The sequence below is a fragment of the Streptomyces sp. Y7 genome, assembly GCF_043195415.1.
Lineage (GTDB): Bacteria > Actinomycetota > Actinomycetes > Streptomycetales > Streptomycetaceae > Streptomyces.
In genome coordinates this window covers 55779-113154 of sequence record NZ_JBIDDQ010000013.1, presented here as the reverse complement: position 1 = coordinate 113154, position 57376 = coordinate 55779, and the positions used below count along the sequence as shown (strand labels likewise).

At 70.8% G+C, this 57376-nt stretch carries 51 protein-coding genes and 1 pseudogene (2 of these 52 only partly in view); 12 read left to right on the top strand and 40 right to left on the bottom strand.

Annotated features, from left to right (window positions below):
• The 5 genes in view from ACGFW6_RS28130 to ACGFW6_RS28110 are tightly spaced (at most 46 nt apart) and all read right to left on the bottom strand, a layout consistent with a single transcriptional unit that may run on beyond the window.
• Positions 1-265, bottom strand: the beginning of a protein-coding gene (locus ACGFW6_RS28130) for an HAD-IA family hydrolase (protein WP_393515552.1). It extends 1199 nt beyond the left edge of the window; the window shows 265 of its 1464 coding nt (coding positions 1-265); its start codon is at positions 263-265; its stop codon lies beyond the left edge, outside the window.
• Positions 266-311: 46 nt separating this feature from the next.
• A complete protein-coding gene (locus tag ACGFW6_RS28125; RefSeq protein ID WP_393515549.1) occupies positions 312-1391 on the bottom strand; it encodes an ABC transporter ATP-binding protein in 1080 nt (359 codons plus the stop codon).
• A 2-nt stretch (positions 1392-1393) separates the two neighbouring features.
• Positions 1394-2206, bottom strand: a complete 813-nt coding sequence (locus ACGFW6_RS28120; protein WP_393515546.1) for an ABC transporter permease — start codon at positions 2204-2206, stop codon at positions 1394-1396.
• Positions 2194-3093, bottom strand: a complete 900-nt coding sequence (locus ACGFW6_RS28115; RefSeq protein ID WP_393515543.1) for an ABC transporter permease — start codon at positions 3091-3093, stop codon at positions 2194-2196. The genes ACGFW6_RS28120 and ACGFW6_RS28115 overlap by 13 nt, the downstream gene beginning before the upstream one ends.
• Complete coding sequence (locus tag ACGFW6_RS28110; protein WP_393515540.1) at positions 3090-4235, bottom strand: ABC transporter substrate-binding protein; 1146 nt, start codon at positions 4233-4235, stop codon at positions 3090-3092. The genes ACGFW6_RS28115 and ACGFW6_RS28110 overlap by 4 nt, the downstream gene beginning before the upstream one ends.
• Before the next feature lie 266 nt (positions 4236-4501).
• Here ACGFW6_RS28110 and ACGFW6_RS28105 point away from each other — a divergent pair, with 266 nt between their 5' ends.
• Both ACGFW6_RS28105 and ACGFW6_RS28100 read left to right on the top strand, forming a co-directional pair.
• The gene (locus tag ACGFW6_RS28105) at positions 4502-5242 is read left to right on the top strand and encodes a GntR family transcriptional regulator (protein ID WP_393515537.1); all 741 of its coding nucleotides are present in this window, start codon (positions 4502-4504) and stop codon (positions 5240-5242) included.
• 77 nt (positions 5243-5319) lie between these two features.
• Positions 5320-5682 carry a hypothetical protein gene (locus ACGFW6_RS28100; protein ID WP_393515535.1) on the top strand — a complete coding sequence of 121 codons (363 nt, stop codon included), beginning with the start codon at positions 5320-5322 and terminating at the stop codon, positions 5680-5682.
• 66 nt (positions 5683-5748) lie between these two features.
• Here ACGFW6_RS28100 and ACGFW6_RS28095 read toward each other — a convergent pair whose 3' ends face one another.
• The 6 genes from ACGFW6_RS28095 to rpe form a co-directional block, all read right to left on the bottom strand.
• The gene (locus ACGFW6_RS28095) at positions 5749-6201 is read right to left on the bottom strand and encodes an Lrp/AsnC family transcriptional regulator (RefSeq protein WP_062713983.1); all 453 of its coding nucleotides are present in this window, start codon (positions 6199-6201) and stop codon (positions 5749-5751) included.
• Between the two features lie 10 nt (positions 6202-6211).
• Positions 6212-7702, bottom strand: a complete 1491-nt coding sequence (locus ACGFW6_RS28090) for an amino acid permease (RefSeq protein WP_393515532.1) — start codon at positions 7700-7702, stop codon at positions 6212-6214.
• Positions 7703-8068: 366 nt separating this feature from the next.
• Positions 8069-9511, bottom strand: coding sequence for a GuaB1 family IMP dehydrogenase-related protein (locus ACGFW6_RS28085; RefSeq protein WP_393515529.1), 1443 nt, complete (start codon positions 9509-9511; stop codon positions 8069-8071).
• Positions 9512-9642: 131 nt separating this feature from the next.
• Positions 9643-9957, bottom strand: coding sequence for a barstar family protein (locus tag ACGFW6_RS28080; protein ID WP_393515526.1), 315 nt, complete (start codon positions 9955-9957; stop codon positions 9643-9645).
• 74 nt (positions 9958-10031) lie between these two features.
• Positions 10032-11075 (bottom strand): sugar-binding transcriptional regulator, encoded by a 1044-nt coding sequence (locus ACGFW6_RS28075; protein WP_393515523.1) that lies wholly within the window; start codon positions 11073-11075, stop codon positions 10032-10034.
• A 78-nt stretch (positions 11076-11153) separates the two neighbouring features.
• Positions 11154-11840, bottom strand: coding sequence for a ribulose-phosphate 3-epimerase (gene rpe, locus ACGFW6_RS28070; RefSeq protein WP_393515520.1), 687 nt, complete (start codon positions 11838-11840; stop codon positions 11154-11156).
• Positions 11841-11974: 134 nt separating this feature from the next.
• Here rpe and ACGFW6_RS28065 point away from each other — a divergent pair, with 134 nt between their 5' ends.
• From ACGFW6_RS28065 to ACGFW6_RS28050, 4 genes are all read left to right on the top strand, one after another.
• Positions 11975-14155 carry an MMPL family transporter gene (locus ACGFW6_RS28065; RefSeq protein WP_393515517.1) on the top strand — a complete coding sequence of 727 codons (2181 nt, stop codon included), beginning with the start codon at positions 11975-11977 and terminating at the stop codon, positions 14153-14155.
• 216 nt (positions 14156-14371) lie between these two features.
• Complete coding sequence (locus tag ACGFW6_RS28060) at positions 14372-16213, top strand: hypothetical protein (protein ID WP_393515514.1); 1842 nt, start codon at positions 14372-14374, stop codon at positions 16211-16213.
• A gap of 111 nt (positions 16214-16324) precedes the next feature.
• A complete protein-coding gene (locus ACGFW6_RS28055) occupies positions 16325-16708 on the top strand; it encodes a hypothetical protein (protein WP_393515511.1) in 384 nt (127 codons plus the stop codon).
• 267 nt (positions 16709-16975) lie between these two features.
• Positions 16976-17614 (top strand): hypothetical protein, encoded by a 639-nt coding sequence (locus tag ACGFW6_RS28050; RefSeq protein ID WP_393515508.1) that lies wholly within the window; start codon positions 16976-16978, stop codon positions 17612-17614.
• Between the two features lie 47 nt (positions 17615-17661).
• On the opposite strand, the gene ACGFW6_RS28045 is transcribed toward ACGFW6_RS28050, so the two are convergent.
• Both ACGFW6_RS28045 and fmt read right to left on the bottom strand, forming a co-directional pair.
• Positions 17662-19080, bottom strand: coding sequence for an RsmB/NOP family class I SAM-dependent RNA methyltransferase (locus tag ACGFW6_RS28045; RefSeq protein WP_393515505.1), 1419 nt, complete (start codon positions 19078-19080; stop codon positions 17662-17664).
• 74 nt (positions 19081-19154) lie between these two features.
• On the bottom strand, positions 19155-20087 hold the full coding sequence (fmt, locus tag ACGFW6_RS28040) for a methionyl-tRNA formyltransferase (protein WP_393515502.1): 933 nt from the start codon (positions 20085-20087) through the stop codon (positions 19155-19157).
• 340 nt (positions 20088-20427) lie between these two features.
• Here fmt and ACGFW6_RS28035 point away from each other — a divergent pair, with 340 nt between their 5' ends.
• Positions 20428-20970, top strand: a complete 543-nt coding sequence (locus ACGFW6_RS28035; RefSeq protein WP_393515499.1) for a hypothetical protein — start codon at positions 20428-20430, stop codon at positions 20968-20970.
• Between the two features lie 359 nt (positions 20971-21329).
• On the opposite strand, the gene ACGFW6_RS28030 is transcribed toward ACGFW6_RS28035, so the two are convergent.
• Positions 21330-23483 (bottom strand): primosomal protein N', encoded by a 2154-nt coding sequence (locus ACGFW6_RS28030; protein ID WP_393515496.1) that lies wholly within the window; start codon positions 23481-23483, stop codon positions 21330-21332.
• A 509-nt stretch (positions 23484-23992) separates the two neighbouring features.
• On the opposite strand from ACGFW6_RS28030, the gene ACGFW6_RS28025 reads away from it, so the two are divergent.
• Genes ACGFW6_RS28025 through ACGFW6_RS28010 form a run of 4 tightly spaced genes read left to right on the top strand, consistent with a single transcriptional unit; the run spans position 23993 to position 29074 of the window.
• Entirely contained in the window at positions 23993-25333 is a 1341-nt protein-coding gene (locus ACGFW6_RS28025; RefSeq protein WP_393515493.1) for a helix-turn-helix domain-containing protein, read from the top strand.
• A 53-nt stretch (positions 25334-25386) separates the two neighbouring features.
• Positions 25387-26085 (top strand): toll/interleukin-1 receptor domain-containing protein, encoded by a 699-nt coding sequence (locus ACGFW6_RS28020; RefSeq protein WP_393515490.1) that lies wholly within the window; start codon positions 25387-25389, stop codon positions 26083-26085.
• Positions 26082-27998, top strand: a complete 1917-nt coding sequence (locus ACGFW6_RS28015) for an ATP-binding protein (protein ID WP_393515487.1) — start codon at positions 26082-26084, stop codon at positions 27996-27998. The genes ACGFW6_RS28020 and ACGFW6_RS28015 overlap by 4 nt, the downstream gene beginning before the upstream one ends.
• Entirely contained in the window at positions 27995-29074 is a 1080-nt protein-coding gene (locus tag ACGFW6_RS28010) for a hypothetical protein (RefSeq protein WP_393515484.1), read from the top strand. Before ACGFW6_RS28015 ends, ACGFW6_RS28010 begins: the two co-directional genes overlap by 4 nt.
• Before the next feature lie 69 nt (positions 29075-29143).
• On the opposite strand, the gene metK is transcribed toward ACGFW6_RS28010, so the two are convergent.
• The 13 genes from metK to pyrR all read right to left on the bottom strand — a co-directional run bounded on the left by metK (position 29144) and on the right by pyrR (position 43540).
• Positions 29144-30352: a methionine adenosyltransferase gene (gene metK / locus ACGFW6_RS28005; protein WP_393515481.1), complete on the bottom strand. Its 1209-nt coding sequence runs from the start codon at positions 30350-30352 to the stop codon at positions 29144-29146.
• Between the two features lie 238 nt (positions 30353-30590).
• Entirely contained in the window at positions 30591-31793 is a 1203-nt protein-coding gene (gene coaBC / locus ACGFW6_RS28000; RefSeq protein WP_393515478.1) for a bifunctional phosphopantothenoylcysteine decarboxylase/phosphopantothenate--cysteine ligase CoaBC, read from the bottom strand.
• A gap of 103 nt (positions 31794-31896) precedes the next feature.
• Entirely contained in the window at positions 31897-32169 is a 273-nt protein-coding gene (gene rpoZ, locus ACGFW6_RS27995; protein WP_003988945.1) for a DNA-directed RNA polymerase subunit omega, read from the bottom strand.
• 94 nt (positions 32170-32263) lie between these two features.
• Positions 32264-32821, bottom strand: a complete 558-nt coding sequence (gene gmk / locus ACGFW6_RS27990; RefSeq protein WP_030947365.1) for a guanylate kinase — start codon at positions 32819-32821, stop codon at positions 32264-32266.
• Between the two features lie 59 nt (positions 32822-32880).
• Positions 32881-33204 carry an integration host factor gene (locus ACGFW6_RS27985; protein WP_003977346.1) on the bottom strand — a complete coding sequence of 108 codons (324 nt, stop codon included), beginning with the start codon at positions 33202-33204 and terminating at the stop codon, positions 32881-32883.
• 320 nt (positions 33205-33524) lie between these two features.
• On the bottom strand, positions 33525-34370 hold the full coding sequence (pyrF, locus tag ACGFW6_RS27980) for an orotidine-5'-phosphate decarboxylase (protein ID WP_393515474.1): 846 nt from the start codon (positions 34368-34370) through the stop codon (positions 33525-33527).
• Complete coding sequence (locus ACGFW6_RS27975; RefSeq protein ID WP_393515471.1) at positions 34367-35473, bottom strand: quinone-dependent dihydroorotate dehydrogenase; 1107 nt, start codon at positions 35471-35473, stop codon at positions 34367-34369. Before ACGFW6_RS27975 ends, pyrF begins: the two co-directional genes overlap by 4 nt.
• A gap of 110 nt (positions 35474-35583) precedes the next feature.
• A complete protein-coding gene (gene carB / locus ACGFW6_RS27970) occupies positions 35584-38892 on the bottom strand; it encodes a carbamoyl-phosphate synthase large subunit (protein WP_393515468.1) in 3309 nt (1102 codons plus the stop codon).
• Positions 38885-40027 carry a glutamine-hydrolyzing carbamoyl-phosphate synthase small subunit gene (carA, locus tag ACGFW6_RS27965; RefSeq protein ID WP_393515465.1) on the bottom strand — a complete coding sequence of 381 codons (1143 nt, stop codon included), beginning with the start codon at positions 40025-40027 and terminating at the stop codon, positions 38885-38887. Before carA ends, carB begins: the two co-directional genes overlap by 8 nt.
• Positions 40024-40605, bottom strand: coding sequence for a hypothetical protein (locus tag ACGFW6_RS27960; RefSeq protein ID WP_393515462.1), 582 nt, complete (start codon positions 40603-40605; stop codon positions 40024-40026). Before ACGFW6_RS27960 ends, carA begins: the two co-directional genes overlap by 4 nt.
• Entirely contained in the window at positions 40602-41888 is a 1287-nt protein-coding gene (locus tag ACGFW6_RS27955; RefSeq protein WP_393515459.1) for a dihydroorotase, read from the bottom strand. Before ACGFW6_RS27955 ends, ACGFW6_RS27960 begins: the two co-directional genes overlap by 4 nt.
• Positions 41889-41892: 4 nt before the next feature.
• Positions 41893-42870, bottom strand: coding sequence for an aspartate carbamoyltransferase catalytic subunit (locus ACGFW6_RS27950; RefSeq protein WP_393515457.1), 978 nt, complete (start codon positions 42868-42870; stop codon positions 41893-41895).
• Positions 42871-42967: 97 nt separating this feature from the next.
• Entirely contained in the window at positions 42968-43540 is a 573-nt protein-coding gene (gene pyrR / locus ACGFW6_RS27945; RefSeq protein WP_125527466.1) for a bifunctional pyr operon transcriptional regulator/uracil phosphoribosyltransferase PyrR, read from the bottom strand.
• Positions 43541-43795: 255 nt separating this feature from the next.
• Here pyrR and bldD point away from each other — a divergent pair, with 255 nt between their 5' ends.
• Entirely contained in the window at positions 43796-44299 is a 504-nt protein-coding gene (gene bldD / locus ACGFW6_RS27940) for a transcriptional regulator BldD (RefSeq protein ID WP_007491469.1), read from the top strand.
• Positions 44300-44413: 114 nt separating this feature from the next.
• Here the strand turns inward: bldD and nusB are convergent.
• The 13 genes and pseudogenes from nusB to ACGFW6_RS27875 form a co-directional block, all read right to left on the bottom strand.
• Positions 44414-44827 (bottom strand): annotated as a pseudogene (nusB, locus tag ACGFW6_RS27935) (transcription antitermination factor NusB); the annotation flags it as partial.
• A gap of 1 nt (position 44828) precedes the next feature.
• Complete coding sequence (gene efp, locus ACGFW6_RS27930) at positions 44829-45395, bottom strand: elongation factor P (protein WP_030947394.1); 567 nt, start codon at positions 45393-45395, stop codon at positions 44829-44831.
• Between the two features lie 59 nt (positions 45396-45454).
• A complete protein-coding gene (locus ACGFW6_RS27925; protein ID WP_393515452.1) occupies positions 45455-46561 on the bottom strand; it encodes an aminopeptidase P family protein in 1107 nt (368 codons plus the stop codon).
• Positions 46562-46737: 176 nt separating this feature from the next.
• Positions 46738-47709: an AAA family ATPase gene (locus ACGFW6_RS27920; protein ID WP_393515449.1), complete on the bottom strand. Its 972-nt coding sequence runs from the start codon at positions 47707-47709 to the stop codon at positions 46738-46740.
• 168 nt (positions 47710-47877) lie between these two features.
• Positions 47878-48969 (bottom strand): 3-dehydroquinate synthase, encoded by a 1092-nt coding sequence (gene aroB, locus ACGFW6_RS27915; RefSeq protein ID WP_393515446.1) that lies wholly within the window; start codon positions 48967-48969, stop codon positions 47878-47880.
• Positions 48966-49484 (bottom strand): shikimate kinase, encoded by a 519-nt coding sequence (locus tag ACGFW6_RS27910; RefSeq protein WP_393515443.1) that lies wholly within the window; start codon positions 49482-49484, stop codon positions 48966-48968. The genes aroB and ACGFW6_RS27910 overlap by 4 nt, the downstream gene beginning before the upstream one ends.
• Positions 49481-50665 carry a chorismate synthase gene (aroC, locus tag ACGFW6_RS27905; protein WP_393515440.1) on the bottom strand — a complete coding sequence of 395 codons (1185 nt, stop codon included), beginning with the start codon at positions 50663-50665 and terminating at the stop codon, positions 49481-49483. Before aroC ends, ACGFW6_RS27910 begins: the two co-directional genes overlap by 4 nt.
• Positions 50666-50849: 184 nt before the next feature.
• On the bottom strand, positions 50850-51266 hold the full coding sequence (locus ACGFW6_RS27900) for a hypothetical protein (protein ID WP_393515437.1): 417 nt from the start codon (positions 51264-51266) through the stop codon (positions 50850-50852).
• A 52-nt stretch (positions 51267-51318) separates the two neighbouring features.
• The gene (locus tag ACGFW6_RS27895) at positions 51319-52158 is read right to left on the bottom strand and encodes a shikimate dehydrogenase (RefSeq protein ID WP_393515434.1); all 840 of its coding nucleotides are present in this window, start codon (positions 52156-52158) and stop codon (positions 51319-51321) included.
• Positions 52139-53800: an endolytic transglycosylase MltG gene (gene mltG / locus ACGFW6_RS27890; protein WP_393515431.1), complete on the bottom strand. Its 1662-nt coding sequence runs from the start codon at positions 53798-53800 to the stop codon at positions 52139-52141. Before mltG ends, ACGFW6_RS27895 begins: the two co-directional genes overlap by 20 nt.
• A gap of 124 nt (positions 53801-53924) precedes the next feature.
• Positions 53925-54389 carry a Holliday junction resolvase RuvX gene (gene ruvX, locus ACGFW6_RS27885; RefSeq protein ID WP_393515770.1) on the bottom strand — a complete coding sequence of 155 codons (465 nt, stop codon included), beginning with the start codon at positions 54387-54389 and terminating at the stop codon, positions 53925-53927.
• 35 nt (positions 54390-54424) lie between these two features.
• Positions 54425-57097 (bottom strand): alanine--tRNA ligase, encoded by a 2673-nt coding sequence (alaS, locus tag ACGFW6_RS27880; RefSeq protein WP_393515428.1) that lies wholly within the window; start codon positions 57095-57097, stop codon positions 54425-54427.
• Positions 57097-57376 carry the 3' portion of a hypothetical protein gene (locus tag ACGFW6_RS27875; protein WP_393515425.1) on the bottom strand. The gene runs 68 nt beyond the window's last position, so only the last 280 of its 348 coding nucleotides appear in the window; its start codon lies beyond the right edge, outside the window; the stop codon is at positions 57097-57099. The genes alaS and ACGFW6_RS27875 overlap by 1 nt, the downstream gene beginning before the upstream one ends.

Genomic DNA, 57376 nt, shown 5'->3' with positions numbered 1-57376 from the left:
CGCCGGGGCGCGGGACGATGCCGGCGCGGACCCGGTCGGCGAACTCGCGGTGGAGCGCGTCGGCGAGATCGGCGGCCGGCGCTCCGGTGGCCGCGGCCAGCCAGTCGGCGGTGTGCTCGACGGGCCGGCCGAGCACCTCCGCCTCGTCCGCCTCCGTCAGGGCCCGGCCCGCGATCTGCTCCACCGCCTCCCACCACAGTCGCTCGGTGTCGACGAGCGTGCCGTCCATGTCGAACAGGACGGCCTGGAGCGGGAGTCGAGTCACGGTTGTCTCTTTCTTGCGTGGGGGGATCAGGTGGGTGGTACGAGGGTCAGCGGCTGCGTTCGGCCACCAGCACGGGCCGCTCCGGCAGCGACACGCTCACCGCGGCGCCCGCGCCCAGCGCGGCCGACTCGTGGGCGGGCAGGTCCGCCTTCACCTCGGTGCCGTCGGCGAGCCGTACCGTCAGCCGGGTGGTGGCACCGAGGAACGCGGTGGCGACCACTCGCGCGTCGGAGGCGTCGTCGGCGCGCACGGCCACGGCTTCCGGCCGTACCAGCACGTCGACCTCGGACACCGAGGGTGCGTCGCCGTCGACGGGCAGCCGCCGGCCGAGGACCTCGACCCCGCCGTCGACGAGCGTGCCCGGGATCCGGCTCATGGTGCCGACGAACTCGGCGACGAAGGCGGTGGCGGGCCGGCCGTACAACTCGGCGGGTTCGGCGCACTGTTCGAGCCGTCCGGAGCGCATGACCGCGACCCGGTCGGCCATGGACAGGGCCTCCTCCTGGTCGTGGGTGACGAACAGGGTGGTGATGCCGAGCTCCCGCTGGAGCCGCCGGATCTCCTCGCGCAGCGTCAGGCGCACCTTGGCGTCCAGCGCGGAGAGCGGCTCGTCGAGGAGCAGGACGCGCGGGCGCAGGGCGAGCGCCCGGGCCAGGGCGATGCGCTGCTGCTGACCGCCGGAGAGCTCGTGCGGATAGCGCTCGCCCTTGTCGGCGAGTCCGACCAGCTCCAGCAACTCGGCGGCGCGGGCGCGCCGTTCGGCGGTGCGCACCTTGCGCATGCGCAGTCCGAAGGCCACGTTGTCGAGGGCGCTCAGATGCGGAAAGAGGCTGTACGACTGGAAGACCATCCCGGCGTCGCGGCGGTGCGCGGGGATGGCGGTGACGTCCTCGCCGTCCACCAGCACCTGACCGGAGTCGGGGTGTTCGAACCCGGCGAGCATGCGCAGGGCGGTGGTCTTGCCGCAGCCGGACGGGCCGAGCAGGGCGAGGAGTTCACCGGGTGCGACGGTCAGGTCGAGTCCGTCGAGGGCCACGGTGGACCCGAACTCCCGGCGCAGGCCGCGGAATTCGACGGTGGCGGCCTGCACGGCCGTCGCTTCGGCTGTCTTTTCGAGCACGGTCATGATCATCCCCGGGAGTCGGTACGGGTACGGCCGCCGAAACCGGCCATCACGAGAAGGAGCACCCAGGTCACGAGCAGGCTCAGCACGGACACGGCGACCGAGAGCTGGGCCTGCGAGCCGCTGACGTTCACGATCCACACGGCGAAGGGCGTAAAGCCCAGCAGCTGCGCGACCGTGAACTCGCCGAGCACCAGGGCGAGGGTGAGGAAGGAGGCGTTGAGCAGCGCGCCGCGCAGGTTGGGCAGCACGGCCCGCATCAGCGCCTGCGGCCAGCCGGCGCCGCAGCTGCGGGCGGCCTCCACGAGGGTGCGGACGTCGATGGCCCGCAGCCCGGCGTCCAGGGCCCGGTACACGAAGGGCAGCGCCATCACGACGTACGCCAGGACCAGCACGAACGGGAAGTCCGGGTTCTGGATCGCGACGAACGTCTGGAACAGCGGTGTACGGGACAGATGCTCCGGCCCCCACTTCAGGACCGTCCCGATCCCGGCGACGAACGCGATCGGCGGCACCACCAACGGCAGCGAGCACACGATCTCGACGACCGGCCGCAGCCGGGGCGCGCCGAGCCGCAGCGCCACCATGGCGGGCACCATCAGCAGCAGGACGACGACGATGGTGGCGACGGCCAGCTCCAGCGAGAGCAGCAGGCTGGAGACGAAGCCCTCGGTGGAGAAGATGCGCGTGTAGGCGTCGAAGGTGAGGCCCTGTCCCGGCACGTCGACCGTGAAGACGACCGACGCGGCCAGCGGTACCAGGAAGTACAGGCCGGCGAGGCCGAGCACGCCCCACCGCCACAGGTTCAGGCGAGCCATCGCGCGCTCCGTCGTTGCAGGGGCAGGTACACGGCCATCACCAGGCCGGCGACCAGGACCATGTCGAGGCTGAGGGCGAGCGCCACGTTCTCCTGCCCGACCAGGACGTTGCCGGAGAGCGCGTCGGCGATCTGGAGGGTGACCAGCGGGATCGAGCTGCCCACCATGGCGGCGGCGGTGGCGTACGCGGCGAAGGCGCTGCCGAAGAGCAGGACGAACCCGCCGAGGAGCGTGGGCAGCAGGACGGGCAGGGCCACGTGCCGCCAGTACTGCGCGGTCGTCGCGCCGTTGTTCTGCGCCGCCTCGCGCCACTGGGAGCGCAGGCCCTCCAGGGCGGGGGTGATGGTGAGGACCATCAGCGGGATCAGGAAGTACAGGTAGACCAGGACCAGGCCCCAGAAGCTGTACAGGTCCCAGCCCTTGTCGCTCAGGCCCAGATGCCGGGTCAGCACACCGGCGTTGCCGAGCGTGGCGACGAAGGCGAAGGCCAGCGGGACGCCACCGAAGTTGGCGAGCACCCCGGACGCGGTGAGCACGGCCTCGCGCAGCGCGCGGAAGCGGGAGGTCACCACGGCCTGGGCGAGCGGCAACCCGCACAGGGCGCCGAGCGCGGCGGAGACCGCGGACAGCTTGACGCTGCCGAGCAGGGCCGTGAGGTAGGCGCCCTGCAGCGAGTTCGTCAGGTTGTCGGTGGTGTACGAGGTCGCGCCGGTGGCCGGGTCCTTGACGGTGAAGGCGCCGTTCAGCATGGCCAGGGCGGGGAGCCCGAAGGCCAGCGCGGTGAAGACGAGGAGCGGGAGGACGGCGAGCCGGCCGCCGACGGCACGGCGCCGCCGCTTCAGCGGAGCGGCGGTCGCCGTGTCGACCCGGGTGAGGGTGGTCGTCATCCGGAGACGGCCTTCGCCCAGCCCTGGCCGAGAACCGTCTTGGCCTTGTTCTGCTGCTCCTCGGTCGGGAAGGAGGGCGTCCCGGAGACCTTGGGCAGCTTGGCCGCGGCCGTCTTGTCGAGGGTGCCGGCCTTGTCCATGGCGGTCATCAGCGCCGGACGGGCGAAGCCCTTGAGCCACAGGTTCTGGCCCTCGGTGCTGTAGAGGTACTCCTGCCACAGACGGGCGGCCGCGGGATGCGGGGCGTCCTTGTTGATGGCCTGGGAGTAGTACTGGGAGAACTGGCCGTCGCTCGGGACCGAGACCTGCCAGTCGACGCCCTTGGACTTGAACTCCTCGGCGTAGCCGGCGTTGAGGTAGTCCCAGTCGATGCTGATGGGCGTCTCGCCCTTCTCGACGGTGGCCGGCGTCGACTCGACGGGCGTGTAGTTGCCGTTCTTCTTCAGCTTGGCGAAGAAGTCGAGGCCGGGCTGGATGTCGTCGAAGGAGCCGCCGTTCGCGAGCGCCGCCGCGTACACGCCGCCGAAGGCCGAGCCGGACTTGGTGGGGTTGCCGTTGAGGGCGACCTGGCCCTTGTACTGCGGCTTCAGCAGGTCGGCGAAGGTCTTCGGGCACTCCTTGACGCGCTTCGCGTCGCAGCCGATGGAGATGTAGCCGCCGTAGTCGTTGAACCAGCGGGCCTGCGCGTCCTTCTGGCCCTCGGGGATGTCGGCGAACGCCTCGACCTTGTACGGGGCGAGGAGCCCCTGCTGGGCGGCGCTGATCGCGAAGGAGCTGCCGAGGTCCAGCACGTCGGGGGCGCGGTCCTGCCCCTTGCGCGAGGTCACGGCGTTGATCTCGTCCTGGCTGGAGCCGTCGGGGTTCTCGACCTCGATCTTGATGCCGTACTTCTTCTGGAAGCCGTCGATGAGGGCGCCGTAGTTGGCCCAGTCGCGGGGCAGCGCGATGGCGTGCAGCGTGCCCTCCTTCTTGGCCGCCTCGACCAGCTTGTCCATGCCGCCGAGGTCGGCGGCGGACGTGGCGGTGGCGGCGCTCTTGCCGTCGGCGGCGGTGGACGCGTTGTCGGGGGCGGCGCCGCAGGCGCTCAGGGCGAGCGCGGCGACGACGGCGAGGGCACCGCCGAGGGCGGCGTTTCTCGGCATGGCGGTACTCGACGAGGACGTGGACACGGTTTCTCCAGGGGACGCGCGAGGGTGCAGGAGACCTACGGAAGCAGCTGCGGGAGCCGCTTTGCGAGCAACTTGTCTGAACAAGTTGGCCTCAGTACGCCCGCCCCTCATGTCTCGACGGTGAACGGAGGCGAAACCCTGACCGCTGAATTCGTGCACACTCCTGACGGACACGGATCACCACCGGATCTCGTTTACGCTGGTCACGCTGTGCACAGCAACCGACTCAGAGGGGAAGCATGACGGCGCGACACGAGGAGATCGCCGACGAGCTGCGCCGGGCGATCGACCGCGAGGAGTACACGGTCGGCTCTCTGCTGCCCGCCGAGACGGAACTCGCGGCCCACTACGGCGTCTCCCGCGGCACGGTCCGGCAGGCCGTCGCCGCACTGACCGCCGAGGGCCTCATCGGCTCGCGCCAGGGCGCCCGCCGCGTGGTGCTGGCCAGCCGCCGCAGCCAGAGCTTCGCCGAGCTGCGCAGCTTCGCCCAGTGGGCGAAGGCGATGGGCCGGGAGGCGACCGGCCACGTGGTCACCCAGGAGTACCGCCCGGCGACGAAGGAGGACGCCGTGCGCCTTCAACTGACCGCCGGAACACAGGTGTTGCACGTCCTGCGGGTGCGCGGCCTGGACGGCGAACCGGTGCTCCTGGAGCGCACGGTCTACGCGGACTGGATCGCGCCGGCCGTCGAGTCCATAGAGCCCGACTGCGCGTCCGTCACCCAACGCCTGTACGAGGACACGGGGTTGGTCTTCGCCTACGGCGAGCACGTCATCGACGCGGTGTCAGCCGGCGCCCAGGACGCCGAGTTGCTCGGCATCCGCCGCACGAGCCCGCTGCTGCGGGTGCGACGCGTGACGACGACCCGCGAGGGCCGCCCGGTGGAGTGGTCGGACGACCGCTATCGCTCGGACGCGGTGAGCTTCAGCGTGCACAACTCGATCGACAACAACGCCCTGGCCCGCAAGACGGCGGACTGACGCCCTCCCCCGAACGGCCACCCGCCTCCGCCTGCCGGAGGAGGACCGGACACGGGCGGCCGGGCGAGACTTCCCTCATGGACGCCACCGACATCCCCGCCCTGCCGTTCGTCGACGAACACACGACGACCGTCGAGGCGACAACCGACGCCGTCTGGCACCAATTGGGCGCCATGATGAACGGCTCCCGAGGCTTCCGCGTGGCGGTGTCGATCCCGGGCGAGGAGCTGGCCTACGTGGGCCACCACCCGTTCTCGACGTACGCCCTGCTCTTCCACCTGAACGAGACGGACCGGGGCCATACGCGCCTGCGGGCCGAGACGAGGGCGAGATTCCCGGGACGCGCGGGTGCCGTCTACCGGCGCCTCGTCATCGGCACGGGCGCCCACGCACTGATCGTCCGGCGCATGCTGAGAAAGGTCCGTGCCAACGCCCTCTGAGGGGCGCGGGGAACCGCGCGACAAGCCCCCACCGGCCCGCGGATGAAACCCGGCCTCCGCGGAGCGCTACGTCGGCGACCCGGACGAAAACCGCCGCAACAAGGGCGACAGCACCAGCACCGACTTGGTCCGCTCCACGAACGGCTCCCCCGCGATCCGCTCGAGAACCCGCTCGAAATGCCGCATGTCGGATGCGAAGACCTGCACCACCGCGTCGGCGTCCCCGGTCACGGTCGACGCGGCCACGACCTCCTGATACCGCTCAAGACCCCGCCGGATGGTCTCCGGCGAGGTGTTGTGCCGGCAGTAGATCTCGACGAACCCCTCGGTCTCCCAACCGAGGGCGGAGGGGTCCACCCGTACGGTGAACCCGGTGATGGCTCCGGTCGCACGCAGCCGGTCCACGCGCCGTTTCACGGCGGGCGCGGAGAGGCCGACGAGTTGCCCGATGTCCGCGTAGGAGCGGCGGGCGTCCTCGGCGAGGGCGTGCACGATGCGTTCGTCGAGATCGTTCAGCACTGCGGGTGGTTCACTTCACTTCTGGCGTTGCGAGAGCTGCGTCCGTCGCGAGACGGGAACGGCGATAGCCGTACAGGAAGTAGAACACGAGACCGGCCGCCATCCAGCACCCGAAGACCACCCAGGTGACGGTGTCGAGGCTGAACATGTTGTACGCGCAGAACAGGAAGCCCAGCACCGGCAGCACCGGCCCGAACGGCACCCTGAACGTGCGCTCGAGCTCCGGCCGCTTCACACGCAGCACGATCACCGCGATGTTGACCAGCGCGAAGGCGAACAGCGTGCCGATGCTGGTGGCGTCGACGAGCTTGCCGAGCGGGATGAGGGCCGCGAGGGCGCCGCAGAACACGGACACGATGACCGTGTTCAGGCGCGGCGCGCCGGTCTTGGCGTGGACCTTGCCGAGCGCCTTGGGCACCAGGCCGTCACGGGACATCGCGAACAGGATGCGGGTCTGGCCGTAGAGGACGGTCAGGACCACGCTCGCGATGGAGATGACCGCGCCGAGGGCGAGCAGCGTGCCCCAGTAGGACTGGCCGCTGACGTCGTTCATGATCGCGGCGAGGGAGGCCTCGGAACCTTCGAACTTGGTCCAGTTCCAGGCGCCGACCGCGACACCCGCGACGAGGACGTACAGCACGGTCACGATGATCAGCGACAGCATGATCGCGCGCGGCAGGTCCTTCTTGGGGTCCTTGGCCTCCTCACCGGCGGTGGAGGCGGCGTCGAAGCCGATGTAGGAGAAGAAGAGCGTGGCACCCGCGGCGCTCACGCCGGCCATGCCGAGCGGCATGAAGTCCTCGTAGTTGCCGGACTTGAAGCCCATGAAGCCGACCGCGCAGAACAGCACCAGCGCGACGATCTTGACCGCGACCATGATCGTGTTGGCGCGCGCGGACTCACGGACGCCGCCGAGCAGGAACACCATCGCCAGCATGACGACGATCAGCGCCGGCAGGTTGATGATCCCGCCCTCGCCGGGCGCGGAGGACAGCACGGACGGGATGGTGACGCCTATCGTCCCGTCGAGCAGCTCGTTGAGGTACTCGCCCCAGCCGACGGCGACGGCGGCCACCGAGACGCCGTACTCCAGCACCAGACACCAGCCGCAGACCCAGGCGACCAGCTCACCCATCGTTGCGTACGCATACGAGTAGGAGGAGCCCGCGACCGGGATGCTGCCCGCCAGCTCGGCGTAGGACAGGGCCGAGAAGAGCGCCGTGAGGCCGGCGATCACGAAGGCCAGGGTGACCGCGGGACCGGCCTCCGGGACGGCGTCGCCGAGGACGACGAAGATGCCGGTGCCGAGCGTGGCACCGATGCTGATCATGGTGAGCTGCCACAGGCCGAGGGAGCGCCGCAGGGACCCTCCCTCGCCCTGGCCACCCTCTGCGACCAGGTGTTCCACGGGCTTGCGGCGCATCAGACGCGCACCGACGCCGAGGGGCGCGGGGGCGGCTGTCTGGCCTGGGGATTGCGGGGGTGCGCCTTGGTCGAGCACGCGCTGGCTCCTTGTCGCTGCCGGTCAGGGCGGCAGGGACCGGCGGCACCCCTTGCAGCAGGGACCCACCGAGCGGGGTCCCTGCCACGCTACTTACGAGGCGACAGCCTACGAGGAGTGACGTTGCTGGTGAAATGCAGCAACCTTGCGTGTGCCCGCATGATCATTGCGTGTCTGGCGACTGGGTGGGCTTTCGTTGCAGGGGGGCTTTCGACCGTTGCAAGGTGCGGGCGCCAGGGGGCCGATCGCGCAGTTCCCCGCGCCCCTGAAGGGGCGCGGGGAACTGCGCGACAAGCCACCGACTATCCGCGGTCGCCCGCTCACGGCTGAGCCCGAGTCATCGGGCGATAGGGAGTTGACCGAGCGTCAGCTCCAGCTGGCGTGCAGCGGCTTGCCCTCGGCATAGCCGGCGGCGCTCTGGATGCCGACGACGGCCTTCTCGGCGAACTCCTCCAGGGAGCCGGCGCCGGCGTAGGTGCAGGACGACCGCACACCCGCGATGATCGAGTCGATCAGGTCCTCCACGCCGGGGCGGGCCGGGTCGAGGAACATGCGGGAGGTGGAGATGCCCTCCTCGAACAGCGCCTTGCGGGCGCGGTCGTAGGACGACTCCTCGGAGGTGCGGTTGCGCACGGCGCGCGCGGAGGCCATGCCGAAGGACTCCTTGTAGAGCCGCCCGCTGGCGTCCTGCTGCAGGTCGCCCGGGGACTCGTAGGTGCCCGCGAACCAGGACCCGATCATCACGTTGGACGCGCCGGCGGCGAGCGCCATGGCGACGTCACGCGGGTGGCGGACACCGCCGTCGGCCCACACGTGCTTGCCGTACTTCTTCGCCTCGGCCGCGCATTCCAGCACCGCCGAGAACTGCGGCCGGCCGACGCCGGTCATCATGCGCGTGGTGCACATCGCGCCCGGGCCGACACCCACCTTGATGATGTCGGCACCGGCCTCGATCAGATCCCGGACGCCCTCGGCGGCGACGATGTTGCCCGCGACGATCGGCACCTGCGGGTCGAGCGCCCGCACGGTCCGGACCGCGGCGATCATCGACTCCTGGTGACCGTGCGCCGTGTCGATGACGAGCGTGTCGACGCCCGCGTCGAGCAGTTGCTTGGCCTTGCCCGCCACGTCGCCGTTGATGCCCACGGCGGCCGCGATGCGCAGCTTCCCGTCGGCGTCGACGGCCGGCGTGTACAGCGTGGCGCGCAGGGCGCCCCTGCGGGTCAGGATGCCCGCGAGACGGCCCTCGGAGTCCACGGCGGGCGCGTAGCGCCGGTTGTGGCCGTCGAGCTTGTTGAAGGCCTCGCGCGGGTCGATGTCGGCGTCGAGGAGCAGCAGGTCACGGGACATGACCACTTCGAGCTGCGTGAAGCGGTCGACGCCGGAGAGGTCCTCGTCGGTGACCACGCCGATCGGCCGCTGGTTCTCGTCGACGACCACACCGGCGTTGTGCGCCCGCTTGGGCAGCAGGGCCAGCGCGTCGGCGACGGTCTGGTGCGGGGCCAGCACGATCGGGGTGTCGAGGACGTGGTGGCGGCTCTTCACCCAGGAGACGACCTCGGTGACGACCTCGATCGGGATGTCCTGCGGGATGACGACCAGGCCGCCGCGCCGGGCCATCGTCTCGGCCATACGGCGGCCGGCGATGGCGGTCATGTTGGCGACGACCAGCGGGATCGTGGTGCCCGTGCCGTCCGGGGAGCTGAGGTCCACACCCTGCCGCGAACCGACCGCGCTGCGGCTCGGGACCATGAAGACGTCGTCGTACGTCAGGTCGTACGGGGGCTGGATGTCATTGAGGAAACGCACGTGCTGCACATCCCAGTCGATCAGAGGTGGCCCCCGGACAGGTCAGCCAGGGGGAAGAGCACGTACTTCATTGTCCCATGCTGACCGGAATGCGATGCACGGTTGCTTCATACGAGCAGGTCAGAGGCCCCCTAGGAGGATCCTCCAAGAGCGAGCAGCACGGACAGCGCCGACGTGCGGTCCACCGCCTCGGCGAACACCTCCTGGGCGGTCTCCCACTCGTCGGGCCGCGCCTTCGCGTACGGCCGCCAGTTCCGTACGACGACCCGCATCCCCCGCTCGACGGCGGCTTCCGGCCACACCGTGCGGTCGGAGAGGGAGTCGGCCAGCGCGTCCCAGTTGCGCCCGAACCAGTCGGGCAGCCGCAGATCGCGGGCGCAGCGGTCCATCAGGGCCGCCTTGTCCGTGACCCCGTCGAGGTCGAGCGTGACCACGAGCTCCGTCATCCGAGTAACCACCCCGTCGTAGTGATCGTGAACGAGGAAGGGGGCGGCCGCGGCCACCCCCTTCTGAACTTCCGTCAGTTCCCGTCCGGATCAGCCCTGTTGAGCGCCGGCTTCGGCGTCGGACCCGCCGCCAGCAGCACGTCCGCGGCCGAGGTGTCCGTCACCAGGCTGGTGACGAGCCCGGACCGCAGCACCGCGTCGATCGCCGCCGCCTTGCGCGCCCCGCCCGCGATCGCGACGACCTCCGGGATACGGCGGAGCTGGTCGGCCTTGACCGTGATGCACCGCTCCCCCAGGTCACGTCCGACACGGCGGCCGTCGGCGTCGAAGAGGTGCGCGGACATCTCGGCGGCGACGCCGAGCGAGGCGTAGTGCGCGCGCTCCTCGTCGCTGAGCATGTCGTGCACGGTCGAGATGCCCGGCTCCCAGGAACCGATGGAGACACAGGCGACGGTGACCTTGTCGAAGTACTCGAAGGCGCGCGCGATGCCGGTCTGGTGACGCAGCGCCGTAGCGGTGGCCGCGTCCGGCAGCAGCATCGGCGCGTAGATGGGGTGAGCGTCGCCGCCCGAGACCTGGGCCGCCCGGCGGACCGCCTCGACCGAACCGCGCTCGGCGGTCCCGGCGTCGTAGACACCCGTCAGCTGCACGACCGTGCACGGCGGCAGCCGGTCCAGCGCCGCGGCCATGTGGATGGTGGACCGGCCCCAGGCCAGACCCAGCACGTCACCCTCGTTCACCAGCTCACCGAGCAGGTCGGCGGCCACCTCTCCCAGGTTCTCCGGGTCGGGCGTCTCCTCGGCGTCGGCCGGGGACTCGACCACGACGGCGTGCCGCAGGCCGTAGCGGGCGCGCAGCGCGTCGGAGCGCTCCGCGTCCAGCTCGGCCGGCACACGGATCTCGATGCGCACCAGATCCCGTTCGAGAGCGGTCTCCAGGACCCGGGCCACCTTGAAGCGGCTGACGCCGAACTCCTCGGCGATCTGGATCTTGGATTTGCCCTCGAGGTAGAAGCGGCGGGCCATGGCCGCCGCCTGCACCAGCTCAGCGGGTCCCATCCGCATGGCTGACCGGCCCGCCGACATACCCGACACGGCGATCTCCTCACTGCTGTTCACACTCTGGATTCGCCGTTCATCCTTGCAGATCCGGCGCTCTTGATCCGCCCTGATGGGCGCCGTTCACGTTCCCTTGGCTCAGTGGTCGCATGCCCAGGCGGCGGACTTGGTGACGCCCTCCGCCTGAGCGCGCAACGCGCGGACCGCCGCGGCGGGGTCGTCCGCCCCGTACACCGCCGAACCGGCGACGAAGACGTCCGCGCCCGCCTCCGCACAGCGTTCGATGGTGGTGGCCGAGACACCGCCGTCGACCTGGAGCCACAGGTCGAGGCCGTGCTTGCTGATCAACTCGCGGGTGCGGCGAATCTTCGGAAGCATGATGTCGAGAAACGCCTGACCACCGAAGCCCGGCTCGACCGTCATGATCAGCAGCATGTCGAGTTCGGGCAGCAGATCCTCGTAGGGCTCGATGGGTGTCGCGGGCTTCAGCGCCATGGAGGCGCGGGCACCCTTGGCCCTGATCTCCCGGGCCAGTCGCACGGGGGCCGCGGCGGCCTCGACATGGAAGGTGACGGAGGAGGCCCCCGCTTCCACGTACTGGGGCGCCCACCGATCGGGGGCCTCGATCATCAGATGGCAGTCCAGCGGAGTGTCCGTCGCACGGGCCAGGGACTCTACGACCGGCACGCCGAGCGTGAGGTTCGGGACGAAATGGTTGTCCATGACGTCGACGTGGAGGAAGTCTGCTCCCTCGACCGCCCTGGCCTCGTCCGCGAGGCGGGCGAAGTCGGCGGACAGGATGCTCGGGTTGATCTGCGCGGCCATGACCCAAGCCTGCCATGTCCGGGCACGAATGTTCGCGCCGGTCCAGACCTAAGACGTTCATCGGATGTTGTGTCCGGTCCGTGCGTGCCATGCTGGGCGGCCGGCCGGATCGGCGTGCGGCTGCGGGGGGGACCATGACGGAGACCCAGGAGAAGGACCGGAGCGCAGGTCCGGGACAGCGGGGCATCGCCCATCTGGTCTGCGGGCGACGCGCCAAGTGGGTGGTGCTGGTCCTGTGGCTGGTGGCGCTGTTCGTGACGGCGCCGCTCGCGCAGAAGCTGAGCGACGCCCAGGACAACGACGCGGCGTCCTGGCTGCCCGGGTCCGCGGAATCGACCCAAGTCCTGCAGATCTCCGAGAACTTCCGGCCGGAGCAGATCCCCGCGGTCGTCATCTACGCCCGCGACAGCGGACTCACGGCACAGGACCGGGCCGCGATCACCGAGGACGTGGCCCGGCTCAAGCAGCTGACCGACCACGGCATCCGCGGCGCCGAGACCCGAGGGCCCGTCTTCGACCGGGAGATCGACCCGCGCGCGGCGCAGGTCCAGGTCCCGATCACGATGGACGAGCAGGGCTGGGACCGGATCGCGCCCGCCGTCGACTCCATCAAGGACATCGTCGGGACGAGCACGGGCGGCCTCGCCGTGTACGTCACCGGTCCGGGTGGCACGTCGGCGGACTTCGCCGAGGCGTTCGAGGGCATCGACTCCACGCTCCTGCTCGCGGCGATGGCGGTCGTCATCGTGATGCTGCTGATCACCTACCGCAGCCCCACCCTGCTCCTGGTCCCCCTGGTCTCCGTGATCGTCGCCCTGTTCACCGCGCAGGCCCTCATCTATCTCCTGGCGGAGCACGGGGGCCTGACCGTCAACGGCCAGAGCGCGGGCATCCTGACGGTCCTGGTGTTCGGCGCGGGCACCGACTACGCGCTGCTCCTCGTCGCCCGCTACCGGGAAGAACTGCGCCACCACGAGGACCGTCACGAGGCGATGGCCCTGGCCCTGCACCGTGCGGGCCCGGCGGTGCTGGCCTCCGGCGCGACCGTCGTGCTGAGCATGCTGGTGCTGCTGGCGGCGGAGATGAACTCCACCAGCGGCCTCGGCCCGGTCGCCGCGATCGGCGTGGCGGTGGGTCTGCTGGCGATGATGACCCTCTTCCCCGCGCTCCTCGTCATCTTCGGCCGCTGGATCTTCTGGCCGGTGATCCCGCACGTCGGCGCGGAGAACCCGCACGAGCGCGGCGCCTGGGCGCGCATGGGCCGCAACATCGCCCGGCGCCCGCGCATGACCTGGATCATCACGGCAGGGGTCCTCGCGGTCTGCTCCCTGGGCATGATCCAGCTGCGCGCCGAGGGCCTGAGCAACGCCGACGCCTTCACCGACAAACCGGAGTCGATCACCGGCCAGGAGATCTCCGAGGAGTACTTCCCGGCCGGCAGCGGCGACCCGCTGGTGATCGTCAGCAACCAGGCCCAGGCCCGGGAGGTGGGCCGCGTCGTCGCCGACACCCGGGGCGTCGTCCCCGAGTCACTCGGCCTGCCACCGGGCACGAAGCCGTTCTACGAGGGCAAGGTGCTCTTCGAGGCGACGATGACCGCCCCGTCCGACAGCGAGGCCGCGAAACAGACGGTCGAACGGGTGCGGGACGCCGTCCACGCGGTGCCGGACGCCGACGCCCAGGTGGGCGGGGGCACGGCGGCGCTCCTCGACGCGGACGAGGCGACGACCCACGACAACATCCTGATCATCCCGCTCGTCCTGGTCGTGGTGATGCTGATCCTCGGCGTCCTGCTGCGCGCGCTGATCGCCCCGCTGCTGCTGATCGGGACGGTGATCCTGTCGTTCACGGCGGCCCTGGGCATCAGCGCGCTGGCCTTCCGCCACCTCTTCGACTACGCGGGCGAGGCGACCGACTTCCCGCTGTTCGTGTTCGTCTTCCTGGTGGCGCTGGGCATCGACTACAACATCTTCCTGACCACCCGCATCCGCGAGGAGGCCGCCCACCAGGGCACGCGCAAGGGCGTCATCACCGGCCTCGCCGCCACCGGCGCCGTCATCACCTCCGCCGGCCTGGTCCTCGCCGGGACCTTCGCGGCCCTGGGCACCCTCCCCATGGTCGCCTTCGCCGAGATCGGCTTCGCCGTGGCGCTCGGCGTGCTCCTGGACACCTTCATCGTGCGCTCGGTGCTGGTGACGTCCCTGTTCCTGGACGTGGGGAAGAAGGTGTGGTGGCCGCACAGACTGTCCCGGGACGACGGGGATCCGGCGGCGGTCGCGGAGACGGAGGCGGGAGTCGGTCAGCGGGGTGACTGAGGGGGCGGACCGGTTCCGGGGGGACATGGCTGGTGCAGGCGCCGCGCAGGAAACGTGAGCGGTAGGGGTGAGAGCCCGACTTCGGGTGACTGGCGTCACACGCGTGTCCTATGCTGGTCGATCCTGATGCGGCCAACTCCCGTGCGCGATGGGGCAGTTGATCGCACCATGACAGGGCAACCTGCCATGACTGGTTCCTGAATCGGGGGACGATCCATGACCCAGCCGCAGCTCCCGCCCCAGCGGGGGTGGACGCCGAGCTCCGGTCCGCGCCGTCCGGTCGATCCGGCACGGAGTGAGGCGTGCCGGCTGCTCTGCGCGGGGACGTATCTGCACGTCGGTTACCGGGACGCGGTGATCGACGAACTGTATGTGCACCGCGAGCGGTTCGCCGCGCCCTCCTACGGCTACGACGCGGCCCGCATCCTCGCCCACGCCCTGCGTTCCCGCCGCCAGGAAGTGGCGTGGTCGGCGGGGATGATCGCCCTGTGGGTGGTCGTGGCGGCGCTCACCAAGTTCCACATCACCGTGGTGATCTGGCCGATCCTCCTGATCGCGCTGGGCCGCCGACTGGGCGGCAGCCGCGACATCGACGGCAAGTTCCCGCAGTTCGCCATGTTCCGGCGGCTGCTCGCCTTCGTACTGCGCTGGTACGGGCGCCTCACCCTGCTCTTCGTGTACGTCACGCTGATCCGGCTGCTCATCGCCGGGCCGGAGGAGTACGCGTCCGACTACTCCTACGGCACCTCCGGTGACAGCTTCCTCGACGCGTCGGACGGCGCCGGTCTCGGCACCCCCTTCGACCTGCTGGACGCGGCCCTCGCGGAACCCACCCGCTTCACCGCCGCGTGCCTGCTCGCGCTGCCGTTGCTGCTGGCCCTGCTCAGCGTGGGACAGCGGGGCCAGTTCGCCCGCACGATCGCGGGCGAACTGTCCAAGCAGCGTTTCGCGAACGTCGCCGACGACCCGGCCGAGGCGGCGACCGCGCAGCGGTTCGGCGAACTGAGCCGGCGTATCCGCCAGGAGCAGCACGCGCCGCTGATCCTCTACGCGAAGGCCGACCCGTTCCGCGGCGCGGGACTGCCCTTCGAGCCCTGGTCCCTCTCGATCGAACTGCGCCCGCGCGCGAACGGCGATTCCGACTCCCCCCTCGACGCTCTCCGCAAGACCGACGCGACGGACGCGGAGCCGCTCGACAACGCCACCGTCCTGGAGAAGATCAAGCCGCTGGTGGAGCAGTTGCGGGAGCCGTCGGCGCGTACCTCCCCGCAGGCCACCGACGCCGTGCTCGACCGGCTGCGCGAACTCGTCGTGGACGAGTGCGTGTTCCTGCCCGCGGAAGGGCTGCCGGGCCGGATGGCCTTCCCGTACACCGAGGACACGTATCTGATGCACCGCTCCGACGCGGTGGAGGAGGGCGGCGAGCAGCGCCGGCACTTCCTGCGGGTGCGCGTCGGCGGGTGGGACGAGGAGATCGTCGTCACCGTCTTCGTGCGGGTCCACACCCAGGGCGGCATGCTGATGCTCGAGGTCGCCCCGCACGTACTGCCGCCGGTCAACGCGCTGTTCGCGACCGCCGACAGGAAGGCGCACGAGCATCTGCACCGCGGCGGCCCCGGCCGCTACCTCTTCGCGTTGCTGCGCATCCCGGCCGCGACCGGCGACGCCCTGCGGGTCCTCGCCCGCGCCGTCGCCCAGGCGTGGCGGCAGCTCACCGACGTTCACGCCGACACGCTGCCCGACGGGCCCGGCGCCTCGGTGCGGGAGCTGGGCGCGGACGACCGGGCGACCCTGTTCCAGGAGATGGACATCGCCCGCTACCTCAAGTCCATCCAGGACCGGATCGCGAGCGGGGTGCGCGAGGCGCTGTGGAACGCCGGGTACGAGGTCGCCGAGTTCGAGCAGAAGGTCACCAACGTGTTCAACAACAGCGGGACCTTCGTCGGAGGCAACGTCCAGGGCAACGGGATCGCAATCGGCAAGGGCAGCAAGGCCGACGTGTCGGCCGGCAAGCCGCCCCCGGCCTCCTCGGCGGGTGCCGGTGGCGCGTCGAAGTAGCGGCTCGCAACGGCACCTTGAAACAGCACCTCGACATCACGCGTCACATCGGAGCGTCGCATCGGCGCGTCACACCGCGCGTCGAACAGCAGCAGACAACGGAGGGACCACATGAACCAGACGCCAGCGGCCGACGGACCCGGCTCCGGTACGTACGTCGGGGGATCCGTCACCGGCAACGGCATCGCGGTCGGTGCCGGTGCCAGTGCCTCGTACACCTCGGTGTCGGCCCCGGCCGACGAGTCGTACCAGGCCCTGCTGAAGGCCGTCCGCGACCTGAGTGAGGACCTGAAGAGGTACCCCACCACCTCCGAGACGGAGGAGCTCTCCGCCAGCCTGGAGGAGACCGAGCGACAGGTGACCACCACCGGCCGGGCCCAGCCCGGCGTCCTGGACCGGCTCCGCACCGCCCTGGAGGCGGCCGGCGGCGTCCTCGGCGCGATCACCTCCGCCACCGCCCTCGGCACGGCCGTGGCCGGCCTCATCGGGGGCTGAGCGATGCGCGGCGGGGGCGCCGGCGAGGTCCGGTGGAACAAGGACACCCAGTCGTGGGAACCGGTCGGCGCGGGCGCTCACCCGGTTCCGCCTCCGCCGCCCGGCAGGCCGCCGACGGCCGGGGCACCGGGAGAGTGGCCCGCCGGGGAGCCGGTGGGCGGGCCGTTACCGCCCGCCCCGGGTCCCGACTGGGCATCGCCGCCCGCCGTGCCGCCCGGGGCCCCGCGGGCCCCGCGTGGCCGCCGGACCAGGACGATCGCCGCGGCGGTGGGCGCGGCGGTCGCCGTCGCCGCACTCGCGACCTGGCTGGTCGTCGACCCGACGGGCGACGACGACAAGGCGGGCGGCGCGTCGAACTCGGCCACGACGTCCCCGGACGGACAGGCCGAACCGCCCACGACTCTCTCGTCCGACCCGGCTCCCACCTCCGAGGACCCGTTCACCGCAGCTTCCGAGTCGCCCGAGACACCCGACGGGTTCCGGGCGGTCGACGACCCCTCCGGCTTCTCCACCGTCGTCCCCGAGGACTGGACCCGCAGCGAGCAGAAGGGCGGAGCCGTCGTCTTCTACACCTCACCCGACGAGCTGAGCCTGCTGCAGATCTTCGAGGTGGTCGAGCCGGGCTACACGCCCGACGACGCCCTCGACGTCGCCGCCGACAGCCTCTCCGGGCAGCCCGGCTTCACCCAGATCAGCCGGGGAGCCGTCCCGGACGAGACGTATGCGAGCGAGCTCGTCTACGAGTACGACAGCAAGGACCTCGGAGAGCGGGTCAGGGCCGTCGACCGCGTCTTCCAGACGGACGACGGACGCCTGTTCGCGATGATCGTGCGAGGCACGACGCAGGACTGGCCCGGGACGCAGGAGACGCTGGAGCAGGTCAGAGCGGCGTTCACACCGAGTTGAAACGCGGGGGGGCACTCGTACGGGAACCCGCGACAACCGCCCCGGCCTCAGCCGACCTTCCGCATCAACGCCAGGTACATCGCGTCCGTGCCGTGCACGTGGGGCCACAACTGCACATCGGGCCCCTCCCCCAACTCCGGCACCCCCGGCAGCGACGCCCGCGCGTCGATCAGCTCGACGCCGGTCCGCTGCTTCAGGACGTCGTCGACCACCGCCCGGGTCTCGGCGAGGTGCGGCGAGCAGGTCGCGTACCCGACGACGCCCCCCACCCGCACGGCGTCGATCGCGCCGAGCAGCAGCTCGCGCTGGAGCGGGGCGAACCCGTCCAGGTCCTCCGGGCGCCGCCGCCAGCGGGCCTCCGGCCGACGGCGCAGCGCGCCGAGCCCGGTGCACGGCACGTCCACCAGCACCCGGTCGAAACTCCCGGCCCGCCACGGCGGGCGCGTCCCGTCGGCGGCGATGACCTGGTACGGCCCCGGATTGCCGTGCAGGGCCTTCGCCACCAGCCCGGCCCGGTGCGGCTGCTTCTCCGACGCCAGCAGCATGGCGCCGCGCTCGGCGGCGAGCGCCGCGAGCAACGCGGCCTTGCCGCCGGGGCCGGCACACCCGTCGAGCCACTTCTCGTCGGGACCGTCGAGCGGTGCATGGGCGAGAGCGAGGGCGACCAGCTGACTGCCCTCGTCCTGCACCCCGGCGCGTCCCTCGCGGACGGCCTCGATGGCCCCCGGCTCCCCGCCCTCGGCGAGCCGCACGGCGTACGGCGACCAGCGCCCCGCCACCGCGGCCTCCTCGCCGAGCAGTTCCTCGGTCGTGGCCCGCCCCGGCCGCGCGACCAGCGTCACCTCGGGCCGCTCGTTGTCGGCCTCCAGCAGCCGCTCGATCCCGGCGCGCCCGCCGCCCAGCGAGTCCCACAGCGCGGAGACGACCCACCGCGGGTGCGAGTGCACGACGGCGAGATGCTCCTCGGGGTCGTCGTCGTACGGCGGCGCGACCCGCTGGATCCACCCGTCGAGATCGTCCTGCGCGATCTTCCGCAGCACGGCGTTGACGAACTTCGCGCGCCCGTCGCCGAGCACGACCCGGGCGAGTTCGACGGACGCCGACACCGCGGCATGCGTGGGAATCCGCGTCCCCAGCAGTTGATGCGCACCCAGGCTGAGCACGTCCAGCACCGGCGGGTCGACCTCGCGCAACGGCCGGTCCACGCACTGGGCGATGATCGCGTCGTACGTCCCCTGCCGACGCAGCGTCCCGTACACCAGCTCGGTGGCGAGCGCGGCGTCCCGCCCGTCGAAGTCGCCCTTCTCCCGCGCCTTGCGCAGCAGCGGCGGCAGCACGAGATTGGCGTACGCGTCCCGCTCGTCCACGGCGCGCAGCGCGTCGAAGGCGAGAACGCGGACGGGGTCCTTCTTGGGCCGCCGGTAGGGCTTGCCGGGCTTGCTGGGCCGACGGGAGGTGTCGCTCACGAAAAGGTGCTCCGGATTACTGGATGAGATGTACGACCAGCCTACGTCGCACGTTCGCCCCGGCGGACGGCCGGTTACGCCCCGACGCTCTCCCCGTCGCCGATGCGCACACCCCGTGCCCAGTCGGCGGCGCGCATCGGCTTCTTGCCCTGCGCCTGCACCCACAGCAGCTCGACGGCGTACGACCCGGTCCCGACGTACACGTTGTTCTTCCCCACGGACAGCGCACCGGGGGCGAGGTCGTCCCGCCCCGGCACCGGCTGCACCTGGATGAGCTTGAGCCGCTCACCCCGGAAGGTGGTCCAGGCGCCCGGCGCGGGGGTGCACCCCCGCACGAGCCGGTCGACGCGCAGCGAGGGGGCGTTCCAGTCGATGTGCGCGTCCTCGACGTTGACCTTGGGAGCGAGGCTGATCCCGTCGGCCGGCTGCGGTACGGCCTTCACCGTGCCGTCCTCGATGCCGTCCATGGTGGCGGCGAGCAGCCCGGCGCCCGCGAAGGCGAGGCGGGTCAGCAGGTCGCCGCTGGTGTCGGTGGACCGGATCGCCTCGGTGACGGTGCCGTAGACGGGCCCGGAGTCGAGCCCCTCCTCGATGAGGAAGGTGGAGGCCCCGGTGATCTCGTCGCCCGCCATGATCGAGTGCTGCACGGGCGCCGCGCCGCGCCAGGCGGGCAGCAGCGAGAAGTGCAGGTTGACCCAGCCGTGGGCGGGCACGTCGAGGGCGACGCGCGGCAGCAGGGCGCCGTAGGCGACGACCGGGCAGCAGTCCGGCGCGATCTCCCTCAGCCGCTCCAGGAACTCGGGATCGCGCGGCTTGGCGGGCTTGAGCACCTCGATCCCGGCCTCCTCGGCCCGCTCGGCCACCGGACTCGCCACCAGCCTGCGCCCACGCCCGGCCGGCGCGTCGGGCCGCGTGACGACGGCGGCCACGTCGTGCCGCCCGGAGGCGATCAGGGCGTCCAGAGCGGGAACGGCGACCTCGGGGGTACCGGCGAAGACGAGCTTCATGGGTGGGCACGGGCCTCTCGGACGGGATCGGTTGGGCAACGCACAAGTCTATGGGTGCCGGGGCCGGGGGCTCACGTCGGAGCCCGACGGACGAATCCGCTCCGGTTCCCGGGCGATCAGTCTGTTCCACGAGCGCGGTCGGGCGGTTCGGGCGGAAGTCGTCCGAGGCCGAGGGGCTGGGCGTACTCACCACTCAGGGGCGTGGGCATATGCCCACACGCCCCCAGGGCGTGACCCGCGGAGCACTCCCGCGTTGGTCAAGAAAGAGTTGACCACAACGGGCCGCAAGCGCCGTACCCGCGGCCCTCTCCTTTTCAACGCCGGTTCGAGAGGCTTGTTCATGGCCGACCACGCAACCCACGACGCCCAGGCTCGGGCCAGCCTGCACTTGCTGGTGCGGGACATCGAGCGGGTCCGCCGGCAGGTGGACGCACTGCGGACGCTCACCGCACAACTGGGCAACGTCTACCGCCCGCGCCGCTCCGGTCCCTCCACGGGCTTCGTCGTCTACGGACGCGCACCCGCTCCGACGGTCCGTCTCGCCCAGGAGCTGCGGGACAGCGTGGAAACGCTGGTCACGGCAGCCGTGGACTTCGACCGCTCGCTCGGCTTCTCCTGGGACGCGGTGGGGTCCGCCCTCGGCGTCACCAAGCAGGCCGTGCACCGTCGTTACGGCGCGCGCCGCGCCGCCACCCAGGCGGCGGCCGAGGCCGAGCGTACGTCCGAGCCGTCGGGCTCCCGGACGGTCAACGTCTCCACCGCACTCCCCACGGTGCCGACGGTCCCCGCGGCCCGCTCGATGCCGACCCAGCCGACGGCAGGCAGCCCCGGTCTCCGCGACGAGGCCAGGCCCACGGCCTTCCCCGGCCCCCGCAACGGCTGACCCCCAGCACTCTGCCCTCCTGGAGCGCACCCAGGAGGGCAGAGTCTTGCCCGACGGCCGACTGACGTCTCCTCTGCCGGGTCTTGAGGCGGACAGCTGCCGGGGCCTGCAATCGACGCCGATGCCCGCGGCGTCCCCATCCCGATCCAGCCGTGAGGGCCGTCGCTCCCGTTAGCGCCGTCGCTCCCATGAGGGCCGTCGCTCCCATGAGGTGCGTCGCTCCCTTGCGGAGGCCGCGCGCCGGGGTGCCGTGCGGAGGCCCCGTGCGGAGACCCCGTGCCGAGGCCGCGCGCCGAGGCCCCGGTGCCGGGGTCCCGTGCGGAGGCCCCGTGCGTAGGCGCCGCGCGGAGGCCCGTCCCTCACCCGATATCAGGCGGATCGATCCGAACCCGCACCGCGATCTCGCTCGCCCCGCGCGCCATCCGGGCCGCCTGCGCGGTCTTCAGCGCGGCGGCCAGCGCGGCCCCGCTTCCCGGCGGAACCCGGATCAACGCCCGGTCCCAGTGCTCGCCCGGCGGCGGCGCGCCCACCCGACGGGGCCGTCCCGCCGCTGTGACGGCCAGCGGAACAGGCCCCAACACCTCGGCGTCCGGCGGCAGCTCGGCCGTACGGAGGAACTCGGCGACGGCCTCCACGGGCCCGGACACCGCGGCCATCCGGGACACCGGCGGGAAGCCCAGCTCGGCCCGCTCGCCGAGCTCGCGCACGGCGTGCCCGACCGGGTCCCACCGCACCAGCGCCTGTACGGGCCGCAACGTCGGCTCGGCGACGACGACCACCGTGCCTCCGGCGTTCTGCGGCCGAACCAGCGAGGCGGCCGCGATCCAGCGGCGCAACGCGTCCTCCCCCGCCCGCAGGTCGGGGCGCCCGAGCATGGCCCAGCCGTCCAGCAGCAGCGCCGCGGCGTAGCCGCCCTCGGCGACGGGCTCGGCGCCCGGCGTGCTGACGACCAGCGAGGGCGTGCCCGGCACGGTGTCCAGCACATGTTCGCGCCCGGACGTCCGCACCGGCACGGCGGGAAAGGCCCGCCCCAGTTCCTCGGCGGTCCGGCGTGCCCCCACCACCTGGGCGCGCAGCCGGAATCCGCCGCACTCCGGGCAGTGCCAGGCGCCCTCGTCGCGCCCGCACCAGTCGCACCGCAGATCCGTGCCCGAGCCCTGCGCCTCCAACGGCCCGGAGCAGTGCCGGCACCGGGCTGGCGCGCGGCAGTTGGCGCAGGCCATGCGGGGCACGTATCCCCGTCGGGGCACCTGCACGAGCACCGGCCCGTGCCGCAGTCCCTCCCGGACGGCCTGCCAGGCGAGCGTGGGCAACCGGGCGGCGCGGGCGGCCTCGTCCCGCGCGAGGTCGCCGTCCCCGACGGTCCGTACGAGCGGAGCGGCGCCCCGCACCTGCTCCCGCGCGGCGACCAGCGGCCGGGCCCAGCCGCTCTCCACGAGCTGCGCGGCCTCGACGGTGCAGCTCCAACTCCCCAGCAGGAAACCGCACTTGTCCTGAGCGGCCCGGAGCAGCAGCACTTCGCGCGCGTGGGGCTGCGGGGCGTGCTGCTCGCTGAGGCTGTCGTCGCCGTCGTCCCAGAGGGCGACCAGCCCGAGATCCTGTACGGGCGCGAACATGGCGGCCCGTGTCCCCACTACGGCCCGCACGCTCCCCCGCCGCACCGCGAGCCACTCGCGGTACCGCTTCTCGGGCCCGGCGTCGGCCGTCAGCACCGCGTGCCGCCCCTTGCCCATCAGCGAGGTCAGGGCGGCATCGAGCCGTGCCACGGCCCGGCCGTCCGGCAGCACGACCAGCGCGCCCCGCCCGGAGGCCAGCGTGGCGACGACGGCCCGGGCCAGTTCGTCGCTCCACTCGGGTCCGGGCAAGGCGTTCCACACGGCACGCGGCGCGCTCCCGGATGCGAGCGCCTCCAGGAAACCGGCCCCGCGCTCATAGCGGCCCCAGGACCCCGCCTCGGGCCGGCCGGGCGGCGGAAGCGGCTCCGGTGAGGGCCGCTGCTCGGCGCGGGCGCTGCGTGGCGGCACGGCCAGCTGCAACACGTCGGCGAGCCCTCCGGCGTACCGGTCGGCGACGGCGCGTGCAAGCGCCAGCAGCTCCTCGCTCAGCACCCGCTCGGGAGACACGACCTGGGCGAGCGCCGCGAGGGGTCCCGCGTAGTCGGACTCGGCGACGCGCTCGACGAGGAACCCGTCGATGAGTCCGCCGCCCTCACGCCGCCCCTCGCGCACACGGTGCCGCCCGGCTCCGAACCGCACCCGCACCCGCACGCCGGGCTGCGCGTCCGCGTCGAGCTCCTCCGGCACGGCGTAGTCGAAGTACCGGTCGAGATGCAGTACGCCCTTGTCGACCAGCACCCGCGCCACCGGCAACTGCTCGGCGAGCCTGGCCCCCCGCCAGGTCCTGGGCTTCGCCCGGGGCGTGGAGGCCTTCCGGACACTTTCCCGAATGAGCGCGAGCTGCTCGGGCGACGCCCCCTCGGCGCCGCCGCCTTCACTCCCGTTCTCGCTGCTCACGCTTGCATTCTTACCAAACGCCACTGACAACCGACGCCCGCCCGAGTTCCCTCACGGCGACGGACCGCACTCTGCCTTGGACCACTCGGCCACGTCACCGGGACAGCCCCGGCCGACGGCGGGATTCGAACCCGCGGGGGGCCACAGCCCCGAAGTACCCGTCCCCTTCGCACCGGACGCACCGGCATCGGCCTCCCGAGATCAACTCGGCAACGGCACACGAACTCTCCGTTTCACCGCGCACCCGAGGGCACACTCCACAGAAGCAACCGCGACCACCGCACCGGGAGATCACCAGCGTACGAATCCGCAAGCACGGCTCGCCAGCCATTTCCGTGATCGTTCCAGCCGCCCGCTTCGAGCCACGCTTTCCGAGCGCTCCCGCCCGGTATCAGAACTGGAAACGGGAAACTCCGCCGCCCGCCTTGTCCGAGTCGCTCGCCGAGCCGACGCTGAGGGGACCGGACGGCCCGAGAGACCGGGGACGTCGGCCCAAGGGGGGGAGACAGGTGCTGGAGCAGCCACCTGCGTTCGGCGCCGAGCTGCGCCGCTTGCGCATCGCGGCCGGACTCACACTGACGCAGCTCGCGTCATCGGTGCACTACAGCAAGGGGCAGCTCAGCAAGATCGAGACGGGCCAGAAGCGCCCATCGCCAGAGCTGGCACGCCTGTGCGACGCCACGCTCGACGCACGCGGTGGGCTGGCCTCCCTGGTTCCGACGCGGCCCCCGAGGCGCGATCCCGTCGCCTCCAAGACAACAGGATCCGTGCCCCCCATGGACGAAACGCCTCCGAGGCCGCCGTCTCCGCCTTCGCGCCGCCAGGTGATCGCCGTGGGAGCGGCGGCGGTCCTGTCCGTCGGGCCCGGCGAGGAGATGACGCCGCCCGGCCCGTGGGCCGCATCGGCGTCCTCAGCGATGTCCGCGGGTCCGTCAGCGACCGGCCCCGAGGCTTTCGGAGAACCGATGGCCGATGCCTATCGGTCGCTCCTGGCTCAGTACCGCCGGCTGGGCCAGGTGTCTCCGCCGGCCTCCCTGCTCCCAGCGGTGGCCGAGCAGACGCGTGCACTGCGCGCGCTCGCGGAGCGGACGGGTTCACGGGCCGGCCGTGCACTGCTCGCCCTGGCGGCGCGTTTCGCCGAGTTCACGGGCTGGCTGTCGCAGGAGGCGAGCGACGAGGACGCCGCGCTGCGCTGGACCGCGCACGCTGTGGACCTGGCCGCCGCCTGTGGCGACCGTGACCTGGCGTCGTACGCGCTGGTGCGTCGCGCGCTGATCACGTACTACCGCGGCGAGGCCCGCGACACCGTCGCCCTGGCCGAGGGCGCCCGCTCGGACCAGCTCCCTCCGCGTATCCGGGGCCTGGCCGCCCAGCGCGAAGCGCAGGGCCACGCGCTGGCAGGCGAGCACGACGCCTGCATGCGCGGCCTGGACCGGGCGCGCGCACTCCTCGCCCGGGACCAAGGGCTTCCGTCCGGAGCCCCGGTGCTCGGCACGACCCATCTGCACGACCCCGTGTCCATGATCACGGGCTGGTGCCTGGTCGACCTCGGCAGGCCGCACGAGGCGGCCGAGATCCTCGACCGTGAGTGCGCACGACTGCCCCTCGACGCCTGGCGCACGCAGGTCCGCTACGGCGTCCGGCGCGCCCTAGCCCACGCGCGGGCCGGGGAGATCGACCACGCCTGCGAGCTCACCGAGCAGTTGCTGCCGCCGGCCGCGAGCGTGTCCTCCGCGACGATCGCAACGGACCTGCGCCGTCTGTCGCGCACTCTCTCGCGCCATCCGCGCAACCGGTCCTGTCTGGCCGTCTCCCCACGCCTCACGGCAGTCCTCACCCCCGCTCCCTAGCGGCGGACCCGCATTTCCCCCTGTGTCCTTTCCGGAAGAGAGGCCGATCTGCCATGCCCGACGTCTTCATCAACTACCGCACCGGTGACGGAGAACAGGCCGCCGCCACCCTCGACGGAGCCTTGTCCGCGCGGTTCGGGAAGGAGCGGATCTACTACGCCAGCAAGTCGATCCCACCCGGCACGCCCTTCGACGGCCATCTGATCCACAGTGTGCGACGCAGTGGCGTGCTTCTGGCTCTGATCGGCCCCGCCTGGATCGGACACAAGGCGCTGCGCAGCGACGGCGACTGGGTCGGCAGGGAGATCCAGGAAGCATTCCTCTGCGACATCCGGGTCATCCCCGTGCTGCTGGGCCGCATGACCGAACGCCCGACCAAGGACGAACTCCCTCGCCCGCTGAGGAAGCTCGCGGACTGCCAGAGCCTGCGCTACGACCACCAGAACAAGGAGTACGACCTGAAGCAGATCGGAGACCACCTGGCCAGGCTCGTACCGGAGCTCGCCGCCGCAGACAGCGAGGCTCCCGGAGAGCAGGCCGCCCCGGCTCCGACACACAACATCGCGGGTGGCGTCCACGGAACCGCCGTACAAGGCGCGGTCAGCAACATCCGAGAAGCCCACGGCCCGGTCCACATCGGCCCCAGCAGTGTGCGCATGGGCGACGGCGGCAACTACTTCCAGGGCGGCAACGCAGGCGGCATCCGGCAGAACTTCGGCCGCTCGCGTCCCGAGGAGGACGACGAACGGTGAGCGATCGGAACGGGGACACCTACAACTACAACGTCAGCAACAACTACTTCGGACCGGAGCCCCTCCTCAAATCTCCTCGTGCCACACCCCGGAGAGTCGCTGACGATCAACTCAAGCGTCTGCAGCGGGAGTTCGCACGGCCCGACGGCATGGGAGAAGCGTTCGACGTCCTGACCGGCGAGCACACCGTCATCCTCCACGGGGAACCAGGCAGCGGGCGGACATCGGCGGCCCGGGTCCTGCTGTGCGAGCTCCCGCCGGACGGCGGCATGTATCTCGAACTCACGCCAGAGGCACCCGAGACGGTTGCCGATCGGTGGCTCTCCCCCGACCTCGTCGGAGGGCACGACCGCATGCTGCTCGACCTGTCCGCCACGGACGAGCGAACCTGGTACGCCGTACACGAGGAACTCTCCGACTTCCGGCATGAGGTCCTGCGCAGGGGCGCGTTCCTCGCACTCGTCCTGCCGAGCCCGTTCGAGGAGGGGCTCTCGCCTCAGTTCGCTCAGTTCCGCCGGCGAATCGGCCGCCCTGACGGGTGGGAGGCCGTCAACCGGCACCTGTGGCTCGCCGGAGTGCACGGAAACGTCCGGGGCCTGGCACCACCCGCCCTGCGCACGTATCTGGACAGCGGACCGCCCATGCGCGACCTGGCCCGGTTGGCCGAGCGCATCGGCACGGCCGCTCGGGGACCCGGCAACTTCGCCTCCTGGTGCGAGGCCGCCCTCGCGGCCCAGACGGACCGCACCCGCGATGTCGCCGACGCCGTGGGCCGACTGCGCAAAGGCAGACAGCGTGCGCTCTTCCTCACGACGGCAATGCTGGAGGGCGCACGCGCCGAGGCGGTGCACCGAGCCACGAACCTCCTGGTCGACGAGGCCGGATCCGCCCATGACGAGCGTCCGCTCCTGGAGCACAAGAGACTCTCCCTACGGCTGGAGACGGTCGGCGCCGAGGCGGGCCCGGACGCAAGGGTGCGCTTCACCGAACCGGGCTTCGCCAAAGCCGCACGTCGCCTCTTCTGGACCGACCTGCCCGACATTCGCGAGCCACTTGGCCATTGGCTGACCAAGGTCCTGAAGGTGCGAGAGCTCGAAGAGCCCGACTCGGCGGAAGCCGTCGCGCGGTTCACCGATCTGTGTCTGAGCACGCACGAGCTCGAACGGCTCACCGGACTCGTCGAGCAGTGGACGCTCGACTCGGCTCACCGGGGGACCGAAGTACGAGCCGCCGCCCACCTCCTTCGGCACGGCATCGAGGACGAGCAATGGAACAGCAGGTTCCGCTCAGCGATCTACGATTGGAGCACTGGTCGACTGCCCAAGCACCTGCGGGAAGTTCTCGTCGAGGTCTGCACGAAGGTGATGTCGATCCACCATCCCGAACCCGCACTCGTACGGCTCCACCACCTTGCCCGCAACGAGCCGCACCCCGGTGTCGTCGCCCGCCAGGGACTCCTCGCCTTGGTCAACCAGGAGGTGCGGCTTCAGCGCCGGCTGCTCGCCAGGCTGGCCACGACACAGTCCGAGCGGCACCATCGCGCCGACGCGGACCTGTTCCTGGATCTGACGGAACTGCCCGACAGCTTCCTCCTCACCGCACCGACACGGGAATGGCTCACCGTGTGCTGGCGCATGGCCTTCGACCTGCTGGATCCCGGCCGCTGGGCCGACCGCACCGTCCGTTGGCTGGCCACTGCGGACCACGTGGACGACAAGGACCTCGCCGAAGCGATCCTGAGCATCCTGGTGGACGCCTCCGACACGAACTATCCGGTGCTCAGCCGCATCTACGCGGACGCCCGTCGGAGTGTCTCGCCCGAGCTGGCCTCCCGCCTCCTGCAATCCATCAACACCGCACAGCGCGCCCGCTTCACGCGAGGAGCGCCCGACCTGGAGGTGTCTGCGTCATGAGCTCCGGCCAGAAGACCGTCTCGGCGTTCCTCAGTCTGATCAGCGCGTTGCTCGTCCTCATCCTCGGGCTGACGCTGCGCTGGCCGCTGTGGATGTGGCTGGGCACGATCGCCGTGCTCCTGGCCGCATGGGCCCTCGCGACGTACTCGGCGATCCGCGCACGCAAACGCGACCCCTTCCCACCCGGCTCCCTCATCGAGCAACCCGCTCCCCCGACCGTGGAACGCCAGGAGCGGTACGTGAGCGGGGTCCCGTTGCCCAGCAGCGAGGCCGACTACGACTTCCTCTTCGCCGCCCGGGTGCGCTGGATCCTCGCCGATCCCATGGTCGGCGACCAGCTCATCAACCCGGGCGCGCTGGCCGTGGAGTCCGTACTCGCCCGCGCCGGCCGCATCACCGCGGACATGCACCCCTTCAGAAGTTCCCTCGGCCGGCATCAACTCAACGCGGCGCTCGGCGTCATGGAACCCGACCCCGACGGCCACCTGCACGCGATGGCCCTGGACGTCGAGCTCACACTCACGGACGAGGACCAGCACAGGCTGGACCGGCTGGCGGCGATCCGTAAGGACGAGGCCCTGTGGGAACACCAGCGCAAGTACGAGCAGAACAAACGCGAGTACCTGGGCAACGACGTGCTCACCAGCACGGGCAGCGCCGTCGTGTGGTGGCTGGCGAGGAACGACGACCACGTCGAGAAGACCGTCAAGGACATCGGCCTCCTGGCACGCCTCTCCTCCGCCGCGAACGACCGTGAAGTCGATGAACCCTTCCGGTACCTGGTCCCGGAGGCCTTTCCGCCTCCCCCGGAGCAGCACGGCCCCCTGCCGCCCCAAGAGGCGCCTTTCCGGCCCATGGCCACCGCGGCGGATCTCTTCTCCGACTTTTTCGGGAAGGTCGGGTTCAGCCCGGGGGAGCAAGAGGCCGTGCTGATCGCGGAACAGGTCGCCTGCGCGATCGCCTCCAGGGACACGGTGGCGGCCGAGGAGATACGGCGCCGGTTCGGCGGCTTCCAGGCAGCCGCGCATACGAACGGCGCCGGCCCGGCGCAGGAGGACGACACAGGTCAGCCGTAGGACGTGCGAGAAACGCCGAGGCCCGGCCCCCGAAAGGGGCCGGGCCTCGAACGCATCGTGGAGCCGGGACTACAGCCCCGCAGCCTTCTTCAGCGCCTCCACCCGGTCCGTCCGCTCCCAGGTGAACTCCGGCAGCTCACGGCCGAAGTGACCGTAGGCGGCGGTCTGGGCGTAGATCGGGCGGAGCAGGTCGAGGTCGCGGATGATCGCGGCCGGGCGGAGGTCGAAGACCTCGTCGATGGCCTTCTCGATCTTCTCGGGCTCGATCTTGTGGGTGCCGAAGGTCTCGATGAACAGACCCACCGGCTCGGCCTTGCCGATCGCGTACGCCACCTGCACCTCGCAGCGCGCGGCCAGGCCCGCGGCGACGACGTTCTTGGCGACCCAGCGCATCGCGTACGCCGCCGAACGGTCCACCTTGGACGGGTCCTTGCCGGAGAAGGCGCCGCCGCCGTGCCGGGCCATGCCCCCGTAGGTGTCGATGATGATCTTCCGGCCGGTCAGACCCGCGTCACCCATCGGACCGCCGATCTCGAAGCGCCCGGTCGGGTTGACGAGGAGGCGGTAGTTCTCGGTGTCCAGCTTGATGCCGTCGTCCAGGAGGGACTTCAGCTCCGGCTCGACCACGAACTCCTGGATGTCGGGCGCGAGGAGCGAGTCGAGGTCGATGTCGGAGGCGTGCTGCGAGGAGACGACCACCGTGTCCAGACGGACCGCCTTGTCACCGTCGTACTCGATGGTGACCTGCGTCTTGCCGTCGGGGCGCAGGTAGGGGATGGTGCCGTTCTTGCGGACCTCGGAGAGGCGCTTGGACAGGCGGTGCGCCAGGAAGATCGGCAGCGGCATCAGCGTCGGCGTCTCGTCCGTCGCGTAGCCGAACATCAGGCCCTGGTCGCCGGCGCCCTGTCGGTCCAGCTCGTCCTCGTCGCCCTCGACCCGGGACTCGTACGCCGTGTCGACGCCCTGCGCAATGTCGGGCGACTGCGCGCCGATGGAGACGGAGACACCACAGGAGGCGCCGTCGAAGCCCTTCTTCGAGGAGTCGTAGCCGATCTCCAGGATCTTGTTGCGGACCAGCGTCGCGATGTCCGCGTACGTCTTGGTCGTGACCTCTCCGGCCACGTGCACGAGCCCGGTGGTGATCAGGGTCTCGACAGCGACCCGGGAGGACGGGTCCTCACGCAGAAGCGCGTCGAGAATGGTGTCGCTGATCTGGTCAGCGATCTTGTCGGGGTGACCCTCGGTCACGGACTCCGAGGTGAACAGGCGACGGGACACAACGCTCCCTGTGGTTGCAGCGGCTGCTGGCTGATCATTGGCGGACGGTCGGGAGCTGCGCCCGGCGTCGTCCGAGGACAGTTTATCTGTCGTGCTCGGTCACGGACCCCCTGTCTCGCCTCTCGGGAGGGCTGTGACCTGCGGCACGGGCATTCTGCCCAATGTCACACCCCCTTGACCAGGCACGCCACACCGGAATCAAGGAAGGCACGAGAGAAGCCCGGGCGCATCAAACAATTCACCCGAGCCGTCGCGCCACCAGGTCCCACACCGTTTCGGCCAGGGCCTCCTTGGGTCCGTACGGCACCGGGGTCTCACTGCCGTCGGCGCCCAGGACCACGGCCTCGTTCTCCTCCGAGCCGAACGTCTTACGCTCGCCCACCTCGTTCACCACGAGGAGGTCGCACCCCTTGCGTTCCAGCTTCTTACGGCCGTTGGCCAGCACGTCGTCCGTCTCGGCGGCGAAGCCGACGATCACCTGACCGGGGCGGGCACGGTCGGTGGAGATCTCCGCGAGGATGTCCGGATTACGCACCAGAACGATGGGTTCCGGATCCTCTCCGTCCTTCTTCTTGATTTTCCCGGAGGCGTAGGTCGCGGGCCGGAAGTCGGCGACCGCGGCCGCCATCACCACCGCGTCGGCGTCCGAGGCGGCCTTGAGAACCGCCTCCCGCAGCTGCACGGCCGTGCCGACCGGTACGACGTCCACGCCGGCCGGCTCGGGCAGCCCGGCGTTCGCGGAGACCAGCGTGACGCGGGCGCCCCGGGCGGCGGCGGTGCGGGCGAGGGCGTAGCCCTGCTTGCCGGAGGAGCGGTTGCCGAGGAAGCGGACCGGGTCGAGGGGCTCGCGGGTGCCCCCGGCGCTGACGACGACGTGCCGCCCCTTGAGGTCGGGCTCAGTGACGCCGCGGGCCAGCACGCGGCGGCAGACCTCGAAGATCTCGGCGGGGTCGGGCAGCCGGCCCTTGCCGGTGTCGACGCCGGTCAGGCGGCCGACCGCGGGCTCGATGACCACCGCGCCGCGCCGGCGCAGCGTCGCCACGTTCTCCTGGGTGGCCGCGTGCTCCCACATCTCGGTGTGCATGGCGGGGGCGAAGACCACCGGGCAGCGGGCGGTGAGCAGGGTGTTGGTCAGCAGGTCGTCGGCGAGGCCGTGGGCGGCCTTGGCGAGGGTGTCGGCCGTGGCCGGGGCGACGACGACCAGGTCGGCGTGCTGACCGATGCGGACGTGCGGGACCTCGTGGACGTCGTCCCAGACCTCGGTGGAGACGGGGTGGCCGGAGAGGGCGGACCAGGTGGCGGCGCCGACGAAGTGCAGGGCGGAGGCGGTGGGGACGACGCGGACGTCGTGCCCCGACTCGGTGAGTCTGCGCAGCAGCTCACACGCCTTGTACGCGGCGATGCCGCCGCTGACCCCCAGAACGACCTTCGGCTTGTCCACCGGGCCTCCCCACTCGTTGACCGATGCCTCCATGACACACCACAGGCCCGACAGTCGCGCTGCCGGGCCTGTGGAAAAGCCAGCTGAAAGCTGAAAATACTACTTACTGCGCCGGGCCTTCGACGGCCTCGGACGTCAGCAGACCCGCGTTGATCTCGCGCAGGGCGATCGAGAGCGGCTTCTCGTGCACGTGGGTGTCGACGAGCGGACCGACGTACTCGAGGAGGCCCTCGCCGAGCTGCGAGTAGTACGCGTTGATCTGGCGGGCCCGCTTGGCCGCGTAGATCACGAGGCTGTACTTCGAGTCGGTGGCCTCGAGGAGCTCGTCGATCGGCGGGTTGATGATGCCCTCGGGCGCGGAGATGGAAGAGGACACGCTCTACCTTCCGATGGATGGGAAAGATTCAGTGCGCATGATCAGGTCTGGCTGAACCGGTCAGGACCGAACAGTCATGACCACACAGTCACGATCACACAACGTCCATCAAGGCTAGCAGCTCGCGCGCCACGTCCTCGACGGAGGTGTTGACCAAGGTGGTGTCGAACTCCGGCTCGGCCGCCAGCTCGACCTTCGCCGCGTCCAGCCGGCGCTCGATCACCTCGGGCGGCTCGGTGCCACGTCCGGTGAGTCTGCGCACGAGCTCCTCCCAGGAGGGAGGGGCCAGGAACACCAGCTGAGCCTCGGCCATGGACTCACGGACCTGCCGGGCCCCCTGGAGGTCGATCTCCAGCAGGACGGGCTCACCCGCCTCCAGCCGCTCCAGCACGGCCGCACGCGGCGTGCCGTAGCGGTTGCCGGCGAACTCGGCCCACTCCAGCAGCTCACCATTGGCGATCAGCTTGTCCATCTCGTCGTCGGTGACGAAGAAGTAGTGGACACCATGCTTCTCGCCGGGGCGGGGCTTGCGGGTCGTCGCCGACACCGAGAGCCAGACCTCGGGGTGTTCCTTGCGCATATGGGCGACGACCGTGCTCTTGCCGACCCCTGAGGGGCCGGAGAGCACGGTCAGCCGCGGACGTTCACTCATGCAGCGATTATTCCAGCAATCCCGGAGTGCCCGGGACTCCCTGTCCCAAGAGCGCGGACTCAGGAGCCGGTGCTGCCGAACTCACGCTCCAGGGAGGCGATCTGGTTCGAGCCGAGACCGCGTACGCGGCGGCTCTCGGAGATGCCGAGTCGCTCCATGATCTGCTTGGCGCGGACCTTGCCCACGCCCGGCAGGGACTCGAGCAGCGCGGAGACCTTCATCTTGCCGATGACGTCGTTCTCCTGGCCCTGCTTGATGACCTCGTGCAGGGAGGCGCCGGAGTGCTTGAGTCGATTCTTGACCTCGGCCCGCTCCCGGCGAGCCGCGGCGGCCTTTTCGAGCGCGGCTGCGCGCTGTTCAGGGGTAAGGGGCGGAAGAGCCACGCCTACGTCACCTCGGATGTCGAACTGTCGGATACGGACCGGTGAGGAACCTAGTCGCCCCACACCTGGGGAGCCACGAGCAACACGCTGCCCGCACTCCCCCACTGCCTGAAGGGCGTGGGAGGCTCCCTCACTCGTCGGAGACTAGCGGCCAAGTCCGCCAGAGTCAGCGAGAACAGCGGAAAAGTCCTGGTCAGCCTCCGTCAGGCCAGACATTTAGGACATAATGCCCTGGATTTGAGGATGTATCCAGACTCAAGTCGGCCGCGGGCCACTCATCGGAGGACCCCCGCGACCGGCTCGAACACCTCTGACGGCGGTCAGACGCCCGACACGGCGTCGGCGATCTCGTCGGCGAAGCGTGACGCGGTCTCACGCAGCGCGACGACGTCCGGTCCGTGCCGCAGGACACCCCGGCTGACATTGGGGACGACATTGCGCGCCGCGGCGCCGAAGACGTGCGGAAGATCCGCCGGCGTGGCGCCCTGGGCCCCGATGCCGGGGGCGAGGATCGGACCGTTGATCGAGAGGTCGTAGGACGACAGGTCACCGAGCGTGGCGCCGACGACCGCGCCGAAGGACCCCATGGGCCGCTCGCCCTCGTTCTCGGCCGCGAGGTGGGCCAGCATCGTCGCCCCGACGGTGCGGCCGTCCGCGCGGACCGCGTGCTGGACCTCGCCGCCCTCCGGGTTCGAGGTCAGCGCGAGCACGAACAGCCCGGCGCCGCTCTCCCGGGCCAGCGCGACGGCCGGCGAGAGCGATCCGTAGCCGAGGTACGGCGAGACGGTCAGCGCGTCGGAGAACAGCGGGGAGTCCTTGCGCAGGAAGGTCTCGGCGTACGCGGCCATGGTCGAGCCGATGTCGCCGCGCTTGGCGTCCATCACGACCAGCGCGCCGGCCGCCCGCGCCTCCTCGACCGACTTCTCCAGGACGGCGATACCGCGCGACCCGAAGCGCTCGAAGAAGGCGCTCTGCGGCTTGAGCACGGCGACCCGGTCGGCCATCGCCTCGACGACCGTGCGGCTGAACCTCTCCAGGCCCGCCACGTCGTCGTTCAGGCCCCACTCGGACAGCAGGGAGGCGTGCGGGTCAATGCCGACGCACAGGGGGCCGCGCTCGTCCATGGCGCGGCGCAGACGTGCGCCGAAGGGTTCGAGAGAGCTCATGCCGTCTTCCTCACGTCGGCGCCGACCGCGTCGGCGAGGGTGGCGTACGGGCTGGTGCGCAGGCGCGCGGCGAGCCCCTTGTGGATGGCACGGCCCCAGAAGGGCCCTTCGTAGATGAACGCGCTGTATCCCTGCACGAGCGTGGCACCGGCGAGAATGCGCTGCCAGGCGTCCTCGGCGTTCTCGATGCCGCCGACGCCCACCAGGGTGATCCGGTCGCCCACGCGCGCGTACAGGCGCCGCAGGACCTCCAGGGAGCGCGCCTTCAGGGGTGCCCCGGACAGGCCGCCGGTCTCCTTGACGAGCGTGGGCTCGGACTTCAGACCGAGCCCCTCGCGGGCGATGGTGGTGTTCGTGGCGATGATCCCGTCCAGGCCGAGCTCGACGGCCAGGTCGGCGACCGCGTCGACGTCCTCGTCGGCGAGGTCCGGTGCGATCTTCACGAGCAGCGGCACCCGGCGCGTGGTGACCGTGCGGTCCGCTGCCTCGCGGACGGCGCTCAGGAGCGGCCGCAGGGACTCCGTGGCCTGGAGGTTGCGCAGGCCGGGCGTGTTGGGCGAGGAGACGTTGACGACCAGGTAGTCGGCGTACGGCGCGAGCCGCTCGGTCGACTTCACGTAGTCGCCGGCGGCGTCGGCCTCCGGGACGACCTTGGTCTTGCCGATGTTGACGCCGACCACGGTCCGGAAGACGGGCGTACGGGAGGCCAGGCGGGCCGCCACGGCCAGCGAGCCCTCGTTGTTGAAGCCCATGCGGTTGATGAGCGCGCGGTCCTGCACGAGCCGGAACAGCCGCTTCCTGGGGTTGCCCGGCTGCGCCTCGCCCGTCACCGTGCCGATCTCGACGTGGTCGAAGCCCAGCATCGACATCCCGTCGATCGCGACCGCGTTCTTGTCGAAGCCGGCGGCGAGCCCGAACGGGCCGTGCATGCGCAGCCCGAAGGCCTCGGTGCGCAGTTCCTTGTGGCGGGGCGCGAGGGCGGCCGCGACGAAGGTGCGCAGTACGGGGATGCGGGCGGCGAGCCGGATCCAGCGGAACGCCAGGTGATGGGCCTGCTCCGGGTCCATCCGTTTGAAAACCAGACGGAAGAAAAGCTTGTACATCGTTCTGTCCTCTTCGAAGCCTCGGTGAGCCTCATGCCGGTGAGCCTCATGAAGAGCCGGTGAGCCTCATGAAGAGGGGGACACCGTTTCCGGTGTCCCCCTCAGGGCTGCTAGTCGCGGGCCGCGGTCAGATGCTCGGCGTGTTCCTGCAGGGAACGCACGCCCACATCCCCGTGGTTGAGGGCGTCGATGCCCTGGACGGCGGCGGCGAGCGCCTGGACCGTCGTCAGGCAGGGCACGGACCGCGCCACGGCCGCCGTACGGATGTCGTAGCCGTCGAGGCGGCCGCCGGTGCCGTACGGGGTGTTGACGATGAGGTCGACCTCGCCGTCGTGGATGAGCTGGACGATGGTCTTCTCGCCGTTGGGGCCGGTGCCCTCGGACTGCTTGCGCACGACGGTGGCGTTGATGCCGTTGCGCTTGAGGACCTCGGCGGTGCCGGAGGTGGCCATCAGCTCGAAGCCGTGGGCGACCAGCTCACGGGCCGGGAAGATCATCGAGCGCTTGTCGCGGTTGGCGACCGAGATGAACGCGCGGCCCTTGGTGGGCAGCGGACCGTAGGCGCCGGCCTGCGACTTGGCGTACGCCGTGCCGAAGACGGAGTCGATGCCCATGACCTCGCCGGTGGAGCGCATCTCCGGGCCGAGGATGGTGTCCACGCCGCGGCCGTGGATGTCGCGGAAGCGCGACCACGGCATGACGGCCTCCTTGACGGAGATCGGCGCGTCGAGCGGGAGTTCGCCGCCGTCGCCGGTCGCCGGAAGGAGCCCCTCCGTGCGCAGTTCGGCGATGGTCGCGCCCAGCGAGATCCGGGCGGCGGCCTTCGCCAGCGGCACCGCGGTCGCCTTCGAGGTGAAGGGGACGGTGCGGGACGCGCGCGGGTTGGCCTCCAGGACGTACAGGATGTCGCCGGCCATCGCGAACTGGATGTTGATCAGGCCGCGCACGCCGACGCCCTTGGCGATGGCCTCCGTGGAGGCCCGCAGGCGCTTGATGTCGAAGCCGCCGAGGGTGATCGGGGGCAGGGCGCACGCCGAGTCGCCGGAGTGGATGCCGGCCTCCTCGATGTGCTCCATGACGCCGCCGAGGTAGAGCTCGGTGCCGTCGTAGAGCGCGTCGACGTCGATCTCGATCGCGTCGTCCAGGAACCGGTCGACGAGGACCGGCCGCGAGGGGCTGATCTCGGTCGACTCGGCGATGTAGGACTCCAGCCGGGTCTCGTCGTAGACGATCTCCATGCCGCGTCCGCCGAGGACGTACGACGGCCGCACCAGCACCGGGTAGCCGATCTCGTCGGCGATGGCCTTGGCGCCGGCGAAGGTGGTCGCGGTGCCGTGCTTGGGGGCGGGCAGGCCCGCCTCGGCGAGGACGCGGCCGAACGCGCCCCGGTCCTCGGCGGCGTGGATGGCCTCCGGGGAGGTGCCGACGATCGGCACGCCGTTGTCCTTCAGCGCCTGCGACAGGCCCAGCGGGGTCTGGCCGCCCAGCTGGACGACGACGCCCGCCACCGGGCCGGCCTGCTGCTCCGCGTGGACGATCTCCAGCACGTCCTCGAGCGTCAGCGGCTCGAAGTACAGGCGGTCGGAGGTGTCGTAGTCCGTGGAGACGGTCTCCGGGTTGCAGTTGACCATCACGGTCTCGTACCCGGCGTCGCCCAGCGCGAAGGAGGCGTGGACGCAGGAGTAGTCGAACTCGATGCCCTGGCCGATGCGGTTGGGACCGGAGCCCAGGATGATGACGGCCGGCTTCTCGCGCGGCGCGACCTCGGTCTCCTCGTCGTAGGAGGAGTAGAAGTACGGCGTCCTCGCGGCGAACTCGGCGGCGCAGGTGTCGACCGTCTTGTAGACCGGGCGGATGCCGAGCGCGTGCCGCACCTCGCGCACGACGTCCTCGCGCAGGCCGCGGATCTCGCCGATCTGCTGGTCGGAGAAGCCGTGCCGCTTGGCCTCGGCGAGCAGCTCGGGGGTGAGCTTCGCGGCCTCGGCGAGCTCGTCGGCGATCTCCTTGATGAGGAAGAGCTGGTCGACGAACCAGGGGTCGATCTTCGTGTACTCGAAGACCTCCTCCTGGGTGGCGCCCGCGCGGATGGCCTGCATGACGGCGTTGATCCGGCCGTCGGTCGGGCGGACCGCCTCCTCGAGGAGGGCGGTCTTGTCGCCGGGTTCGCCGACGAAGGTGAACTGGCTGCCCTTCTTCTCCAGCGAGCGCAGGGCCTTCTGGAAGGCCTCGGTGAAGTTGCGGCCGATGGCCATGGCCTCGCCGACCGACTTCATGGTCGTCGTCAGCGTGGAGTCGGCCTGCGGGAACTTCTCGAAGGCGAACCGCGGGGCCTTCACGACCACGTAGTCGAGCGTGGGCTCGAAGGAGGCCGGGGTCTCCTGCGTGATGTCGTTCGGGATCTCGTCGAGGGTGTAGCCGACGGCGAGCTTGGCCGCGATCTTGGCGATCGGGAAGCCGGTCGCCTTGGAGGCGAGCGCCGAGGACCGCGACACGCGCGGGTTCATCTCGATGACGATCACGCGACCGTCCTCGGGGTTCACCGCGAACTGGATGTTGCAGCCGCCGGTGTCGACGCCGACCTCGCGGATGATCGCGATACCGACGTCACGCAGCACCTGGTACTCGCGGTCGGTGAGGGTCATCGCCGGCGCGACCGTGATGGAGTCGCCGGTGTGCACGCCCATCGGGTCGAAGTTCTCGATGGAGCAGACGACCACGACGTTGTCGTGCTTGTCGCGCATCAGCTCCAGCTCGTACTCCTTCCAGCCGAGGATGGACTCCTCCAGGAGCACCTCGGTGGTCGGGGAGAGCGTGAGGCCCTGGCCGGCGATGCGGCGCAGCTCCTCCTCGTCGTGCGCGAAGCCGGAGCCGGCGCCGCCCATGGTGAAGGAGGGGCGGACGACGACCGGGTAGCCGCCGAGGGTCTCGACGCCCTGGAGGACGTCGTCCATGGAGTGGCAGATGACCGAGCGGGCGGACTCGCCGTGCCCGATCTTGCCGCGGACGGCCTCGACGACGTCCTTGAAGAGGTCGCGGTCCTCGCCCTTGTTGATGGCCTCGACGTTGGCGCCGATCAGCTCGACGCCGTACTTCTCCAGCGTGCCCGCCTCGTGCAGCGAGATCGCGGTGTTGAGGGCCGTCTGGCCGCCCAGGGTGGGCAGCAGCGTGTCGGGCCGCTCCTTGGCGATGATCTTCTCGACGAACTCCGGGGTGATCGGCTCGACGTAGGTGGCGTCGGCGATCTCCGGGTCGGTCATGATCGTCGCCGGGTTGGAGTTCACGAGGATGACACGCAGGCCCTCGGACTTCAGGACCCGGCATGCCTGCGTGCCGGAGTAGTCGAACTCGGCGGCCTGGCCGATGACGATCGGGCCGGAGCCGATGACCAGGACGGACTGGATATCGGTGCGCTTAGGCACGCTGGCCCTCCATCAGGGATACGAAGCGGTCGAACAGGTAGGCGGCGTCGTGCGGGCCCGCTGCCGCTTCGGGGTGGTACTGGACGCTGAAGGCCGGCTTGTCGAGGAGGTGGAGTCCCTCCACCACGTTGTCGTTGAGGCAGACGTGGGAGACCTCGGCGCGGCCGTAGGGGGTCTCGGAGACCTTGTCGGTCGGCGCGTCCACGGCGAAGCCGTGGTTGTGCGCCGTGACCTCGACCTTGCCGGTCGTACGGTCCTGGACCGGCTGGTTGATGCCGCGGTGGCCGTACTTCAGCTTGTAGGTGCCGAAGCCGAGGGCGCGGCCGAGGATCTGGTTGCCGAAGCAGATGCCGAAGAGCGGGGTGCCGCGCTCCAGGACCGCCTGCATGACGGAGACCGGGTGGTCGGCGGTGGCCGGGTCGCCGGGGCCGTTGGAGAAGAACACGCCGTCGGGGTTCACGGCGAACACGTCGTCGGCGGTGGCCGTGGCGGGCAGCACGTGCACCTCGATGCCGCGCTCGGCCATGCGGTGCGGGGTCATGCCCTTGATGCCGAGGTCGACGGCGGCGACGGTGAACTTCTTCTCGCCGATCGCGGGGACGACGTACGCCTCCTTGGTGGCGACCTCGGCAGAGAGGTCGGCACCCTTCATCTCGGGGGCCTGGCGGACCTCGGCGAGCATGGTGCCCTCGTCGGGCAGCGCGTTGCCGGAGAAGATGCCGACGCGCATGGCGCCGCGCTCGCGGAGGTGGCGGGTGAGCGCGCGGGTGTCGATGCCGGAGATCCCGACGACGCCCTGGTGGCGCAGCTCCTCGTCCAGCGAGCGCTTGGCGCGCCAGTTCGACGGCACGCGCGCGGGGTCGCGCACGACGTAGCCGGCGACCCAGATCTGCTTGCTCTCCGGGTCCTCGTCGTTGACGCCGGTGTTGCCCACGTGCGGGGCGGTCATCACGACGACCTGACGGTGGTACGACGGGTCGGTGAGGGTCTCCTGGTAGCCGGTCATGCCGGTGGAGAACACGGCCTCGCCGAAGGTCACCCCCACGGCCCCGTAGGCGCGGCCGCGGAACGTCCGGCCGTCCTCCAGGACGAGTACCGCGGGAACCTTGCCGGCTCCCCTTGTGGAGGTCGTCATCGTTCGGCGCCTTCCGTGCTGTTGGTGTTGATCATGGAGTTAATGACGTCGACCCACTCGTTGTGCTCCGCCGCGTGGTCCGAGCGGAACCCCGAGTCGATCAGCCGCTCGCCGTGCGCCCAGGTCACCACGAGCAGTCCGCCCTCGGTCAGGACCTTGCCGGCGATGCCCTTGTCGAGCCGGGCCTCGCGCAGCTGCCCGACGGGGACGAAGAAGTCGGTCGCGCCGGGGCGTACGACGTCCAGTCCCGCGTCCGTCAGGGTGAGCTCGACCCGGCTGCGGGTGCCCAGGCCGTGCGCCACGATGCGGTCCAGCCACTGACCTGCGGTGGTCGAGCCGTGGTAGCGGCCGCTCATGCTCAGTCTCGCCGGGCCGGGGTCGTCCGGCGCGCTGGGCAGCTCGGGCAGGTCGCCCTGGAGCGTGCCGCGCCACTTCCAGCCCTCGCGCATCAGCCAGTAGACGAGCGCGACGAAGAGGGCGAGGCCGACGAGCCAGCCCACGCGGGCGGCCCAGTCGGTGACCTCGGCCGACTTCTTTTCGGCGGCGAACGAGGCGGCGAGCAGAGTTGCAGGTGTCACGTGAGCTTCCCGTCGACGAGCGTGGCCTTGCCCCGGAGCCACGTGTGCGTCACACGGCCCGGCAGCTCACGACCCTCGTACGGGGTGTTGCGGCTGCGCGAGGCGAAGCCCGCGGGGTCCACGGACCCACGGTATTCCGTGTCGACGAGCGTGAGGTTGGCGGGCTCACCAGCCGAGACGGGGCGGCCGTGGCCCTGGGCCTGCCCGATCTGCGCGGGCTTCACGGACATGCGCTCGGCGACCCCGGCCCAGGTGAGCAGCCCGGTGTCCACCATGGTGTCCTGCACGACCGAGAGCGCGGTCTCCAGGCCGACCATGCCCATGGCGGCCGCGGCCCACTCGCAGTCCTTGTCCTCGTGCGGGTGCGGGGCGTGGTCGGTGGCGACGATGTCGATCGTGCCGTCGGCCAGTGCCTCGCGCAGCGCCATCACGTCACGCTCGGTGCGCAGCGGCGGGTTCACCTTGTAGACCGGGTTGTAGGTGCGCACCATCTCGTCGGTGAGGAGCAGGTGGTGCGGGGTGACCTCGGCGGTGACGTCGATGCCGCGGGACTTGGCCCAGCGGACGATCTCGACGGAGCCGGCGGTCGACAGGTGGCAGATGTGGACGCGGGAGCCGACGTGCTCGGCGAGCAGGACGTCCCGGGCGATGATCGATTCCTCCGCCACCGCGGGCCAGCCGCCGAGACCCAGCTCGGCGGAGACGACGCCCTCGTTCATCTGGGCGCCCTCGGTCAGCCGGGGCTCCTGCGCGTGCTGGGCGACGACGCCGCCGAAGGCCTTCACGTACTCCAGCGCGCGGCGCATGATCACGGCGTCGTCGACGCACTTGCCGTCGTCGGAGAAGACGGTGACGCCGGCGGCCGACTCGTGCATGGCGCCCAGCTCGGCGAGCTTGCGGCCCTCCAGGCCGACGGTGACGGCTCCGATGGGCTGCACGTCGCAGTAGCCGTGCTCCTTGCCCAGGCGCCAGACCTGCTCGACGACGCCGGCGGTGTCGGCGACCGGGAAGGTGTTGGCCATGGCGAACACGGCCGTGAAGCCGCCCGAGGCCGCCGCGCGCGTGCCGGTCAGCACGGTCTCGGAGTCCTCGCGGCCGGGCTCGCGCAGATGCGTGTGCAGGTCGACCAGGCCCGGCAGCAGGACCTTGCCGGCCGCCTCGACGACCTGGGCGCCCTCGTCGCTCAGGCCGGTGCCCACCTCGGCGATGGTCTCGCCGTCGATCAGCACGTCCTGGGGCTCGCCGCCGAGCACCTTCGCACCACGGATCAGGATCTTGCTCATCTGTCTACTTCTCCTCGGTACGGGTGTGAGTGGCGGCCGGTTCGTTTCCGCCCAGCAGCAGGTACAGGACGGCCATCCGGATGGAGACTCCGTTTGCGACCTGCTCGATGGCGGTGCAGCGGTCCGAGTCGGCGACCTCGGCGGTGATCTCCATGCCGCGGACCATCGGGCCGGGGTGCATCACGATGGCGTGCTCGGGCATCCTCGCCATGCGGTCGCCGTCGAGGCCGTAGCGCCGCGAGTACTCGCGCTCGGTCGGGAAGAACGCGGCGTTCATCCGCTCGCGCTGCACACGCAGCATCATCACCGCGTCGGACTTCGGCAGGGTGCTGTCGAGGTCGTACGACACCTCGCAGGGCCAGGTCTCGACGCCGACCGGCACCAGGGTGGGCGGGGCGACCAGGGTGACCTCGGCGCCGAGGGTGTGCAGCAGGTCGACGTTGGAGCGGGCGACGCGGCTGTGCAGGACGTCGCCGACGATCGTGATGCGCCGGCCGTCGAGGTCCTGGCCGAGCCCGGCGTCCCGGCCGACGAGCCGGCGGCGCATCGTGAAGGCGTCCAGGAGGGCCTGGGTGGGGTGCTGGTGGGTGCCGTCGCCGGCGTTGATGACGGCCGCGTCGATCCAGCCGGAGTTGGCGAGGCGGTACGGCGCCCCGGAGGCGCCGTGCCGGATGACCACGGCGTCGACGCCCATGGCCTCCAGGGTCTGGGCGGTGTCCTTCAGGGACTCGCCCTTGGACACGCTCGACCCCTTGGCGGAGAAGTTGATGACGTCCGCGGACAGCCGCTTCTCGGCGGCCTCGAAGGAGATGCGGGTGCGCGTGGAGTCCTCGAAGAAGAGGTTCACGACGGTGCGGCCGCGCAGGGTCGGCAACTTCTTGATCGGCCGGTCGGCGACCCGGGCCATCTCCTCGGCGGTGTCGAGGATCAGGACGGCGTCGTCGCGGGTGAGGTCGGCGGCCGAGATGAGATGACGCTGCATCTGTCAGGCTCCGTAAGGCAGTTCAGGAGAATTGGGGCAGACGGGTGCGCCGGAGGGCGCACTGAGCGGGCGTACGACAGCGCGTACGCCGGGGGCGCTACTGGGAGGTCTGCTTGGCACCGAGCAGCACGGTGTCGCGACCGTCCTCCTCGGCGAGCTGGACCTTGACCGTCTCCCGCAGCGACGTGGGGATGTTCTTGCCGACGTAGTCGGCGCGGATGGGCAGTTCGCGGTGGCCCCGGTCGACGAGGACCGCGAGCTGGACCGCGCGCGGACGGCCGATGTCGTTCAGGGCGTCGAGCGCGGCGCGGATGGTGCGGCCGGAGAACAGGACGTCGTCGACGAGGATGACGAGGCGGCCGTCGATGCCGTCACCGGGGATCTCGGTGCGGGCGAGCGCACGCGGCGGGTGCATGCGCAGGTCGTCGCGGTACATCGTGATGTCGAGCGAGCCGACCGGCATCTTGCGCTCGGTGATCTCCTCGAGCTTGGCGGCGAGCCGCTGGGCGAGGAAGACGCCTCGGGTGGGAATTCCGAGGAGCACCACGTCGTCGGCGCCCTTGGCGCGCTCGACGATCTCGTGGGCGATGCGGGTCAACACCCGCGCGATGTCAGGGCCTTCGAGAACGGGCCTGGCGTCGGACGCTTGCGTGTCCTGCTGCCTGTCCATACGAAAAGGACCTCCTTCTCCGCCTCACGGGACGGACCTTAAAGGACGTCTGGTTTGCGCCATCCACCGTAGCAGGCCACCGGAGGGCGTCTCATCACCCCCTTGGCCCAATCGGCCACCGATAGCACGGAAGCGTCGGTGTGGACCATTCGGCTTGACGCGCCAGAGTAACGCTGCGTAACCTCACAGTGAGTTACCAACCGCGCGGCATGGAACCCAAGCCACGCCGCGTCGACACAGTGTCCGGGGAGCTATATGTCCAGCGAATACGCCAAACAGCTCGGGGCCAAACTCCGGGCCATCCGCACCCAGCAGGGCCTTTCCCTCCACGGTGTCGAGGAGAAGTCCCAGGGACGCTGGAAGGCCGTCGTGGTCGGTTCGTACGAGCGCGGTGACCGTGCCGTGACCGTACAGCGCCTTGCCGAGTTGGCGGATTTCTACGGCGTCCCGGTGCAGGAGCTGCTGCCGGGCACCACTCCGGGCGGGGCCGCCGAGCCGCCGCCGAAGCTGGTCCTGGACCTGGAGCGGCTGGCTCATGTGCCGGCCGAGAAGGCGGGTCCCCTTCAGCGCTACGCCGCGACCATCCAGTCGCAGCGCGGTGACTACAACGGCAAGGTGCTCTCGATCCGCCAGGACGACCTGCGCACACTCGCCGTCATCTACGACCAGTCCCCCTCGGTCCTGACCGAGCAGCTGATCAGCTGGGGCGTCCTGGACGCGGACGCGCGCCGCGCGGTCTCCCACGCCGACGAGGGCTGAGCCCTTCAGGCCTGAGCAGAAACGTACCGCCGGGGTGGCCGAAACCCATGGGGTCGAGGCCACCGAGGCGGCGTTCTGACGCCCGAGAGGGCCCCAGGGACACAAGAAGACGCGGGAGGGCTTCAGGTCCTTGAAACGGCCGAGCAGGCCGTTGACGAACGACGGCGACTCGTCCGTGGAGAACTCCTTCGCCAGCTGCACCATCTCGTCCAGCACGACGGCGTCCGGGGTCTCGTCGACCCAGATCAGCTCGTACGCGCCGAGCCGCAGGATGTTGCGGTCCACGACCGGCATGCGGTCGAGCGTCCAGCCGACGGCGTACTGCGCGATCAGCTCGTCGATGTGCCTCGCGTGCTGCGCGTAGCCCTCGACGAGCTGCATCGTGTACTCGCTCACCGGCGGCTGCCGGGTGTCGGCCCGGGAGAGCCGGATCCAGTCCGCGAGAACCGTCAGGACGTCGGCTCCGCGCTGGTCACCCTCGAAGAGGATCTGGAAGGCGCGCTTGCGGGCCGTGTTGCGGGCAGCCAATTTAGCTGTTCACCCGGCCGAGGTAGTCGCTCGTGCGGGTGTCGACCTTGATCTTCTCACCGGTGGTGATGAAGAGCGGGACCTGGATCTGGTGGCCGGTCTCCAGGGTGGCGGGCTTGGTGCCACCGGTGGAGCGGTCGCCCTGGACACCCGGCTCGGTCTCCTGGATGACCAGCTCGACGGCGGCCGGGAGCTCGACGAAGAGCACCTCGCCCTCGTGCTGGGCGACGGTGGCCATGAAGCCCTCGATCAGGAAGTTCGCGGCGTCGCCGACGGCCTTCCGGTCGACCATGAGCTGGTCGTAGGTCTCCATGTCCATGAAGACGAAGTACTCGCCGTCCATGTACGAGAACTGCATGTCGCGCTTGTCGACGGTGGCCGTCTCGACCTTCACGCCGGCGTTGAAGGTCTTGTCGACGACCTTCCCGGACAGCACGTTCTTGAGCTTGGTGCGCACGAAGGCCGGGCCCTTGCCGGGCTTGACGTGCTGGAACTCGACGACGGACCACAGCTGGCCGCCGTCGAGCTTGAGCACCATGCCGTTCTTGAGGTCGTTCGTGGAAGCCACGGTTGCGGAATCTCCTGGACTGACGTGGACGACCCCGGCGCACGCACGTAGCTGAAAAGCTAAAGCGCGAGCAGCTCCTTGGTCGTGATGGTGAGTAGCTCGGGTCCGCCGTCCGCCTCGGGGCGAACGACGAGCGTGTCATCGATCCGGACGCCGCCCCGGCCCGGGAGGTGGACCCCCGGTTCGACGGTGACCGGCACGCAAGCGTCCAGTTTACCCATGGCCGCGGGAGCCAACTGCGGGTCCTCGTCGATTTCGAGTCCCACACCGTGCCCCGTCAGCGCCGGAAGGCCTTCCGCGCACCCCGCGGAATCCAGCACCTGCCGCGCGGCGCGGTCCACGTCGCGGTAGGCCGCGCCGGGTGCGAGCATCTCCCGTCCGGCCCGCTGGGCTGCGAAGACCAGGTCGTACAGGTCGATCTGCCAGTCGGCGGGGGACGTGCCGATGACGAAGGTGCGGCCGATCTCGCAGCGGTAGCCGCGGTACGTCGCCCCCAGGCACACGGAGAGGAAGTCGCCCTCCTCGACCCGGCGGTCCGTGGGCCGGTGTGCGCGTCGGCCGGAGTTCGGGCCGGTGGCCACGGCGGTCGGGAAGGCGGGGCCGTCGGCGCCGTGGTCCACGAGGCGGCGTTCGAGTTCGAGGGCGAGATGGCGCTCGGTGCGGCCCACGAGGATGGATTCGAGGAGCTCCCCCAGCGCCTGGTCGGCGATCTCGGCGCCGATACGCAGGCAGGAGATCTCCTCCTCGTCCTTGACCACCCGGAGCTGTTCGACCGCGCCGCCGAGGTCGGCCAGGCGCAGACGGGGCACGACGGAGCGGATGGCTCTGTGCCGGGCGACGGTGAGGTGGTGTTCCTCCACGGCGAGGGAGTCACCGCCCTGCCCCTCGGCGAGGTCGGCCGCCGCGACCGCGGGGTCACCGGCCGCGCCGGGCAGGATGTGCGTCCGCAGGGCCTCGTCGGGGCGACCCTCGGCGGGCCGGTCGTCGGGCGGGCCGACACACACGAGCAGGTCCTCGGACCTGCCGATGAGCAGCACGGAGTCCTGGGGGGCGGCGCCCGCGAGGTAGCGGACGTTCGCGGGGCGGGAGATCAGCGCGGAGGCGCTGCCGCTGGCTTGGCAGCGTTCCCGTAGGCGGGTTCGGCGGGCGGCGTACACCTCTGACATGACACGAGCGTAGGAGGCTCGTCCGGTTTGTGCCGGTTGGGAGAGAGCCGTTCGGACGAGAGGGTGCCGCCTGAGGTTGTGAGCCGTGTGCGGGTGAGTGGAGGGCTCGCGCCCGCGCGGCGGAGCCGCACATCGATACAGTCCCGCACCCCTTCACGCCGACCCGATCGCGTCGGCTACCAGTTCGGTGGGCTCGCGATCGAGCGGGCCAGTACGTCGTCCAGGACCTGGGCGGTCTGCGGGACGTCGAGCTGGGAGTTGTCGATGATGGGCAGGCCCGAGCCGTACCAGCCCGCCATGCGGCCGTGGATCCGCGCCACCTCCTCGTCGGTGAGGCGGCGGTTGCCCGCGCGTTCGGCGTTGCGCTCCAGGACGATCTCCAGGCCCGGCAGCAGCACCACGGGCAGCAGCCCGGGGCCGACGTGCCGCTTCCAGCCGCCGAGGCCGACGACCGGGCGGTCGGGGAAGACCGCGTCGTCGAGGATGCAGGAGATGCCGTTGGCCAGGAAGTTCCGCGCGGCGAAGCCGCAGGTGCGGCGGGCCAGGCGGTACTGGGCCTCGGAGTGGTCGTTCCACCCGGACTGGGGGTCCGCGAAGCCCGAGCGGACCCATTCACGCACGTCGTCGAGGCTGATGTGGGCCGTGGGGACCCGGCGGTGGTCCGCCCAGTACTTGGCGACGCTCGTCTTGCCGGCCCCGGCCGGACCGATGAGCAGCACCGCGATGGTCGTGGTCGTCGGGTCGGGTGTCGCGGTCGCGGGCGGCACGCTCGGCATGCCGACGGGACCGCCGGGCGGCAGCGGTACATGGCCCGTGGTCTCGGGCGCCTGCGGGGCCGGGACATGGTGCGGGGTGTGCGGAACCGGTCCGGGGGGTGCGAAGCCCGGCGCCGGGGGCGGCGGGGGCGGCGCGGAGCCCTGATGGGGCGCGGAGCCCTGATGAGCAGCGGGTCCTTGATGAGCAGCGGGACCCTGATGCGGGGCAGGTCCCTGATGAGCACCGGGTCCCTGATGCGGGACGGGACCCTGGTGTGCGGCGGGTCCCGGGTGCCCGCCCGGGTGGTGCGCCCCCGGGTCGTGCGCGGCCGGCGTCCAGCCGTGCCCCGACTGATGGGGCGGCGGCAGCGGAGAACCCACTGCATGCTGCATCCGGTGCCACTCCGTCTCGTCTTCCATGGCCATTGGCGCTGGCAGCGGGCTCGCGACCCGCCCCCTACCGAACGGTACCGCCCCCGGCCACCGTTTGGTGAACGGCCGGGGGCGGTCTGAAGTGCCCATCGCCACAGGCGAATCGGACGGAACGGTGATTCGGTGGACTTACTGGCCGACTTCGCCGTACGCGGCGAGCAGCACGGCCGGGTCCGGCCCCTCCAGGACGGTGGGCTTGGCCAGACCGTCGAGGACGATGAAGCGCAACAGGTCGCCGCGCGACTTCTTGTCGACCTTCATGGCCTGGAGCAGCTTGGGCCACTGGTCGTAGCGGTAGTGCAGCGGCAGGCCCACCGATTCGAGGATCGTGCGGTGCCGGTCCGCCGTCGCGTCGTCCAACCGTCCCGCGAGACGGCCGAGTTCGGCGGCGAAGTGCATACCGACGGCCACGGCGGCGCCGTGCCGCCACTTGTAGCGCTCGTTCTTCTCGATCGCGTGGCCGAGCGTGTGGCCGTAGTTGAGGATCTCCCTGAGGCCCGACTCCTTCAGGTCCGAGGAGACGACCTCGGCCTTGACCCGGATCGAGCGCTCGATCAGCTCCGCGGTGTGCGGGCCGGCCGGGGTGCGCGCGGCCTCGGGGTCGGCCTCGATCAGCTCCAGGATCGCCGGGTCGGCGATGAAGCCGGCCTTGATGATCTCCGCGAGACCGGAGACGTAGTCGTTGACCGGCAGCGAGTCGAGGGCGGCCAGGTCGCACAGCACGCCGGCCGGCGGGTGGAAGGCACCGACCAGGTTCTTGCCCTCGGCGGTGTTGATGCCGGTCTTGCCGCCGACGGCCGCGTCCACCATGGCCAGCACGGTGGTGGGGACCGCGATCCAGCGCACTCCGCGCAGCCAGGTCGCCGCCACGAACCCGGCCAGGTCGGTGGTCGCGCCGCCGCCGACACCGACGATCACGTCGGAGCGGGTGAACCCGGACTGGCCCAGCGCCTTCCAGCAGTAGGCCGCCACCTCGGCGGTCTTGGCCTCCTCGGCGTTCGGCACCTGGATGGCGACCGCCTCGTAGCCCTGCTCGGCCAGATCGGCCCGCAGCGCCTCGCCGGTCTCGGCCAGCGCCTCCGGGTGGATCACGGCGATCCGCTTGACCCGCGCGCCGATCAACCCGCCCAGCTCGCCCAGGAGCTGACGGCCCACCAGTACCTCGTACGGCTCACTGCCCGCGGTACCGCCGACCTGGATCCGCGTCACTGCCTCAGTCATGCGTCCTTCAACTCCAGTGCGTCCAGGGCGGCTTGAGACACCTCTTCGGGCGTACGGCCGTCGGTGGCCACGACGGCCGTGGCGACCCCCTCGTACAGATGGCGGCGGGCCTCCATCAGGTCCCGCCACTGCTTGCGCGGATTGACCGCGAGCAGCGGACGGGCGGCGTTCAGGCCGGTGCGCTTGACCGCCTCCTCGACGTCCATCGACAGGTAGACGACCCGCTGCCCGGCCAGCAGCGCGCGCGTGTCCTCGTCGAGGATCGAGCCGCCGCCCAGTGCCAGGACACCGTCGTGCTCGGTCAGCGCCCGCTGCACGGCCTGCTTCTCGATGGCGCGGAAGGCCGGCTCGCCCTCGTCGACGAAGATCTCCGCGATGGTCCGGCCCTGCTCGGCCACGATGTCGTCGTCGGTGTCCCGGTAGCCGACGCCGAGGCGCTCGGCGAGCAGCTGTCCGACCGTGGACTTGCCCACGCCCATCGGCCCGACCAGCACCACCACAGGCGCTGCGCTCATCGGATCGCGAGGTTGTCGAGGTACGACTGGACGTTGCGGCGGGTCTCGGCCACCGAGTCGCCGCCGAACTTCTCCGCCACCGCGTCGGCCAGGACGAGCGCCACCATGGCCTCCGCGACGATACCCGCGGCCGGGACCGCGGAGACGTCGGAGCGCTGGTGGTGGGCCTGCGTGGCCTCGCCGGTCGCGACGTCGACGGTCTGCAGGGCCCGCGGCACGGTGGCGATCGGCTTCATCGCGGCGCGCACCCGCAGCAGCTCACCGGTGGTGAGGCCGCCCTCGGTGCCGCCGGAGCGGCCGGAGACCCGGCGGATCCCGTCGGGCGTGTTCACGATCTCGTCGTGCGCCTTGGAGCCGGGCACGCGGGCGAGTTCGAAGCCGTCGCCGAGCTCGACGCCCTTGATCGCCTGGATGCCCATGAGCGCACCGGCGAGGCGGGCGTCCAGCTTGCGGTCCCAGTGCACGTGCGAGCCGAGGCCCACGGGGACGCCGTAGGCGAGCACCTCGACCACGCCACCGAGGGTGTCGCCGTCCTTGTGGGCCTGGTCGACCTCCGCGACCATCGCCTTCGAGGCGTCCGCGTCGAGGCAGCGCAGCGGGTCTTCGTCCAGCTTCTCGACGTCGGCCGGCGTCGGGTACACACCCTGCGGGGCCTTCACGGAGCACAGCTCGACGACATGGCTGACGATCTCGATGCCGGCCGTCTCCTTGAGGTACGACCGGGCGACGGCGCCGAGGGCGACACGGGCCGCGGTCTCCCGTGCCGAGGCACGCTCCAGGATCGGGCGGGCCTCGTCGAAGCCGTACTTCTGCATGCCCGCGAGGTCGGCGTGGCCGGGACGCGGACGGGTCAGCGGGGCGTTGCGGGCGAGGCCGGCGAGGATCTCCGGGTCGACCGGGTCGGCCGCCATGACCTGCTCCCACTTGGGCCACTCGGTGTTGCCCACCATGATCGCCACGGGGGAGCCGAGGGTGAGGCCGTGCCGGACGCCGCCGATGAAGGTGACCTCGTCGCGCTCGAACTTCATGCGCGCACCGCGTCCATAGCCGAGCCGGCGCCGGGCCAGGTGGTCCGCCACCATCTCCGTGGTGATCGGCACGCCGGCGGGAAGGCCCTCCAGCGTCGCCACGAGTGCGGGACCGTGGGACTCCCCCGCGGTCAGCCAGCGCAACCTGCTCAACGGTGCTCCTCAGTGCTCGCGCCCTGGTACTGCCCTGCGTACGCGTGTCCTCACGTACGTCGACGGCGCGACCAGGTGCGCGGCCCCGGCCCGCCACCTTCGATCCTCCCACGTCCGGCACCGGTCCCCGGCCGCCGGTCCACCAGGCGGACGGAAAACGGACGGCGCCGGACGCCGGCGCGGATCACGCGGGGCTGTTGCCCTGCGGCTGCTGCGGGGCGTACGCGCCCAGGAAGTCGGCGCCGCTCGGCTGCGCCGGCTGCGGCCGGGCCTGCTGCTGCGGGGCGTACGCGCCCAGGAAGTCGGCGCCGCTCGGCTGCGCCGACTGCGGCTGGGCCTGCTGCTGCGGGGCGTACGGGCCCAGGTAGTCGGCGCCTCGCCCCTGGCCGTGCTGCGGGGCGGCCTGGACAGCCCCGAGGGCCTGCGCCCGGCGTACGGCGCGGCGCCGGTCGATCTTGCGCTTCAGGTTGTAGACCCACGACCCGACGACGAGCAGGATGACCAGGACGAGCACCGGAATCTGCACCCAGTCCGGCATGAACTGCAGGACGATCTCGAATATTTCACTCTTGCCGGACGCCAGCGGCACACCAGTGGACACTGCTCGTACTCCCCCTCGATCCCTCTCCGCCCCCTGCGGAACTCAGCGGATCCTAGCGGTTCGCGAGAGCCCGCTCGCCCGCTTTTCGCATGGCCTCGACGGGCGCGGGGGACTGGCCTGTCATCTGCTCCACCTGCAGCACCGCCTGGTGCACGAGCAGGTCGAGACCGCTGACGACGGCACCGCCGAACATGGACCAGCGCGCCGCGAGTGCGGTGGGCCAGGGGTCGTAGAGCACGTCGAACAGGGTGGCGGGGCGTTCCGGTACGGCGCCGGCGAGGGCGTCCGTCGTACCGGCGGGGGTGGTCGCGATCACCAGCGGCGCGTGCAGCGCCCGGTCCGCGTCTGCCCAGTCGGCGGTGCGGACGTCGAGGTCGAGCCGCTCGCCCCACTGCCGCATCTCGGCCGCGCGGGCGTCGCTGCGTACGTACGCCACGACCTCGCCGGTGCAGATGCGCGCGAGCGCGGCCAGCGCGGAGGACGCCGTGGCCCCGGCACCGAGGATCGCGGCCGAGTCGACCTGCTCGACGCCGTGTTCGCGCAGCGCGGCGACCATGCCGGGGATGTCGGTGTTGTCGCCGACGCGTCGGCCGTCCTCGGTGAGGACGACCGTGTTCACGGCCTCCACCGAGGCCGCCGTCTCGCTGATCCCGTCGAGCAGGGGCATGACCGCCCGCTTGAGCGGCATGGTCAGGGACAGTCCGGCCCACTCCGGCCCGAGCTCCGCGAAGAACCCGGGCAGCGCGGCCTCGTCGATCTCGAACCGGTCGTACGACCAGTCCGTGAGCCCGAGTTCCTCGTAGGCCGCGCGGTGCAGCACCGGGGAGAGGGAGTGGGCGATGGGCTTGCCGAGAACGGCGGCCCGGCGGGCGTCAGTTGCCCGAGCTCTCATTGAACTTGTCCTTGAGCTTCTGGAAATCGTCGTGCGTCTTCGCGAATTCGGTCTTGCTCACGCCGTCGACGGCGACGAAGTAGTACCAGCCCTGATCCGTCGGATTCAGCGTTCCGGTGATCGCACCGTCACCCGGGTTACCGATCGGTCCGGGCGGAAGACCCTTCTGCGTGTACGTGTTGTACGGGTCCTGGTTGCTGTTGATCTCGTCTTCGCTGATATTGATGTTGCTCTCGCCCTTCAGGTAGTTGAAGGTCGAGTCGAACTGCAGCAGACCATAGGTCTCGGGGTTCGAGCGGTCGAGGCGGTTGTAGACCACTTCCGCCATCTTGCGGTAGTCGTCGTTGGTCTTGCCCTCGGCCTGGACCAGGCTGGCGACGGTGATGACCTGCAGCGGGCTGTCCAGCTTGAGCGCCTTGGCCTTGGCCTCCAGGTCGAGCGTCTTGTACTTGGCCGCGGCCCTGGACACCATCTCCTTCAGGACCGATTCCGGCTTCATGCCCTTGGCGGCGGGATAGGTACCCGGGTAGAGGAAGCCCTCCAGCGGGTCCTTGATCTCACTGTTGTCGTTCGCCCAGCTCGGCAGTCCGAGGCTCTTGTAATTCTTCTCGGCGAGCTTCTTGGTGGTGCCGGCCGACAGATCGAGCTGTTCGTCGATCGACTTGTAGACGGCGATATTCCGCTCACCCGGCTTTACCAGGACATTGTTCTGGCTCTTCGGGTCGAGCATCATCTCGACGGCGCTCTCGGCGGACATCTCCTTGTGCAGCAGATAGGCGCCGGCCTGGATCGTCTTGCCGTCGGGGTTCTGCGACTGGGCGGCGACGAACGCGTCGACGCTCTTGACGACCCCGGCCTGCTTGAGCCGCTGGCCGATCTCGTTGCCGAGGGCGCCCTTGGGGATCTCCACGGTGACGGTCTCGTCCGTGCCGCCCCCGGCGTAGTCCGGCGCCGAGCCGAAACGATCCTGGTAAAACTGGTATCCGAAATATCCGACTCCGGCCACGCCGCCCGCGAAGACCAGGGAGACCACCAGACAGGCGCACCCGCTGCGCCGTTTCTTGGGCTTGCCGCCCCGGGACCGGCGGTCGCCGCGGCCGTCCCCCGGGTCGTCGTCGGAGTCGTCGTCATCGTCGCCGCCGCCGGCGAAGAAGGCGTGTTCGCCCTGGTCGGGGCCGGGATCCCAGTCGGTCTCCGGCGGCTCGGGCTCCGCCTGCCGCCGGCTCGGCGGCTGGGGCGGCGGATAGGCGTCGGGGGTGCCGTAGTAGTCGGCCTGCTCGCCGCCGTACGCCGCGGCCTGCTGCCCGTAGGGGTCCGAGTGGTCGGGGTACTGGGGCTGCTGGTGGGTGCCGGTCGGCCAGCCGTTGGTGTCGTACGACTGCTGCTGCGGATGCCCCGGGTACTGCTGCTGGTCGTACTGCTGCGGGTACTGCTGCTGAGCCTGGCCGTACGGATCCTGCTGGCCGTGACCCCACTCGCCGTAGTGCTGCTGCTGCGGCTGCTGCGGATAGTGCTGCTGCTGGCCGCCGTAGGCAGCCTGCTGGCCCGTGTGGGCCTGCTGCCCTTCCCATCCGCCGTCCCCGTACAACGGGTCCTCCGGATGCCACGGTTCGGAGCCTTGGCCCCGGCCATACTCAGTCATCGATCCCCTAGAGCCGCGAGGCGGCGGATGCGCGGCTGCTGAAGATCCGGCTCCCGTCCCGCCTCTCTTTGTGCGCCAGCTGTTCGAACACCGGCGCATCGCGCGGAACGTTACCGTATCGCGATCAGATAACCACTTCGACGCTCTCGCCGGGAGCTTTACCTGACACCCGTTCGGATTCGAGCGCCTGCTGCAAGATGATCACAGCGGCTGCCTGGTCGATCACGGCGCGGCCCTTCTTCGACTTCACGCCCGAGGCGCGCAGTCCCTGACTGGCCGTCACGGTCGTCATCCGCTCGTCCACGAGCCTGACCGGTACGGGCGCGATCATGCGGGCGAACTCCTGGGCGAAGCCTCTGACCTTGACCGCGGCGGGGCCCTCGCCCCCCTTGAGGGAGCGGGGCAGGCCGACGACGACCTCGAGGGGCTCGTACTCCTCGACGAGCTGCTTCAGCCGCCGGTGAGCTGCGGGGATGTCCCGGCCCGGGACCGTCTCGACCGGGGTGGCGAGGATCCCGTCGGGGTCGCACGAGGCGACGCCGATACGGGCGTCGCCCACGTCGATGGCCAGGCGACGGCCGCGGCGCATGCCCCGGCCGTCGCCTTTTGCCTGTGTGTCTTCGCTCACTTGGCCGTTTCCGCCACGAGCCGCTCGACGGCGTCGACGGCCTCGCCGACGGCGGCCGGGTTCTGGCCGCCGCCCTGGGCGACGTCCGGCTTGCCGCCACCGCCGCCGCCGAGGGTCTTGGCGGCGGTGCGGACCAGGTCACCGGCCTTGAGGCCGCGGTCACGAGCGGCGTCGTTGGTGGCGATGACCGTCAGCGGCTTGCCGTTGTTCACGGTGAACAGGGCGACCACGGCGGCACGTCCCCCCTGGATGCGGCCGCGCACGTCGAGGACCAGCTTGCGCAGGTCGTCCGGCGTGGTGCCGTCGGGGACCTGACCGGTGACGACGGCGATGCCGCGCACGTCCTTGGCGGACTCGGCGAGACCGGCGGCGGCCTGGAGCACCTTCTCGGCGCGGAACTTCTCGATCTCCTTCTCGGCGTCCTTCAGCTTGCCGAGCATGGCGGAGACCTTCTCCGGGAGCTCCTCCGCGCGGCCCTTGATCAGCTCCTGGAGCTGGGCGACGACCGTGTGCTCACGGGCGAGGAAGTTGTAGGCGTCCACGCCGACCAGGGCCTCGATACGGCGGACACCCGAGCCGATGGACGACTCGCCGAGCAGCTTCACCAGGCCGAGCTGGGCGGTGTTGTGCACATGGGTGCCGCCGCACAGCTCCTTGGAGAAGTCGCCGATGGTCACGACGCGGACCCGCTCGCCGTACTTCTCGCCGAACTCGGCGATGGCGCCCTGCTTCTTGGCCTCGTCGATACCCATGACCTCGGCGTGCACGTCGAGGTCGCGGGCGAGCACCTCGTTGATCTTCTGCTCGACGTCGGTCATCACGGCCGTCGGGACGGCGGAGGGGGAACCGAAGTCGAAGCGGAAGCGGCCCGGCTGGTTCTCGGAACCGGCCTGGGCGGCTGTCGGGCCGAGGGCGTCGCGCAGGGCCTGGTGGGTGAGGTGGGTGGCCGAGTGGGCGCGGGCGATGGCCGTACGACGACGGGAGTCGATCGAGGCGTGGGCCTTGGCGCCGACGGTGACCTCGCCGACCTGGACGACGCCCTTGTGGACGTAGACGCCCGGGACCGGCTTCTGGCAGTCGCGGATCTCGATCACGGCACCGGTGTCCACCTTGATGCGGCCGGTGTCGCCGATCTGACCGCCGCCCTCGGCGTAGAACGGGGTGCGGTCGAGGACGATCTCGACCTCGTCGCCCTCGGTGGCGGCCGGGGAGGAGGCGCCGTCGACGAGGATGCCGACGATCGTGGACTCGCCGTCGGTGTCGCTGTAGCCGATGAACTCGGTCTCGCCGGTCTTGTCGGCGATCTCCCGGTAGGCGCCGGCGCCGGCGTGGCCGGTCTTCTTGGCCTGGGCGTCGGCCTTGGCGCGCTCCCGCTGCTCCTTCATCAGGCGCCGGAAGCCGTCCTCGTCCACGGAGAGGCCCTGTTCGGCGGCCATCTCCAGGGTGAGGTCGATCGGGAAGCCCCAGGTGTCGTGGAGCAGGAAGGCCTTGTCGCCGGCCAGCACGGTGGAGCCCGTGGCCTTGGTGTCGGAGACGGCCGTGTCGAGGATGTTGGTGCCGGCCTTGAGCGTCTTGAGGAAGGCGTTCTCCTCGGCGAGGGCGACCTTCTCGATGCGCTCGCGGTCGGTGATGAGCTCGGGGTACTGCTGGCCCATCATGCCGATGACGACGTCGATCAGGTCCTTGACGACCGGACCGGTGGCACCGAGCAGGCGCATGTTGCGGATGGCGCGGCGCATGATGCGGCGCAGGACGTAACCGCGGCCCTCGTTGCCGGGGGTGACGCCGTCGCCGATGAGCATCACGGACGTCCGCATGTGGTCGGTGACCACGCGCAGGGAGACGTCCGAGCCGTGGGCGTCGCCGTAGGCGACACCTGTCAGCTCGGTGGCCCTGTTGATGACGGCCATGGACGTGTCGATCTCGTACATGTTCTGCACGCCCTGCAGAATCATGGCGAGTCGCTCCAGGCCGAGCCCGGTGTCGATGTTCTTGCTCGGCAGCTCGCCGAGGATCTCGAAGTTGTCCTTGCCGATGCCCTCGCCGCGCTCGTACTGCATGAAGACGAGGTTCCAGATCTCCACGTACCGCTCGTCGTTGACGGCGGGGCCGCCCTCGGCGCCGAACTCGGGGCCGCGGTCGTAGTTGATCTCGGAACAGGGGCCGCAGGGTCCGGGGACGCCCATGGACCAGTAGTTGTCCTTCATGCCGAGGCGCTGGATGCGCTCCTTCGGCACGCCGACGACCTCGTGCCAGATGCGCTCGGCCTCGTCGTCGTCCTTGTAGACGGTGATCCAGAGCTTCTCCGGCTCCAGGCCGTAACCACCCTTGTCCTGGGGGCTGGTGAGCAGCTCCCAGGCGTACTTGATGGCGCCTTCCTTGAAGTAGTCGCCGAAGGAGAAGTTGCCGCACATCTGGAAGAAGGTGCCGTGCCGGGTGGTCTTGCCGACCTCTTCGATGTCCGGCGTGCGCACGCACTTCTGCACGCTGGTGGCGCGGTCGAAGGGCGGCTTGACCTCACCCAGGAAGTAGGGCTTGAAGGGCACCATGCCGGCCGGGACGAGGAGCAGAGTCGGGTCGTCCGCGATGAGCGACGCCGAAGGGACGACGGTGTGCCCGCGCTCCTCGAAGAAGCTCAGCCAGCGGCGGCGAATCTCGGCCGACTCCATCAGTGGTCCTCATTCCGGTTGTACGAGTACGTCGGGTTGTCGACGTACTTCGGGTTGCTGCGGTCGTTCTCGATGGCGGTCAACCGCCGGGGCGCGGGGAGTTCGGGGTTGTCCTGAATCCCGAGCGCGTCCTCCAGCTCGGCCTCCCGCTGGGCCATGTTGTCGCGGACGTCGAGCGCGAATCCCACCGCGCGGTCCTTCAGGCGCTGACCGGTCTCCAGGGCCTTGTTCGCCGCGGTGGCGGCGAGGCTCTCCGGCGTCAGCTGCTTGAGCTTGCGG

Bases quoted from the DNA above. Each gene is read 5' to 3' on its own strand.
- ACGFW6_RS28125 (WP_393515549.1), bottom strand. From the start codon at position 1,391: ATGACCGTGCTCGAAAAGACAGCCGAAGCGACGGCCGTGCAGGCCGCC.
- ACGFW6_RS28120 (WP_393515546.1), bottom strand. From the start codon at position 2,206: ATGGCTCGCCTGAACCTGTGGCGGTGGGGCGTGCTCGGCCTCGCCGGC.
- ACGFW6_RS28115 (WP_393515543.1), bottom strand. From the start codon at position 3,093: ATGACGACCACCCTCACCCGGGTCGACACGGCGACCGCCGCTCCGCTG.
- ACGFW6_RS28110 (WP_393515540.1), bottom strand. From the start codon at position 4,235: ATGCCGAGAAACGCCGCCCTCGGCGGTGCCCTCGCCGTCGTCGCCGCG.
- ACGFW6_RS28105 (WP_393515537.1), top strand. From the start codon at position 4,502: ATGACGGCGCGACACGAGGAGATCGCCGACGAGCTGCGCCGGGCGATC.
- ACGFW6_RS28100 (WP_393515535.1), top strand. From the start codon at position 5,320: ATGGACGCCACCGACATCCCCGCCCTGCCGTTCGTCGACGAACACACG.
- ACGFW6_RS28080 (WP_393515526.1), bottom strand. From the start codon at position 9,957: ATGACGGAGCTCGTGGTCACGCTCGACCTCGACGGGGTCACGGACAAG.
- rpe (WP_393515520.1), bottom strand. From the start codon at position 11,840: ATGGCCGCGCAGATCAACCCGAGCATCCTGTCCGCCGACTTCGCCCGC.
- ACGFW6_RS28065 (WP_393515517.1), top strand. From the start codon at position 11,975: ATGACGGAGACCCAGGAGAAGGACCGGAGCGCAGGTCCGGGACAGCGG.
- ACGFW6_RS28060 (WP_393515514.1), top strand. From the start codon at position 14,372: ATGACCCAGCCGCAGCTCCCGCCCCAGCGGGGGTGGACGCCGAGCTCC.
- ACGFW6_RS28055 (WP_393515511.1), top strand. From the start codon at position 16,325: ATGAACCAGACGCCAGCGGCCGACGGACCCGGCTCCGGTACGTACGTC.
- fmt (WP_393515502.1), bottom strand. From the start codon at position 20,087: ATGAAGCTCGTCTTCGCCGGTACCCCCGAGGTCGCCGTTCCCGCTCTG.
- ACGFW6_RS28035 (WP_393515499.1), top strand. From the start codon at position 20,428: ATGGCCGACCACGCAACCCACGACGCCCAGGCTCGGGCCAGCCTGCAC.
- ACGFW6_RS28020 (WP_393515490.1), top strand. From the start codon at position 25,387: ATGCCCGACGTCTTCATCAACTACCGCACCGGTGACGGAGAACAGGCC.
- ACGFW6_RS28010 (WP_393515484.1), top strand. From the start codon at position 27,995: ATGAGCTCCGGCCAGAAGACCGTCTCGGCGTTCCTCAGTCTGATCAGC.
- gmk (WP_030947365.1), bottom strand. From the start codon at position 32,821: ATGAGTGAACGTCCGCGGCTGACCGTGCTCTCCGGCCCCTCAGGGGTC.
- pyrF (WP_393515474.1), bottom strand. From the start codon at position 34,370: ATGAGCTCTCTCGAACCCTTCGGCGCACGTCTGCGCCGCGCCATGGAC.
- ACGFW6_RS27975 (WP_393515471.1), bottom strand. From the start codon at position 35,473: ATGTACAAGCTTTTCTTCCGTCTGGTTTTCAAACGGATGGACCCGGAG.
- carA (WP_393515465.1), bottom strand. From the start codon at position 40,027: ATGACGACCTCCACAAGGGGAGCCGGCAAGGTTCCCGCGGTACTCGTC.
- ACGFW6_RS27955 (WP_393515459.1), bottom strand. From the start codon at position 41,888: ATGAGCAAGATCCTGATCCGTGGTGCGAAGGTGCTCGGCGGCGAGCCC.
- ACGFW6_RS27950 (WP_393515457.1), bottom strand. From the start codon at position 42,870: ATGCAGCGTCATCTCATCTCGGCCGCCGACCTCACCCGCGACGACGCC.
- pyrR (WP_125527466.1), bottom strand. From the start codon at position 43,540: ATGGACAGGCAGCAGGACACGCAAGCGTCCGACGCCAGGCCCGTTCTC.
- bldD (WP_007491469.1), top strand. From the start codon at position 43,796: ATGTCCAGCGAATACGCCAAACAGCTCGGGGCCAAACTCCGGGCCATC.
- ACGFW6_RS27925 (WP_393515452.1), bottom strand. From the start codon at position 46,561: ATGTCAGAGGTGTACGCCGCCCGCCGAACCCGCCTACGGGAACGCTGC.
- ACGFW6_RS27920 (WP_393515449.1), bottom strand. From the start codon at position 47,709: ATGCAGCATGCAGTGGGTTCTCCGCTGCCGCCGCCCCATCAGTCGGGG.
- aroB (WP_393515446.1), bottom strand. From the start codon at position 48,969: ATGACTGAGGCAGTGACGCGGATCCAGGTCGGCGGTACCGCGGGCAGT.
- ACGFW6_RS27910 (WP_393515443.1), bottom strand. From the start codon at position 49,484: ATGAGCGCAGCGCCTGTGGTGGTGCTGGTCGGGCCGATGGGCGTGGGC.
- ACGFW6_RS27895 (WP_393515434.1), bottom strand. From the start codon at position 52,158: ATGAGAGCTCGGGCAACTGACGCCCGCCGGGCCGCCGTTCTCGGCAAG.
- mltG (WP_393515431.1), bottom strand. From the start codon at position 53,800: ATGACTGAGTATGGCCGGGGCCAAGGCTCCGAACCGTGGCATCCGGAG.
- ruvX (WP_393515770.1), bottom strand. From the start codon at position 54,389: ATGCGCCGCGGCCGTCGCCTGGCCATCGACGTGGGCGACGCCCGTATC.
- alaS (WP_393515428.1), bottom strand. From the start codon at position 57,097: ATGGAGTCGGCCGAGATTCGCCGCCGCTGGCTGAGCTTCTTCGAGGAG.